The 57,185-nt window shown below is 67.4% G+C and carries 48 protein-coding genes (2 of these 48 running past the window's edge); 21 read left to right on the forward strand and 27 right to left on the reverse strand.

The features are described from left to right. From EV672_RS05120 to gshA, 3 genes are all read right to left on the reverse strand, one after another. A protein-coding gene (locus tag EV672_RS05120; RefSeq protein WP_133606923.1) for a YidB family protein crosses the window boundary here: on the reverse strand, positions 1–311 show its 5' portion. Its footprint begins 145 nt before the window's first position; only the first 311 of its 456 coding nucleotides appear in the window; the start codon lies at positions 309–311; its stop codon lies beyond the left edge, outside the window. 72 nt (positions 312–383) lie between these two features. Next, positions 384–2,027: a mechanosensitive ion channel family protein gene (locus EV672_RS05125; protein WP_133606925.1), complete on the reverse strand. Its 1,644-nt coding sequence runs from the start codon at positions 2,025–2,027 to the stop codon at positions 384–386. A gap of 30 nt (positions 2,028–2,057) precedes the next feature. Then, positions 2,058–3,599 carry a glutamate--cysteine ligase gene (gene gshA, locus EV672_RS05130; protein ID WP_341770448.1) on the reverse strand — a complete coding sequence of 514 codons (1,542 nt, stop codon included), beginning with the start codon at positions 3,597–3,599 and terminating at the stop codon, positions 2,058–2,060. A gap of 221 nt (positions 3,600–3,820) precedes the next feature. On the opposite strand from gshA, the gene EV672_RS05135 reads away from it, so the two are divergent. Further along, positions 3,821–4,861, forward strand: coding sequence for an aliphatic amidase (locus EV672_RS05135; protein ID WP_133606926.1), 1,041 nt, complete (start codon positions 3,821–3,823; stop codon positions 4,859–4,861). Here EV672_RS05135 and EV672_RS05140 read toward each other — a convergent pair. The 4 genes from EV672_RS05140 to EV672_RS05155 form a co-directional block, all read right to left on the reverse strand. Continuing rightward, positions 4,853–6,091: a glycosyltransferase gene (locus EV672_RS05140; RefSeq protein ID WP_133606928.1), complete on the reverse strand. Its 1,239-nt coding sequence runs from the start codon at positions 6,089–6,091 to the stop codon at positions 4,853–4,855. The genes EV672_RS05135 and EV672_RS05140 overlap by 9 nt on opposite strands. A 20-nt stretch (positions 6,092–6,111) precedes the next feature. Next, positions 6,112–6,726, reverse strand: coding sequence for a hypothetical protein (locus EV672_RS05145; RefSeq protein WP_133606930.1), 615 nt, complete (start codon positions 6,724–6,726; stop codon positions 6,112–6,114). Between the two features lie 91 nt (positions 6,727–6,817). Beyond that, the gene (locus tag EV672_RS05150; protein ID WP_133606931.1) at positions 6,818–7,831 is read right to left on the reverse strand and encodes a DUF2804 domain-containing protein; all 1,014 of its coding nucleotides are present in this window, start codon (positions 7,829–7,831) and stop codon (positions 6,818–6,820) included. Positions 7,832–7,840: 9 nt separating this feature from the next. Beyond that, positions 7,841–8,836, reverse strand: a complete 996-nt coding sequence (locus tag EV672_RS05155) for an AraC family transcriptional regulator (RefSeq protein WP_166643457.1) — start codon at positions 8,834–8,836, stop codon at positions 7,841–7,843. 192 nt (positions 8,837–9,028) lie between these two features. On the opposite strand from EV672_RS05155, the gene EV672_RS05160 reads away from it, so the two are divergent. Together EV672_RS05160 and EV672_RS05165 are read left to right on the forward strand one after the other, a co-directional pair. Beyond that, a complete protein-coding gene (locus EV672_RS05160; RefSeq protein WP_133606935.1) occupies positions 9,029–10,009 on the forward strand; it encodes a sterol desaturase family protein in 981 nt (326 codons plus the stop codon). Further along, complete coding sequence (locus tag EV672_RS05165) at positions 9,963–11,231, forward strand: RsmB/NOP family class I SAM-dependent RNA methyltransferase (protein ID WP_133606937.1); 1,269 nt, start codon at positions 9,963–9,965, stop codon at positions 11,229–11,231. Before EV672_RS05160 ends, EV672_RS05165 begins: the two co-directional genes overlap by 47 nt. A 24-nt stretch (positions 11,232–11,255) precedes the next feature. Here the strand turns inward: EV672_RS05165 and epsE are convergent, their stop codons facing one another. Continuing rightward, positions 11,256–12,104 (reverse strand): polysaccharide export protein EpsE, encoded by an 849-nt coding sequence (gene epsE, locus EV672_RS05170; RefSeq protein ID WP_243738531.1) that lies wholly within the window; start codon positions 12,102–12,104, stop codon positions 11,256–11,258. Between the two features lie 71 nt (positions 12,105–12,175). Next, positions 12,176–14,614 carry a putative bifunctional diguanylate cyclase/phosphodiesterase gene (locus EV672_RS05175; protein ID WP_166643458.1) on the reverse strand — a complete coding sequence of 813 codons (2,439 nt, stop codon included), beginning with the start codon at positions 14,612–14,614 and terminating at the stop codon, positions 12,176–12,178. Positions 14,615–14,808: 194 nt separating this feature from the next. On the opposite strand from EV672_RS05175, the gene EV672_RS05180 reads away from it, so the two are divergent. The 7 genes from EV672_RS05180 to hsdR all read left to right on the forward strand — a co-directional run bounded on the left by EV672_RS05180 (position 14,809) and on the right by hsdR (position 24,790). Then, positions 14,809–17,154, forward strand: a complete 2,346-nt coding sequence (locus EV672_RS05180; RefSeq protein WP_133606941.1) for an NADP-dependent malic enzyme — start codon at positions 14,809–14,811, stop codon at positions 17,152–17,154. Positions 17,155–17,173: 19 nt separating this feature from the next. Beyond that, on the forward strand, positions 17,174–18,067 hold the full coding sequence (locus EV672_RS05185) for a DMT family transporter (RefSeq protein WP_133606943.1): 894 nt from the start codon (positions 17,174–17,176) through the stop codon (positions 18,065–18,067). Positions 18,068–18,529: 462 nt separating this feature from the next. Next, on the forward strand, positions 18,530–19,990 hold the full coding sequence (locus EV672_RS05190) for a class I SAM-dependent DNA methyltransferase (RefSeq protein ID WP_133606945.1): 1,461 nt from the start codon (positions 18,530–18,532) through the stop codon (positions 19,988–19,990). Continuing rightward, on the forward strand, positions 19,987–21,195 hold the full coding sequence (locus tag EV672_RS05195) for a restriction endonuclease subunit S (protein WP_133606947.1): 1,209 nt from the start codon (positions 19,987–19,989) through the stop codon (positions 21,193–21,195). Before EV672_RS05190 ends, EV672_RS05195 begins: the two co-directional genes overlap by 4 nt. Before the next feature lie 75 nt (positions 21,196–21,270). Next, a complete protein-coding gene (locus EV672_RS18810) occupies positions 21,271–21,438 on the forward strand; it encodes a hypothetical protein (RefSeq protein ID WP_208110711.1) in 168 nt (55 codons plus the stop codon). Then, the gene (locus EV672_RS05200) at positions 21,435–22,445 is read left to right on the forward strand and encodes a virulence RhuM family protein/type II toxin-antitoxin system death-on-curing family toxin (protein ID WP_243738532.1); all 1,011 of its coding nucleotides are present in this window, start codon (positions 21,435–21,437) and stop codon (positions 22,443–22,445) included. The genes EV672_RS18810 and EV672_RS05200 overlap by 4 nt, the downstream gene beginning before the upstream one ends. Continuing rightward, positions 22,442–24,790, forward strand: a complete 2,349-nt coding sequence (gene hsdR / locus EV672_RS05205) for an EcoAI/FtnUII family type I restriction enzme subunit R (RefSeq protein ID WP_133606951.1) — start codon at positions 22,442–22,444, stop codon at positions 24,788–24,790. The genes EV672_RS05200 and hsdR overlap by 4 nt, the downstream gene beginning before the upstream one ends. Before the next feature lie 31 nt (positions 24,791–24,821). Here the strand turns inward: hsdR and EV672_RS05210 are convergent, their stop codons facing one another. Continuing rightward, positions 24,822–26,657, reverse strand: a complete 1,836-nt coding sequence (locus EV672_RS05210) for an EAL domain-containing protein (RefSeq protein WP_133606953.1) — start codon at positions 26,655–26,657, stop codon at positions 24,822–24,824. Positions 26,658–26,738: 81 nt separating this feature from the next. After that, the gene (locus EV672_RS05215) at positions 26,739–27,911 is read right to left on the reverse strand and encodes an acyl-CoA dehydrogenase family protein (RefSeq protein ID WP_133606955.1); all 1,173 of its coding nucleotides are present in this window, start codon (positions 27,909–27,911) and stop codon (positions 26,739–26,741) included. 172 nt (positions 27,912–28,083) lie between these two features. Between EV672_RS05215 and EV672_RS05220 the strand changes: the two genes are divergently transcribed. The 4 genes from EV672_RS05220 to EV672_RS05235 all read left to right on the forward strand — a co-directional run bounded on the left by EV672_RS05220 (position 28,084) and on the right by EV672_RS05235 (position 31,809). Then, positions 28,084–28,980, forward strand: coding sequence for an SDR family oxidoreductase (locus EV672_RS05220; protein WP_133606957.1), 897 nt, complete (start codon positions 28,084–28,086; stop codon positions 28,978–28,980). A 125-nt stretch (positions 28,981–29,105) separates the two neighbouring features. Next, positions 29,106–29,897 carry a DUF1295 domain-containing protein gene (locus EV672_RS05225; protein ID WP_166643459.1) on the forward strand — a complete coding sequence of 264 codons (792 nt, stop codon included), beginning with the start codon at positions 29,106–29,108 and terminating at the stop codon, positions 29,895–29,897. An 81-nt stretch (positions 29,898–29,978) separates the two neighbouring features. Next, the gene (locus tag EV672_RS05230) at positions 29,979–31,031 is read left to right on the forward strand and encodes an SAM-dependent methyltransferase (RefSeq protein ID WP_133606961.1); all 1,053 of its coding nucleotides are present in this window, start codon (positions 29,979–29,981) and stop codon (positions 31,029–31,031) included. A 10-nt stretch (positions 31,032–31,041) separates the two neighbouring features. Then, positions 31,042–31,809, forward strand: a complete 768-nt coding sequence (locus EV672_RS05235) for a hypothetical protein (RefSeq protein ID WP_133606963.1) — start codon at positions 31,042–31,044, stop codon at positions 31,807–31,809. Here the strand turns inward: EV672_RS05235 and EV672_RS05240 are convergent. The 3 genes from EV672_RS05240 to EV672_RS05250 all read right to left on the reverse strand — a co-directional run bounded on the left by EV672_RS05240 (position 31,749) and on the right by EV672_RS05250 (position 34,962). Next, positions 31,749–33,776 carry an ATP-binding protein gene (locus EV672_RS05240; RefSeq protein WP_133606965.1) on the reverse strand — a complete coding sequence of 676 codons (2,028 nt, stop codon included), beginning with the start codon at positions 33,774–33,776 and terminating at the stop codon, positions 31,749–31,751. The two genes, EV672_RS05235 and EV672_RS05240, sit on opposite strands and share 61 nt — an antisense overlap. Next, positions 33,773–34,534 (reverse strand): substrate-binding periplasmic protein, encoded by a 762-nt coding sequence (locus tag EV672_RS05245; protein WP_166643460.1) that lies wholly within the window; start codon positions 34,532–34,534, stop codon positions 33,773–33,775. Before EV672_RS05245 ends, EV672_RS05240 begins: the two co-directional genes overlap by 4 nt. Before the next feature lie 74 nt (positions 34,535–34,608). Beyond that, positions 34,609–34,962: a DUF2845 domain-containing protein gene (locus EV672_RS05250; protein WP_166643461.1), complete on the reverse strand. Its 354-nt coding sequence runs from the start codon at positions 34,960–34,962 to the stop codon at positions 34,609–34,611. Positions 34,963–35,035: 73 nt separating this feature from the next. Here EV672_RS05250 and EV672_RS05255 point away from each other — a divergent pair, with 73 nt between their 5' ends. Continuing rightward, positions 35,036–35,569 (forward strand): SH3 domain-containing protein, encoded by a 534-nt coding sequence (locus EV672_RS05255; RefSeq protein WP_133606970.1) that lies wholly within the window; start codon positions 35,036–35,038, stop codon positions 35,567–35,569. Positions 35,570–35,579: 10 nt separating this feature from the next. On the opposite strand, the gene EV672_RS05260 is transcribed toward EV672_RS05255, so the two are convergent. Together EV672_RS05260 and EV672_RS05265 are read right to left on the reverse strand one after the other, a co-directional pair. After that, a complete protein-coding gene (locus EV672_RS05260) occupies positions 35,580–36,065 on the reverse strand; it encodes an OsmC family protein (protein WP_133606972.1) in 486 nt (161 codons plus the stop codon). 36 nt (positions 36,066–36,101) lie between these two features. Continuing rightward, complete coding sequence (locus tag EV672_RS05265; protein ID WP_133606974.1) at positions 36,102–36,980, reverse strand: MBL fold metallo-hydrolase; 879 nt, start codon at positions 36,978–36,980, stop codon at positions 36,102–36,104. Between the two features lie 83 nt (positions 36,981–37,063). On the opposite strand from EV672_RS05265, the gene EV672_RS05270 reads away from it, so the two are divergent. The 3 genes from EV672_RS05270 to EV672_RS05280 are packed head-to-tail and all read left to right on the forward strand — an operon-like array spanning position 37,064 to position 38,497. Beyond that, positions 37,064–37,435, forward strand: a complete 372-nt coding sequence (locus EV672_RS05270) for an ArsR/SmtB family transcription factor (protein WP_133606976.1) — start codon at positions 37,064–37,066, stop codon at positions 37,433–37,435. 34 nt (positions 37,436–37,469) lie between these two features. Further along, positions 37,470–37,658 (forward strand): YgaP family membrane protein, encoded by a 189-nt coding sequence (locus EV672_RS05275; protein ID WP_133607369.1) that lies wholly within the window; start codon positions 37,470–37,472, stop codon positions 37,656–37,658. Between the two features lie 23 nt (positions 37,659–37,681). Continuing rightward, positions 37,682–38,497, forward strand: coding sequence for a sulfite exporter TauE/SafE family protein (locus EV672_RS05280; protein ID WP_424923121.1), 816 nt, complete (start codon positions 37,682–37,684; stop codon positions 38,495–38,497). Positions 38,498–38,554: 57 nt separating this feature from the next. Here the strand turns inward: EV672_RS05280 and EV672_RS05285 are convergent, their stop codons facing one another. Further along, entirely contained in the window at positions 38,555–40,819 is a 2,265-nt protein-coding gene (locus tag EV672_RS05285; protein WP_166643462.1) for a sigma-54-dependent transcriptional regulator, read from the reverse strand. A gap of 331 nt (positions 40,820–41,150) precedes the next feature. Between EV672_RS05285 and EV672_RS05290 the strand changes: the two genes are divergently transcribed. Next, a complete protein-coding gene (locus EV672_RS05290) occupies positions 41,151–42,422 on the forward strand; it encodes an HD-GYP domain-containing protein (protein WP_133606982.1) in 1,272 nt (423 codons plus the stop codon). Positions 42,423–42,552: 130 nt separating this feature from the next. Then, entirely contained in the window at positions 42,553–43,482 is a 930-nt protein-coding gene (rpoH, locus tag EV672_RS05295; protein WP_133606984.1) for an RNA polymerase sigma factor RpoH, read from the forward strand. On the opposite strand, the gene pgi is transcribed toward rpoH, so the two are convergent. Then, positions 43,466–45,142, reverse strand: a complete 1,677-nt coding sequence (pgi, locus tag EV672_RS05300; RefSeq protein WP_133606986.1) for a glucose-6-phosphate isomerase — start codon at positions 45,140–45,142, stop codon at positions 43,466–43,468. The two genes, rpoH and pgi, sit on opposite strands and share 17 nt — an antisense overlap. Further along, a complete protein-coding gene (tal, locus tag EV672_RS05305; RefSeq protein ID WP_133606988.1) occupies positions 45,139–46,116 on the reverse strand; it encodes a transaldolase in 978 nt (325 codons plus the stop codon). Before tal ends, pgi begins: the two co-directional genes overlap by 4 nt. A gap of 60 nt (positions 46,117–46,176) precedes the next feature. On the opposite strand from tal, the gene zwf reads away from it, so the two are divergent. Beyond that, on the forward strand, positions 46,177–47,655 hold the full coding sequence (gene zwf, locus EV672_RS05310; protein WP_133606990.1) for a glucose-6-phosphate dehydrogenase: 1,479 nt from the start codon (positions 46,177–46,179) through the stop codon (positions 47,653–47,655). Positions 47,656–47,667: 12 nt separating this feature from the next. Here zwf and EV672_RS05315 read toward each other — a convergent pair whose 3' ends face one another. The 8 genes from EV672_RS05315 to EV672_RS05350 form a co-directional block, all read right to left on the reverse strand. Continuing rightward, positions 47,668–47,955: an STAS domain-containing protein gene (locus EV672_RS05315; RefSeq protein WP_133606992.1), complete on the reverse strand. Its 288-nt coding sequence runs from the start codon at positions 47,953–47,955 to the stop codon at positions 47,668–47,670. Beyond that, the gene (locus EV672_RS05320; protein ID WP_133606994.1) at positions 47,955–48,629 is read right to left on the reverse strand and encodes an MlaC/ttg2D family ABC transporter substrate-binding protein; all 675 of its coding nucleotides are present in this window, start codon (positions 48,627–48,629) and stop codon (positions 47,955–47,957) included. The genes EV672_RS05315 and EV672_RS05320 overlap by 1 nt, the downstream gene beginning before the upstream one ends. 172 nt (positions 48,630–48,801) lie before the next feature. Further along, complete coding sequence (locus EV672_RS05325) at positions 48,802–49,668, reverse strand: MlaA family lipoprotein (RefSeq protein WP_133606996.1); 867 nt, start codon at positions 49,666–49,668, stop codon at positions 48,802–48,804. After that, positions 49,665–50,147 carry an outer membrane lipid asymmetry maintenance protein MlaD gene (mlaD, locus tag EV672_RS05330; protein ID WP_133606997.1) on the reverse strand — a complete coding sequence of 161 codons (483 nt, stop codon included), beginning with the start codon at positions 50,145–50,147 and terminating at the stop codon, positions 49,665–49,667. The genes EV672_RS05325 and mlaD overlap by 4 nt, the downstream gene beginning before the upstream one ends. Before the next feature lie 25 nt (positions 50,148–50,172). After that, complete coding sequence (mlaE, locus tag EV672_RS05335; protein ID WP_133607371.1) at positions 50,173–50,955, reverse strand: lipid asymmetry maintenance ABC transporter permease subunit MlaE; 783 nt, start codon at positions 50,953–50,955, stop codon at positions 50,173–50,175. Continuing rightward, positions 50,955–51,797: an ABC transporter ATP-binding protein gene (locus EV672_RS05340; RefSeq protein WP_133606999.1), complete on the reverse strand. Its 843-nt coding sequence runs from the start codon at positions 51,795–51,797 to the stop codon at positions 50,955–50,957. Before EV672_RS05340 ends, mlaE begins: the two co-directional genes overlap by 1 nt. Positions 51,798–51,911: 114 nt before the next feature. Beyond that, positions 51,912–53,387: a glutamate synthase subunit beta gene (locus EV672_RS05345; protein ID WP_133607001.1), complete on the reverse strand. Its 1,476-nt coding sequence runs from the start codon at positions 53,385–53,387 to the stop codon at positions 51,912–51,914. A gap of 24 nt (positions 53,388–53,411) precedes the next feature. After that, positions 53,412–57,185: the 3' portion of a glutamate synthase-related protein gene (locus EV672_RS05350; RefSeq protein WP_133607003.1), read on the reverse strand. 1,035 nt of this gene lie beyond the right edge of the window; only the last 3,774 of its 4,809 coding nucleotides appear in the window; its start codon lies off the right edge, out of view; it ends in the stop codon at positions 53,412–53,414.

Consider the following 57,185-nt stretch of genomic DNA (forward strand, 5'->3'; position numbering starts at 1 on the left):
AGCTCTTGTGGGTTCAGGCCCACTTGCTGGGCCAGGCCCTGCAGCTTCTCGCTGCCCAGGACGGCCGACAGCTGCTCGGCGGAAATCGGCAGGTTCTGGCCCGTGCCCACCCAGGAGGCCACGACCTGGCCCAGGCCCTGCTGCTGGAAGGTCTGGACGAGGCCTTGCAAGCCGCCGTGCTGCGGGTCGGTCAGCAACTGTGTGACCACGCCCATCAGGCCACCGGCTGGGCCACCAGCAACGTCGCCATCGCCGCCACCAGCAGTCAGTGCGCCGGCCACTTGGCCGACCAGGGAATCGAACAGGCTCATGTCGTGCTCCTTGAGATGGACCCCGTTGTACCAGCTTCGTTTGTAGGGCATGTGACGCGCTGGCGCCATCCCTCACTTGGCATCTGCTGGCGGACGGGCGGGCGCCGCGTACCAGCGCGCCGGCGGCACCATCTTGGCCTCGGCCGGGTCGAGCACGTAATGCGGCGACATGATCTGCACGCCATGTTCGTTGAAGACATCCTGGATGTGGGCGTGCAAGGCGCTGAGCACCTCCGCACGCGGACGCGGTTGCTCGGGGATGGCCTGGCAAACCAGGCGGTACTCGGGGTAGAAGTCCGACAGCGCCGTCTGGAAAACGCGCGGCGCCGGCGTGGCCAGCACGCCCGGGGTGCGCGTGGCCGCTTCGACCAGCATGGCCTCGACCTGGCGCCACGGCGTGTCGTAGCCGATCGTCACGACGGTGTCCACCACATAGCCCGGCCCGTGCACGGCGCGCGAGTAGTTCTTGGTGGCGTTGCCCACGATGCTCGCGTTCGGCAAGATGACCTCTTCGCCCAGGCCCGTGCGGATGCGCGTGTTGAAGGCGCCGATGTCCACCACCGTGCCCTCGTGCTCGCCGATGCGCACGTACTCGCCACGGCGCAGCACGTTGGAGTAGGTCAGGATGAGCCCGCCCGCCACCTGCCCCACGAAGTTCGACGCGCCCAGCGACATCATCACGCCCACCAGCACCGACATGCCCTTGAAGGCCTCGGTCTCGGCGCCCGGCAGGTAGGGGTAGGCCATGGCCAGCGCGAACACCCACAGCAACCAGGTGACCACGCGGCGCGTCGGGCCGGCGGCGTCCTGGCGCAACCAGCCGACGCTCAACTGGCCGCGCTCCACGCGCTGGAAGAACGAGCCGAGCGCCCCCACGGCACCGCGCGCCATCAGCAAGATCAGCACCGCCACCACCAGCCCCGGCACGGCCGACAACATGCCCTTGCCCAGCCCCAGCGCCACCGAGATCAGGTACTGGTGCAGGCCCTCGCCCCAGGGGCGCGTGTAAGGAAACTGCTGCATCGAAAAGCTCAGCCAGGCATAGCCCAGCAGCAGGCCCAGGCCCCAGCTCACCAGCACATCGAAGGCGTTGAGCCACTGGTGCAGGCGCTCGCGGCGCAGCACCTCGCCTTGGGCGAGCTTGCGCGTCTGGCGGTCCAGGAAGGCGACGATGACGCTCAGGCTGCGAAGGCGCACAAAGCGCGCTGCGGCGAACAAGGCCACGGCCAGCACCGTGGCCAAGGCGACGCGGCCCAGGCTGACCAGCAGGCTGTGCGCACTGCGGCCCTCCTGCGTTTCGCGGATGGCCTGGCGCAAGGCCGACAGGGTGCGCTCGGTCAGGGCGGCCAGCGTGTCGCCCGACATCGGCGCCACATCGCCCTCGAACAGGATGAGCGCCATGACGCCATCCACGAACACCAGCTGGCCTTGCGGCGTGGCGCGGGTGCTCAGCTCGCCCGGCCCGCCCCTCTCCAAGGCCAGGTCGATGTTGGCCTGCGCGCGGCGCACGCGCTCCGAAGGCGGCATGCCCAGGTAGGGCGTCTGCAGGGTCAGGATGTCGCGGTTGGCATGGCGCAGCACCGCCTCGGGCAGGGCGGGCTTGGGTTGGACTGCATCGGCAGGCAAGGCTTGCGCGTGCACGCCCGCAGCCCACAGCAGGCACAGCCACATGGCCGTGCGGAAGGTGGCAAAGATCGCGGCGAGGATGGCAGTCATGGGCATGGGGGCTGGGCGCCCCGCACCGCCTCAGGGCTGCAGGCTGGCCGGGTCCAGGTAATGCTGTCGGTAGAGCTCGAATGGTAGAGCGTCCGGCAGGGCGTCGGCCTGTTCGATGTCGCGCTGGGCCATCACGGAGTCCTGCGCCTGTCGGGCCATCTCGGTCAGCACCGCATCCGGCAAAGGCTCGGCCAGCAGCTCGGCCCGCACCCGCTCGGACGCGCTCAGGCCGTAGGCCGCATGCTCGCCATGGTGCTGCGCGCGCATGGCCGCCAAAACACGCGCCGAGGGCAGGCGCTCGGGCTGGCGCAAAGCCTCGCGGGCCTGGGCCCAACTGCGTGCAAAGGCGTCGCCACCGTGGGCGCGGTCCAGCGCCTCGGCCACGGGCTGCGCCAGGGCCATCACCTCGTCGGCCCAATCGGCCAGCGCCACGGCCCGCCCACCGCGCTGCAGCGTCAGCCCTGGCTCACGGCCACGGGCGACCACCAGGCGCTGGTTGTCGGCCATCTCGCGGACCTCCTCGGGGTTGTCCGGCGGGCTGCCACTGAGCATGCACCACAGCAGCAAGGTGTCGAGCACACGCAGGGTGTGCGCGTCGATGCCCACGCCCAGCTCGGGCTGCAGGTCCATGCAACGCACCTCGACGTACTCCACGCCACGCTCGCGCAGCGCGTGCAGGGGGCGCTCGCCACGCTGGGTCACGCGCTTGGGGCGGATGGTGCTGTAGAACTCGTTCTCGATCTGCAGCAAGGTGGTGCCCAGCTGCTTGTAGCCGCCCTGCCCGTCCTGGATGCCGATGGCCTCGTACGGCCCGTAAGGCTGCACCAGCGCCTCGTGCAGGGAGCGGGCATAGCCTTCCAGGTCGTTGTAGCTCACGCTGAGCTGGGACTGCGCATCGCTTTGGTAACCCAGGCGGCCCATGCGCAGCGAGGTGGCGTGGGGCAGGTGCAGCGTGCGCGCGCCCAGCGGCTGCAGGCCGTGGTCCAGACCTTGCGCGAAGCCCTGCGTGACGGCCGGCGAGGCACCGAACAGCATCAGCAAGATGAAACCGTGGCGGCGGAAGTTGCGGATCAGCGCGAAGTAGTCTTCGGTGCTCGCACCCGCCAGCGACCAGTTGTAGTGGATGCCCGAGATGGTCTGCATGCGCGCGCCATAACGGTGCACCAGGCCGTTGCGGTACACGCGCTTGGCCAGGCCCACGTTGGAAGGCCCGTACCAGCCCACCGGGATGTCGGCATCGGCGGGCAGCTCACCGGGCATGGAACAGGCCCAGATGCGCTCGTTGCCAGGCTGCTGGCCCAGGTGCTGCAACACGAAGCGGTGGACGTCGCGCAGCTCGGCCAGGCAATCGCCGATGCCCGCGTGCACGCCCGTGACCAGCTCCAGCTGGGACTCGCTGAAGTCCGTGGTGATGTGCGGGTGGGTCAGGGCCGAGCCCAGCCCCTCCGGGTGGGCCGTGCGCGACAGCACACCGTCCGGCCCCACACGCAAACCTTCCTTCTCGATGCCGCGGCGCATGCCTTGCAGGCCGGCCAGGCCCAGGCGCTGGAGTCGGTCGGTCAAAGTGTTCAAGGCGTTCTCCACGGAAACGGGATGGTGGGGACAGGGGCGACGGCTGGCACCACAAGGGGGCACGGCGGACCCGGATTGTGCGCCATGCCCGGCGACACCGTGATGGCGCCGGCGCAAAGCCTTCCACCTGCGTCAAACAACGTATTGAGCGCCAGCGCGCCGCTTCGAACAATGGCAGGCGTTGCGTCCCGCCCCCGTTCCACCCCTCACAGGAGATCCCCATGCTGCACGGCGACATTTCCAGCAGTGACGACACCGTCGGTGTCGCGGTCGTGAACTACAAGATGCCGCGCCTGCACACGCAGGCCGAGGTGATGGCCAACGCGCGCCAGATCAGCGAGATGGTCCAGGGCATGAAGCTGGGCCTGCCCGGCCTGGACCTCGTCATCTTCCCGGAGTACAGCACCCACGGCATCATGTACGACAAGCAGGAGATGATGGACACGGCCGTGACCATCCCCGGCGATGTCACCGAGGTCTTCGCCGATGCCTGCCGCAAGGCCAAGGTCTGGGGTGTCTTCTCGCTGACCGGCGAGCGCCACGAGGCCCACCCGGACAAGGTGCCCTACAACACGCTCATCCTGATGAACGACCAGGGCGAGATCGTCCAGAAGTACCGCAAGATCATGCCGTGGACGCCCATCGAGGGCTGGTACCCGGGCGACCAGACCTACGTCTCGGACGGCCCCAAGGGCATGAAGGTCAGCCTCATCATCTGCGACGACGGCAACTACCCCGAGATCTGGCGCGACTGCGCCATGAAGGGGGCCGAGCTCATCGTGCGCTGCCAGGGCTACATGTACCCGGCCAAGGACCAGCAGGTGATGATGGCCAAGGCCATGGCCTGGGCCAACAACGCTTATGTGGCCGTGGCCAACGCGGCCGGCTTCGACGGCGTTTACAGCTACTTCGGCCACTCGGCCATCGTCGGCTTCGACGGGCGCACGCTGGGCGAATGCGGCGAGGAAGACCACGGCATCCAGTACGCGCAGCTCAGCAAACGCCTGATCCGCGATGCGCGCGCAACCGGCCAGTCGCAGAACCACCTCTTCAAGCTGCTGCACCGCGGCTACACCGGCGTGCTCAACTCCGGCGAAGGCGACAAGGGCGTGGCCGAATGCCCCTTCAGCTTCTACCGCGACTGGGTCACCGACCCGCTGGGCACGCAGCGCAAGGTCGAAGCCATCACGCGCCCGACCATCGGCACGGCGCAGTGCCCCATCGAGGGCATCCCCAACGATGCGCGCCTGCGCTCAGAGTGAGCCGCGCACCGGCGACACCGACCCGGGCGCTGCGCCGATCCGCTCGGGGCGGCTGCGCATGCCAAAGACCTCCATCGCCTCGATGAAGGATTCGGCCGTGCGGTCGATCAGGAAGCGCTGCTGGAAGCACTGGCGCGCGTTGACGCGCATCTGCGCCCACTGCTCGGGCGGCGTGGCCAGCCAGCGCGTCAGCAGGCGCTCGGTGCCGGCGTGGGTGTCCTGCTCGACCAGGCCGCCTTGCGACTGCTGGATCTCGCGCCAGATGTTGACCTGGTTGCTGATGAGCACCGGCACGCCGCAGGCCATGGCCTCGGCCACGGCGATGCCGAAGTTTTCCTGGTGCGAGGGCAGGATGAAAGCCTCGCTCGCGCGGAAAGCCCCCCACTTCACATCGCCCGAAATCATGCCCGTCCAGGTGGTGACGTCTGCCAGGCCCAGTTCGCGGTTGAGCTTGAGCATCTCCTGACCGTAGGCGTGCTCGGCCGGGCCGGCCATGACGATGCGCACATCGCGCAGCAACTCGGGCTGGCGCGCGCGCAGGCTGGCAAAAGCCTTGAACAGCAAGTCCGGGCCCTTTTTCTCGTGCACGCGGCCCAGGAACAGCAGCAGGCGCTTGCCTTGCAGGTCGGGGAAGGCTTGCAGGAAGGCCTCGCGCTGGCGCACCGCGTCGTCGGGCGGGGCGCTGGTGCCGTAGCTGACGACGAACTCGTCGCACTTGTAGAGCCAGAAAGACTGGCGCGCCAGACGCCGTTCGTCCTCGCAGGTGAACATCACCGCAGCGGCATCGCGCAGCACGCGGTACTCGGCCCAGGGCCAGAACAGCCACTTCTTCAAGTGCTTGAGCGGGTAGGTGCGCTTGAACCAGGGGTCGAGCATGCCGTGCGTGAAGACGAAGTACGGCGTCTTGGTGCCGGCCAGGGCGCGCCAGGCGCCGAAGGCGTGGTACTGCCAGATGCCATTGACGATGACGGCGTCGTATCCATGGGCGTGGGCGCGCAACCACGGCACCCAGCGCGGGCTGTAACGCCAGTTGCCCACCAGGGTCGGCCCGACGGCATGGCAGGGGATGGGGCAGTCCTTGACCCAGGGGTCATCGGGGCTGTCCAGCGTCAGCACTTCGACCTGGTGGCCTTGTTGCTGGTTGACCGCCGACAGCTGTTTGAGCCCCTCGATCGGACCACCGCCCTTGGGGTTGACCGAGGCGATGCAATGCAGAATCCTGAAACCCATCGGAGACCTGACTTCCTGTGTCATGCGCGCGCCTGTTGCGGGTCCTGGCCATCGGGCGCTGCGCCGATGGCATCCGGCGTGTCGCGGTAAGCCGCCCGGGCGTACACGCGGCGAGCGCAATCGGGGCACACCTTCGGGAGCACGTCGGCGCCGCCCAGCTCGCTGAGGTACATCTCGGGCGTGCGCCAATGCCCGTCTTCACCGCACAGCTTGTCGCACTGGGTGCAATGGGGCACCTCGCCGGTGAAGGCACGCAGGCGCAGGGCGACTGCCGCGCGGCGCTCTTCGATGAAGCGGATGGCCATCACCGCCAACAGGAAGCAGCAAAAGCGGTTGAAGGCGTTGATGGCCAGGATCCAATCCTGGCTGTACGTGTGGCCCGACCACTGGTCGGCAAAGGCCCAGGCCAGCGTGGCCAGCGTGGACACCACGACGCCCGCCCGCACGCCCAGGTAGTGCGTGCTCAGCGCCACGGGGATGGTGTAGAGCAGGAACACCGAGACCTCGTAGCCCGTGGCCGCGTCCAGCACTGCCACGATGGCGAGCAGGGCCAGCACCACGCTCCAGCGGCTCAGCTTGCGAGGCTCTGGGGCCGAGACGCCGGCAGCCTCCGGCAGGTGTGCGTGCAACGACATGGTCCGATCCACCAAAACAAGCCGGCATGCTGCGCCCAACGCGTGGCATGGCACCGCCGACACATGGTCTGAATGGATCATGCTGCAGTGTTCACCACACAGATCGGTGATCCTCCGTGACGCCCAGCAAGCCTTCGACGGCGCGGCTGGGACCATGGCGGGTGCGGCGCACCTCGCCCGAGAAAATCCCCACTGGCTGGATGTAGCGGCTGGCAGCGACGCCCAGGTCGCGGTCGGCACAGCGGGCGCCCTGCGGCTCGAAGCGCAGGTCCAGCAGGCCGTCGTCGGTGCGGAGGGTCCAGGGCGCCAGCGGCTGCTGGGCATCGAACTGGAAATCGGCCGCGCCCAGCGGGATGATCTCCCCGTCCAGCCACAGCGTGTTCTCCATGTTGCCGAAGTAGCCCTGCTGCAGGTTGAAGCCCAGGCCCGGTCGGTGGGCACTGGCCCAGCGCCAGGCGGTTTCGCGCGCCAGCAAGCCGTTGGAGCTGTCCAGGCAGGCGTGGGCGTCGCTCAGGTCCCAGCGCAGGCCATCGACGTCCAACTCGCCGCGCACCGACATCGCCGAGGTCTTGTGGGTGCTGTGCATGGCGCCGCCCTCGATGGGTCCGACGGCCACCATCACCGGCGGGGCAGAGACCAGGTCCAGGTCGGCGCGCAGCACGAGGTTGGCGGCCCGCACGCGCAAGGCCAGCACATCGCCCGCCAGGTGCTGCAAGGTGATGGCCGCGCCCGGCCCGCGGAAGGCGGTGTCCATGCCATCCAGCGGCGCGTTGTTGACGCGACCGGACAGACCGGGCAGGCCGTCCTGGTCCCAATCGGCGATCAGGCGCTGTCGGAAGCGGTGGAAGACGTAAGCGAAGGCCGTCATGCACCAGCCCAGGTCAACCACGGCCACGCCAATGAACAACTCAGGGGTGGCGATGCCAACGTACTGCCAGCGCTTGTGGTGGGCCCAGCGCCACAGCGCGCTGTGTTGGCGGGCCGCGTTCAGGCCCGACCAATCGATGCGCGGCACACGCCCCTGGTAGCGGCCCACGAGGGCCTCGCCGCCGCGCACGACCGCATCAGGCGCAGGCGGCAGGCCCGCAGGCAGATCACGCCACATCGCTGTACTTCACGTTTTCTTCAGGCGGTTTTGTTTGCGCCATTGTGCAGGCGGCAAACCCGTCCAGGCACGGAAGGCGCGGGTGAAGGCGCTTTGTTCGGAGTAACCCAGCAGCAGCGCGATCTCGGCCAGGTCCAGGCGGGCGTCTTTCAGGTGGGCCTCGGCCAGGTGACGGCGCGTGTCGTCCAGCAGTTGCTGGAAGCTCAAGCCCTGCTCCGACAGCCGCCGCTGCAGCGTGCGCGGACTGGTGTGGTGGGCGCGGGCCAGGGCCGCCAGCGAGGTCTGCCCTTCGCGGATGAGCGGCACCAGGGTGCGCCGCCAGGCATCGACGATGGCAGGCACCTGCGAGACCTGGCGCAGCACCTGCTCGGCCTGCTGGTCGAGCAACTGCGCCAGTGCCGGGTCGGACTTGCGCATCGGCAGGGCCAGGCAGGCGGTGTCGAACTCCAGGCGGGTGGTGGGGGCGTTGAAGAGGACTTCGCAGCCGAAAAAATCGCGGTAGGGCTGGACATCGGCCGGCGGCGGATTGACGAAGCTGACCTTTCGCATGGGCCAGTAGTGGCCGGTCATGTCGCGGGCCAGTTGCACCAGCGAGGCGATGGCGGTTTCATCGACCAGGGCGCCCGGGCGGCCGCGCTCCACGCCCCACTCCACCACCACGCCGTCGGGCAGCACCTCGACGTGTGCGGGGTTGGCGTCATAGACCGAGGCGTGGTAGCGCTCCATGCGCTGCAGGGCGTCGGCCAGGTTGTTGCAGGCCAGGGCGGCATAGCCCAGCACACCGAAGTGGCGCGCGCTGATGCCCTCGGCGATGCGCAGGCCCAGGCCCACGCGGCCCTCGACGGCGTCCACGCGCTTGAGCCAGGCCTGCCAGTCGGCCATGGGCAGGAAATGCTGTGAGGGGTCGGGCTGGGGCCCGAGCAATTGGCGCGCGTCCAGACCTTGGCGGTCCAGGTACTCGTACAGCAACTGAGCGAAAGACGCGGCGATGCGGGTGTCGGCCATGGCAGGTCCACGGAGGTGAGCCTGCATGATGCCGCGCGCAAGCGCACCTGCCCATCCGGGCTATACGGGATGCGCCAAGCCTCAGCTTGTCGCCATACGTCAAGAATTCGTCTGCGAAGGTCAAGCCAATCCGAAGGCACGCCGCGCAAGATGACACCACTTTGACACGCAGCGCTCACGGCGCCTGTGACCATGGACAAACTCTCGCCCTGGCTGGACGCCATCCGCACCCACACCGAATGGAGCGACTGGCTGCTGGTGCTGCTGGCCCCCCTCTTCATGCTGGTGGTGGGCGTGGAATGGTGGCGATTCCGCCATGCGAAAAGACCGGCGCCCGATGGCAGCACGCCGCCCATCTACGACCTGCGCGACTCGCTCGACAGCCTCAACCTGGGCGGCTTCTACACCCTGCTGGACGTGCTCATCGTGGTCACGCTGGTGTTGCCGGCCATGGACTGGGTTTTCGTGCACCGCCTGGGCAGCATCGGCGTCACGCCGCTGAGCTTCGCCGCGCTCTACCTGGGCGTGGAGCTCTGCTACTACGGCTTCCACCGCGCCAGCCACCGCATCCGCTGGTTCTGGTGCGCGCACGTCGTGCACCACGGCTCGGAGTTCATGAACTTCACCGCCGCCATGCGCCAGAGCTGGCTCTACAGCTTCGCGGGCAACTGGCTGTTCTACCTGCCCATGGTGTGGATCGGCTTCGAGCCGCGCTGGGTGCTGCTGGCCCTGTCCATCAACCTGGGCTACCAGTTCTTCGTGCACACGCAGTGGGTGGACAAGCTGCCCGCCTGGTTCGAGTTCATCTTCAACACGCCCTCGCACCACCGCGCCCACCACGGCCGCAACCCGCGCTACATCGACTGCAACTACGGCGGCACGCTCATCGTGTTCGACCGCCTGTTCGGCAGCTTCGTGCCCGAGACCGAAGCGGTGGACTACGGCCTGGTGCGCCCCGTGCACACCCACAACCTGCTGTGGCTGACCCTGCACGAGTGGGCCCACATGCTGCGCGACGTGCTGCGCCCGGGGCCCTGGTCCTTGCGCCTGCAGCACCTCTGGCGTCCGCCGGAGTGGGAGCGCCCCCATGCTTCGCCCAACGCACAAGCAGCGGATAATCCCCCCCATGCATCCAAACGCCCTGCTCGACCTCACGACCCAGCTCATCCGTGACGTCCTCAAGCTTGACGCTCCGGCCGACAGCCTCGTCTCCTACTTCTTCCGCCAGCACAAGGCCTTAGGGCAACGCGAGCGCCACGCCCTGGCCGAAACGGCCTACGCCGTGCTGCGCCAACGCCTGCTCTGGGCCAACATGGCGCAATCGGGCCACGGTCCGCTGGAGCGCCGCATGGCGCTGCTGGCCTGGCAGGGTCTGCCCCACGTCCTGAAAAACGGCGCCACGGCCGACGAACTCGCCTGGCTGGAGCGCACCACCGCCATCGACCGCAGCACCCTGCCCGACAAGCTGCGCCACAACCTGCCCGACTGGCTGGCCAACCGCCTGCGCGACCAGCTCGGCGACGAAGGCTTCTGGGCCCTGGTGGAGACCTTCTCGGCCTCGGCGCCACTCGACCTGCGCGTCAACACGCTCAAGGCCAAGCGCGAGGCGGTGCTCGAAACCCTGGCCGCAGCCCACATCGAGGCCCAGCCCACGCCTTACTCGCCGCTGGGCATCCGCATCCCCGGCAAGCCCGCGCTGCAGAAGATGTCGATCTACACCGACGGCCACGTCGAGGTGCAGGACGAAGGCAGCCAGCTGTTGGCCGTGCTGACGAACCCCAAGCGTGGCGAGATGGTCGTTGACTTCTGCGCCGGCGCCGGTGGCAAGACCCTTGCGCTGGGCGCGCTGATGCGCAACACCGGCCGCCTCTACGCCTTCGACGTCTCGGCGCACCGCCTGGAGAACCTCAAGCCGCGCCTGGCGCGCAGCGGGCTGTCCAACGTCTATTCCAGCCAGATCGCCCACGAGAACGACGACCGCATCAAGCGCCTGCGCGGCAAGATCGACCGCGTGCTGGTGGACGCGCCCTGCTCCGGCCTGGGCACGCTGCGCCGCAACCCCGACCTGAAGTGGCGCCAGTCACCCAAGGGCATCGACGAGCTGCAGGTCAAGCAAACGGCCATCCTGGCCAGCGCAGCGCGGCTGTTGAAGCCGGGTGGCCGCCTGGTCTATGCGACGTGCTCGATCATCCCTGACGAAAACGAAGGCATCGCCGACGCCTTCACCGCCGCCCACCCGGACTTCGTGCCGGTCAACGCGGCAGAGGCCCTGGAGGCCGCGGGCGTGGAGAACGCCGCGGGCCTCGCGTCACCAGCAGGCCACCTGCGCCTGTGGCCACACCTGCACGCCACCGATGGTTTCTACGCCGCGGTCTGGCAGAAGAAAGAGGCCTGAGGCCTCTGGAGCACGTGCGTCAGCTCAGAACAGGCTTTCCTTGACGTAGATGATGTCTTGCGGCATCAGCTTGTCGTTCAGGCCGGGTTCGATGATCTTGACCTCGCCCGTGGCCGGGTCGCGGCGGTGCACCTTGATGCCGCGCTGTGTGCCACGCAGGGTCAGGCCGCCGGCGTTGGCCAGGGCTTGCAGCAGGGTGGTGTCGCGCAGCAGGATCTGGGCGCCAGCGCGTTGCACCTCTCCGTACATGTAGATCTGCGGCGCGCGGTCCACGAACAGGGTGTCGCCGTTTTGCAGCGTGAAGTCGGGCTCGGTGCCGCTGGAGGCAAACACCTTGGTGAAGTCCACTTCCTTGCGGAAGGGCTTGCCCTCGCGCACGCCCGAGATCACGACGATGTCGGAGCCCGCGCCCTGGGTGATGCCACCGGCCATCGCCATGACCTCCGACAGCTTGTTGCTGCCCGTGATCAGCGGGTAGCGGCCCGGCTTGCCCACCAGGCCCAGCACGGACACCTGGTTGGCCGTGGCGCCGATCAGCAGCACCGACACCTGCGGCTGCTTGATGAAGTTGCCGTCTTTCAGGCCGGACGCGATCTTCTTCTCGGCGTCAGACACCGAGATGCCGCCCAGCTTGATGTTGCCCAACAGTGGGTAGGAGATGGAGCCCCCTTCGTTGAGGCGAGCCTCCAGCGAGAGGTCGGGGTTCTGATAGACCGCGATGCGCACCGCGTCGCCGGGGCCCAGGATGTAGTCGTTCTGCTCGGCCGCCTGGGCCGTGGTCAGCAGGCCCGTGCCCGCGCCAGCACCCGCGGCGCACACCAAGACCACCATGGCCATCAGGGCCCGCTTGAACAACTCACGCATCCAGTTCATGTCCATCTTCCTTGGTTCTCTGAAACATCTTGGCTCGGCGCATGCCTGCCGCCGTTCTGCGGGGCAATGTATCACCGCGCCGTGACACCCTGGCGTGGACCCTCGGGGGTGCCCAAGGTTCCGTGCACAGCGTCGGCACCCTCCCCCCGGATGCGGGTGAGGTAAGGCGCCACCTCGGCCGAGGGCATGGGCCGCGCGATCAGGTAGCCCTGCACATCGTCGCAACCCAGGGCCTTGAGCATGACCAGTTGCTCGGCCGTCTCGATGCCTTCGGCGGTGGTGTCCAGGTGCAGGGCACGCGCCAGGCTGATGATGGCCGTGACCACGGCCTGGGCGTCTTCGTCGCTGTCGAGCGAGCGCACGAACATGCCATCGATCTTGAGCTTGTCCAGCGGGAAGCGGCGCAGGTAGGCCAGCGAGGAATAGCCGGTGCCGAAGTCGTCCATGGCCACGCGCACGCCGCGGCTGCGCAACGCCATCAGGGTGGCCTGGGCACCGTCGTGGTCCTCGATCAGGGCGGACTCGGTGATCTCCAACTCCAGGCGCTCGGGCGGCAGGCCGCTCATGGCCAGGGCCTCATCGACCAGCTCGATCAGTGACGAACTGCGGAACTGCACCGCCGAGAGGTTGACGGCCACGCGCAGCGCCTCCGGCCACAGGGTGGCCAGGCGGCAGGCCTCGCGCAGCACCCAGTTGCCCAGGCTGACGATCTGACCGGTTTCTTCGGCCACGGGGATGAACTCGCCCGGGCCGATGAGGCCGCGCTCGGAATGCTGCCAGCGCACCAGGGCCTCGAAACCGATGACCTCGCCGGTGTCCAGCTTCATCTGCGGCTGGAAGTGCAGCGTGAACTGCTCGGCGGCCAGGGCGTGGCCCAGCTCCTGTTGCAGCCTGACGCGCGAGCGCGCCGTCTCGGCCATGGCCACTTCGAAAAACCGGTAGGTGTTGCGGCCAGCCGCCTTCGCCGCGTAGAGGGCCAGGTCGGCGCATTGCAGCAGGGACTGCGGATCGCGGCCATCGCGCGGTGCCAGGGCCACGCCGATGCTGGTGCGCGACTCCAGCCGCACCTCGTCACACTGGTAGGGCTCGGACAACAGCAGCAGCAGGCGCTCGGCCAGGGCCGCGGCCTCGTGCGCTTCGGCATGGCGCCAGGTCAGCAGGGCGAACTCGTCGCCGCCCAGGCGGGCCAGCAGGTCGCCATCGGCCACGCAGGTGGCCAGGCGCACACCCACGCGGCGCAGCAGCTGGTCGCCCACGCCATGGCCGAAGGTGTCGTTGATGTTCTTGAAGTTGTCCAGGTCGATGAAGAGCAGCGCACAGGGCCGCGGGTCCTGGCGCTGGCCGTGGCTCTCGCCCAGGCGGCCCAGCTCGGTGCTGAAGCGGTGGCGGTTGGCCAGGCCGGTCAGCGCGTCCTGGTTGGCCAGGCGGGCCAGCTCTTCGCGGGCCTGGCGGTTCTGGGTGATGTCCGAGCCCACGCCGCGCCAGCCGGCAGCGCGGCCGCGGTCGTCGTGCAGCGGCTTGGCCGACATCGACCACCAGCGCAGCTCGTGCCCCACCGTGACGGGCATTTCCAGATCGCGGAAAGGCTGGCCCATGCGGATGCAGCTGGTCATGCGGCCCAGGGCCTGGGCGGCCGCGGCATCGTCGGGCGGCGACATGTGGCCCAGCAGCTCCAGGAAGGGCTGTTGCAGCAGCTGGCGTTGCGGCAGGCCGAAGGACTCGGCCAGGCGCGCCGACACGTGGCGCAGGTGGCCCGAGGGGGAAATTTCCCAGAGCCAGTCGGAGGCGTGCTCTTCGAAGTCACGCAGCAGCAGGTCGATGAGCTGCTTCTGGCGGTCGGTTTCGGAGTCGGCGCGCAGTCGGCTCATGAAGGTGCGGCCATTGGCGAACACGACGCCGAACATGACGGTGCTGTAAACCAGCAGCAGCAGCATGAGGGAGTGGCCGGTGGCGTAGTCCGAGCGCAGCAGCCCGACCACGCCGCCCGCGCCCAGGGTCAGCACGAAGGTCCAGGCCGCCGGCACCATGGGGCTGAGCATGAAGGCGCCGCTGCAGATCATGCCGACCACCACGGTGCCGATCAGCAGGGCCTGGCTGGGGTCGCTGTGCGGGAAGACCATGGCCGGCATCACCGTCCACATCGCACCGAACACGAAAACCTGCACGACGATCTGGCGGCCCGCGCCGAACACCGCCACCGGGCGGTGGCCATGGGTGTAGAGCTGGCGCCACCACACGAAGGCGATGGGCAGGGCGACGGTCACGGCGATGCCCCAGACCGTCAGCCACAGGTGGGGCAGGCGGTCCCACAGCACGCCGCACATCACCAGGGTGTTGACCGCATTGCCCACCGCGATGAGGGGCAGCAGGTTGAGCAGGGCCTGGACCTGGCGCGCACGGAAGTACCGGGCCTGAGGCCCGTCAACGGCCTCATCGGGGATCACGTCGTGCAGCCATTGCGCGACGCGGGACTTCCAAAGGCTGGACCAGGATCGCTGAGGGTGGGACATCCCTGTCATGGACTGCAAATGTAGAAACAGGCTTTGCAAGATCGGCCGTGCCGCGGAAAACTTGACTTGTTCCGTGGCACTGGCCGCATGCATCGCCCAGCGGCATGCCATGGTGCCACAGCGCTGGCGTCACGGCAGATCGCGTACCATCTGCGGCTCATTGCATCCCGCGCTGACCCCAGCCACTGCCGCCCATGAGCTCCGAGAACACCCTGTCCGACGCCGAACAATCCTTGCGCGACGCGGCCCTCGAATACCACCGCCTGCCCAGCCGCGGCAAGATCGCGGTGAACCCGACCAAACCCCTGAGCAACCAGCGCGACCTGGCCCTGGCCTACTCGCCCGGCGTCGCCTACCCCTGCCTGGCCATCGAGAAAGACCCGACCCTGGCGGCCGAGTACACCTCGCGCGGCAACCTGGTGGCCGTGGTCACCAACGGCACCGCCGTGCTGGGCCTGGGCGACATCGGCCCGCTGGCCTCAAAGCCGGTCATGGAAGGCAAGGGCTGCCTGTTCAAGAAGTTCGCCGGCATCGACGTGTTCGACATCGAACTGGCCGAGCGCGACCCGGACAAGCTGATCGAGATCATCGCGGCGCTGGAGCCCACGCTGGGCGGCATCAACCTCGAAGACATCAAGGCGCCCGAGTGCTTCTACATCGAGAAGCAGCTGTCGGCGCGCATGAACATCCCCGTCTTCCACGACGACCAGCACGGCACGGCCATCATCTCCAGCGCTGCGCTGCTCAACGGCCTGGAGCTGGTGGGCAAGGACATCGGCAGCGTCAAGATGGCGGTGTCGGGCGCCGGTGCCGCGGCCATCGCCTGCCTGGACGTGATGGTGGGGCTGGGCGTCAAGCGCGAGAACATCTACGTGTGCGACTCCAAGGGCCTGATCCAGAGCGAGCGCGCCGATGCGCTGGCGGGCAAGCTCGACGAGTCCAAGCAGCGCTTCTGCCAGGTCACCTCGGCCCGCACCCTGGCCGATGTCATGCAGGACGCCGACGTGTTCATGGGCTGCTCGACGGCAGGCGTGGTCACGGCCGAGATGGTCAAGACCATGGCCGCCAGCCCGCTGATCCTGGCGCTGGCCAACCCCGAGCCGGAAATCCGCCCCGAGATCGCCAAGGCCGCTCGGCCCGATTGCATCATCGCCACGGGCCGCTCGGACTACCCCAACCAGGTCAACAACGTCCTGTGCTTCCCCTACATCTTCCGTGGCGCGCTCGATTGCGGCGCCACCAAGATCACCGAGGCCATGAAGCTGGCCTGCGTGCGCCAGATCGCCGACCTGGCCAAGGCCGAGATCTCCGACGAGGTGGCCGCCGCCTACCCGGGCCGCGAGCTGCGCTTCGGCCCGGACTACCTGATCCCCACGCCCTTCGATTCGCGCTTGATTTTGCGCATCGCCCCGGCCGTGGCCGAAGCCGCTGCCGCCTCCGGCGTGGCCACCCGCCCCATCACCGACCTGAAGGCCTACCGCGACTCGCTCTCGCAGTTCGTCACCAACACGGGCCTGTTCATGCGCCCGCTGTTCCTGGGCGCCAAGGCGGCCAAGCTGGCCAACCAGCCGGCCAAGCGCATTGCCTACGCCGAGGGTGAAGACGACCGCGTGCTGCGCGCCGCCCAGGTCGCCATCGACGAAGACCTCGCCTTCCCCATCCTGGTGGGCCGCCCCGACGTCATCGCCACGCGCATCGAGCGCGCCGGCCTGCGCCTGCAGCCGGGCGTGAACTGCGAAATCGTCAACCCTGGCAGCGACCCGCGCTTCCACGCCTACGTCGAGGCCTACCACCAGCTGCGCGCCCGCGACGGCATCAGCCCCGAGCTGGCCAAGGTGGTGCTGCGCCGCTCGAACTCCCTCATCGCCACGATGCTGGTGAAGATGGGCGATGCCGACGGCATGATCTGCGGCGTCATCGGCCGCTACGACTTCCACCTGGAGCACGTGCGCGACGTCATCGGCACCCGCCCCGAGGCCCACGGCCTGGCGGCGCTGAACGCGCTGATCCTGGAGCAGCACAACCTGTTCATCGCCGACACCTTCGTCAACGAAGACCCGACCGCCGAGCAGCTCGCCGACATCGCCGTGATGGCGGTGGAGGAGGTGCAGCGCTTCGGCCTGCCGCCGCGCGTGGCCTTCCTGTCGCACTCGATGTTCGGCTCCAGCAACCGCCCCTCGGCCAAGAAGATGCGCCAGGCGCGCGACCTGTTCGTGGCCCGCATGCCGCACATCCCCGCCGATGGCGAGATGCAGGGCGACGCCGCCTTGAGCGAGTCGGTGCGCCACAAGCTGCTGCCCGGCAGCACGCTGCAGGGCACGGCCAATGTGCTGATCTGCCCGAACCTGGACGCGGCCAACATCCTCTTCAACGTGCTGAAAATGACGGGTGGCAATGGCGTGACGGTGGGCCCCATCCTGCTGGGTGCGGCAGCGCCGGTGCACATCCTGACGCCCTCGGCCACGGTGCGCCGCATCGTCAACATGACGGCGGTGGCGGTGGGGCATGGCAGCCAGAGCCCGGCCCACGCGGCGCGCTGATCGGCACTGATCGGCCCGCATGACCCAGGCAGCCCAGCCCCGCAACGTCGCCATCGGTTACGCCGCCGCGCTGGGCACGGTGGCCATCTGGGCGGGCTTCATCCTGATCGCGCGGCTGGGCGGCAAGAGCGCCCTGACCGGCTGGGACATCGTGGCGCTGCGCCTGGGCACGGCGGCGATCATCCTGCTGCCGTTTTCGCTGAAGCTGCCGCCCGGCACCTGGCGCGACGCGCGGCTGTGGACGCTCTCCATCATCGGCGGCGTGGTCTTCCTGATCCTGGCCTACGCGGGCTTCAAGCTCGCGCCCGCGGCACACGGCGGCATCCTCATGCCGGGCATGCAGCCCTTCCTGGTGACGGGCCTGGCCTGGCTGCTGCTGGGCACGCGCCCGCCGCGTCAGCGCGTGCTGTCGCTGATGCCGATTGCCCTGGGCGTGGCCTGCGTGGCCTACCCGGTGGTCACGGGCCATCACACGGGCCCCTCCACCCTGCCGGGCGACCTGATGCTGCTGAGTGCGGGCATCGCCTGGGCCACGTACAGCGTGCTGGTGAAAAAGTGGGTCTATGACGCCTGGCTGCTGACGCGCTTCGTGGCGCTGGCCTCGACGCTGCTGTTCATGCCCGTTTACTGGCTGTGGCTGCCCAAAGGCCTGGACCAGGTGCCTTGGTCGATGCTGGTGCTGCAGGCGCTGTACCAGGGCATCGGGCCGACCATCGTGGCCATGATCCTGTTCCTCAAGGCGGTGGCCATCCTGGGGGCCGAACGCATGGGCGCGCTGGTCGCGCTGGTGCCGGTGCTGGCCGGGCTGGGGGCGGTGCCCCTGCTGGACGAGCCGCTGACGCCCTGGCTGGTGGCGGGGCTGGCGCTGGTGTCGCTGGGGGCGTGGCTGGCTTCGCGGCCGGTGCGGGGCTGAGGGGCCTGCCAACGGGGCGCTGGGGCTTGGGTGGCGCTGAAAGTGGCAGCGTTGGCGCTTGGAGCGGCAGCGTCGGCACTTTCAACGGCGGCGTCCGCGCTTTTTGCGACAGCCATGCCGCTTTGAACGGCAGCGGACTCGCTTTTTGCGACAGCGTTGTCGCTTTTCACGACAACGCTTGGGTCACGCCGTGCCATCCGTGCCCCAAAAAGGGGCGATGGTGGCGCCTCAAGCGGCAGTGGACTCGCTTTTCGCGACACGGCCCTCGCTTTTCGCGACAACGCTGCCGCTTTTTGCGGCAGGAGATGGGTCAGCGAGGGTGGCGGGTGGCGCTTGGGGTCTCAGCGATGCGCCAAGTGGCCCAAAACACTGGGCGTGACACGCTTGTGATCAGCGAAAATCGCCCACTTTCCGGGCCACTGGCCCCGACAACGACACTCCGAAGAACGACAGGCGCAGCACGTGTTTGAGCAGACTTTCAAGAACATCGACGACATCCTGCACAAGGACGCAGGCTGCACCAGCGAGCTGGACTACACCGAGCAATCCTCCTGGCTGCTGTTCCTGAAGTACCTGGAAGCGCTGGAGCAGGACAAGGCCAACGAAGCCCTGCTGGAAGGCCGAACCCACGAGCCCCTGCTGCACGAGGTGTTCCGCTGGGGCAACTGGGCAGCGCCCAAAACACCGGAAGGCAAGCCCGACCACCACGCCGCCATGACCGGCGACGACCTGCGCGACTTCGTCAACACCAAGCTCTTCCCCTACCTGGCCGAGTTCAAGCGGCGCGCCAGCGGCCCCAACACCATCGAGTACAAGATCGGCGAGGTCTTCAGCGAGATCAAGAACAAGGTGCAGAGCGGCTACAACCTGCGCGATGTGATCGACCGGGTCGATGAACTGCAGTTCAGGTCACAGACCGAGAAACACGAGCTCTCGCACCTGTACGAAGCCAAGATCAAGAACATGGGCAACGCCGGGCGCAACGGCGGCGAGTACTACACGCCCCGCCCGCTGATTCGCGCCATGATCGAGGTGCTGCAACCCCGCATTGGCGAACGCATCTACGACGGGGCCTGCGGCTCGGCCGGCTTTCTTTGCGAGGCCTTCGATTACCTGCGCCAACGGGCCACCAGCACCGACGACCTGGCCACGCTGCAAACGCGCACCTTCTACGGCAAGGAGAAGAAGAGCCTGGCCTACGTGATCGGGATCATGAACATGATCCTGCACGGCATCGAGGCGCCCAACATCGTCCACACCAACACCCTGGGCGAGAACATCAACGACATCCAGGACAAGGACCGCTTCGATGTGATCTTGGCGAACCCGCCCTTTGGCGGCAAAGAGCGCAAAGAGGTGCAGCAGAACTTCCCCATCAAGACGGGCGAAACCGCCTTCTTGTTCATGCAGCACTTCGTCAAGAGCCTCAAGGCCGGCGGGCGGGCGGCCATCGTCATCAAGAACACGTTTCTGAGCAACACCGACAACGCCAGCGTGAGCCTGCGCAAGCTGCTGCTGGAAAGCTGCAACCTGCACACGGTGCTGGACTGCCCGAGCGGCACGTTTCAGGGCGCGGGCGTGAAAACGGTGGTGCTGTTTTTTGAGAAGGGCGCGCCCACGCGGCAGGTGTGGTTCTACCAGCTGAACCCGGGGCGCAGCCTGGGCAAGACCAACCCTTTGAACGACGACGACCTGAAGGACTTTGTGGCGCGGCAGCGGGGGTTTGAGGCGTCGGCGCAGAGTTGGTCTGTGGACGTGGCGGCGCTGGACGCCAGCACCTGGGATTTGTCGGTGAAGAACCCGGATGGCGGCGAGGTGGTGAGGTTGCGGACGCCAGCTGAGATCTTGGATGAGATTGAGGCGTTGGATGCGGAGAGTGCGGCGGGGGTGTTGGCGGCGATCAGGAGGTTGGTGACCAAATGAACAACTGGACTTCTGCCCGACTTGCCGACATCACGTCAAAGATTGGAAGTGGTGCCACTCCGCTTGGTGGAGAGCAGGCTTACAAGGATCAAGGCATTGCGCTGATCCGAAGTTTGAATGTCCATGACGGTGAGTTCAGGTGGCGCGACCTCGCATTTCTCGATCAGGGCCAGGCAGATCGGCTGAACAACGTGTCGGTTGAACGCGGCGATGTTTTGTTGAACATCACGGGCGCATCGATCGCTCGGTGCTGCGTAGTTCCTGATGAGGCATTGCCAGCCCGTGTGAATCAGCATGTATCGATCCTTCGTGCCCGCAAAGACGTTGTTCTTCCGCAGTTTCTTCAATATCAACTAATTGCTCCGGACACCAAAGCCAACCTGATCGATGTTGGAGAGGGGGCGGGATCAACGCGACAGGCACTGACAAAAGCTCAGCTTCAAGCCATCCTCATTCAGTTGCCAGCTTCGCTGGGCGAGCAACACCGCATCGTCACCATCCTCGACGAAGCCTTCGAAGGCATCGCCACCGCCAAGGCCCATGCCGAGCAGAACCTGCGCAATGCCAAGTCACTGATCACGACTCGATTGGCTCAGCTTTTCAGACCTGATGGCGACATGGTTCGTTTGGCTGATCTCGCAATCTCCATATCTGACGGTGACCACGCGCCTCCACCGAAGGCCAGCGCTGGCGTGCCATTCATCACCATATCGAACATCAACAAAGAGTCCAGACAGATCGATTTTTCCGAGACCTTTTTGGTGTCGCAAGCGTACTTCGACGAACTCAAAACACATAGGCGTCCGCAGCCGGGTGATGTTCTGTACACAGTGACCGGGTCGTTCGGCATCCCGGTGCTGATTGAGGAAGATCGCGCGTTCTGCTTCCAGCGGCACATTGGCTTGGTCCGCCCAAAGCCTGATGTGGATGGCAAGTGGTTGAGCTATGCCCTGCTGTCGCCCATGGCGTTTGCTCAGGCTGATGCTGGCGCGACCGGAACAGCGCAGAGAACCGTGTCACTCAATGTGCTGAGGAACATGCAAATGCCAAAGCTGTCCATCGAAGAGCAGCGATATCAAGCAAAGGGGCTGGATGCCTTGGCTGCTGAGGTTGCCCGGTTAGCGTCCATCTACCAACGCAAACTCACCGCCCTCACCGAACTCCAGCAATCCCTCCTGCACCAGGCCTTCACCGGCCAGTTGTGAGCCCCGTCGCCGCTGTCAAAGGGCTTCACATCACGACGGTTCCCGCTGCAAATGGCGCTGGCTAGAATGGCCCACATGGAACGCATCCAGTCCGTCAACGCTGCCCGCATGGCATGGTGTTGTGCCGATCACGGCATCACGCCAGGCAAGCTCGCGGCCGAGGTGGACATGGCGCCCAACACCGTGAGCCGCATCATGGTGGGCGAACTGGCGCAGTGCTTCGGTCGCGGGGTGCTGCGGTGAGCCATCTGAGGGAGGCTGATGCCGACATCGCCATTTTCGAAACCGACGCCGGAGGCGTGGAGGTGCGCCTGGCACACGACAGCGCATGGCTCACCCAGCGCCAGATGGCGGGTGTGTTCGACACCACGCCAGAGAACGTGCTCATGCACTTGCGCAACATTTACGCCGACGCAGAACTGGACGAGGCGGCAACTGCTAAGGAATTCTTAGCAGTTCAAACCGAAGGCAAGCGCAAGGTGAAGCGCAGCCTCAAGCACTACAACCTGGATGCCGTGATTTCGGTGGGTTACCGGGTCAATTCAAGGCGGGCTGTTGTTTTCAGGCAATGGGCCACCAGCGTGCTGCGTGAGCACCTCACCCAGGGCTACACCCTCAACCAACAGCGCTTGCAGGCCAATGCCCTTGAGTTGGAGGCCGCCCTGCAACTGGTGCGCAAGCTGGCGCATCAGGCCGAACTCCCCGGTGAGGCTGGGCGGGGCCTGCTGGATGTGGTCACACGGTATGCCCGCACCTATTTGCTGCTGCAACGCTACGACGAAGGCTTGTTGGCCGAACCACCGCAGCAGCAGGGTGGCCAACTGCCTGACGTGGCCGAGGCGCATGCGGCCCTTGCTCGGCTCAAGGCTGAGTTGATGCGCCGGGGGGAGGCCACCGATTTGTTTGCCCTTGAGCATGGTGACGGCCTGGGTGCTTTGCTGGGCAACCTGAGCCAGACCGTGTTTGGTGAGCCAGCTTATCCAACGTTGGAGGGCAAAGCCGCACACCTCCTGTATTTCGTCATCAAGAATCATCCATTTGCCGATGGCAACAAGCGCAGCGGCGCTTTTCTCTTCGTGGACTTCCTGGCGCGCAATGGTCGCCTGCTGGGACTGGACGGTCAGCCAGTCATCAACGACATCGGCTTGGCAGCGCTGGCCTTGCTCGTGGCCGAATCGGCACCCGAGCAGAAAGACACGCTGATCCGCCTGATCATGAACATGTTGGCGCACCCCGAAGCCTCTTCATGAACGAAGCCGAAACCCGCGCCGAACACATCGACCCTGCGCTGAAAGCCGCAGGCTGGGGCCTGGTCGAAGGCAGCCGCATCCTGCGTGAACACGCCATCACCCAAGGCCGCTTGCAAGGCGCAGGCAAGCGCACCCGCGCCGAGGTGGCCGACTATGTGCTGGTGTACCGCAACACCAAGCTGGCCGTGGTCGAGGCCAAGGCCTGGGGCAAGCCGCACACCGAAGGCGTGGGGCAGGCCAAGCAGTACGCCGCCAAGCTGGCGCTGCGCTTCACCTACGCCACCAACGGCCAGGCCATCTACGGCATCGACATGCAGCAGGGCAGCGAAGGCGATGTGCCTGCCTTCCCCAGCCCCGATGAACTCTGGGGCCAGACCTTTGCCGAGGCCAACGCTTGGCGCGACCGCTTTGCCGCCATCCCCTTCGAGGACAAGGGCGGCACCTGGCAGGGCCGCTACTACCAGGAGATCGCGGTGGGGCGCGTGCTGGACGCCATCGCCCACGGGCGCGACCGCATCCTGCTGACCCTGGCCACCGGCACGGGCAAGACCTTCGTGGCCTTCCAGCTGGCCTGGAAGCTGTTCCAAAGCCGCTGGAACCTCAACGACTGGCAGGCTGGCACCGAGCCGCAGCGCCGACCGCGCATCCTGTTCCTGGCCGACCGCAACATCCTGGCCGATCAGGCCTATAACGCGTTTTCGGCCTTTGCGGAAGATGCCCTGGTGCGCATCGAGCCCGACGCCATCCGCAAGAAGGGGCGTGTGCCCAAGAACGGCAGCGTGTTCTTCACCATCTTCCAGACCTTCATGAGTGGGCCGGAAGGTGCGCCGTTTTTTGGCGACTACCCACCCGATTTCTTCGACTTCATCGTCATCGACGAATGCCACCGCGGTGGCGCCAAAGACGAAAGCGCCTGGCGCGCCATCCTTGAATACTTCGCGCCAGCCGTGCAGTTGGGCCTGACGGCCACGCCCAAGCGCACGCTGAATGCCGACACCTATGCCTACTTCGGTGAGCCGGTGTACCAGTACTCGCTGAAGGAAGGCATCAACGATGGCTTCCTGACGCCGTTCAAGGTCAAGCAAATCGCCACCACGCTGGACGACTACGTCTACACCGCAGACGACGAGGTGGTGGACGGCGCCGTGGAGCAGGGCAAGCGCTACGAAGAGAAGGACTTCAACCGTGTCATCGAGATCAAGGCGCGCGAGGCCTACCGCGTCAAGCTCTTCATGGACATGATCGACCAGCGCGAAAAGACCATCGTCTTCTGCGCCACGCAAGACCACGCCCTGGCAGTGCGCGACCTCATCAACCAGCACAAGACCAGCAAAGACCCGCTGTACTGCGTGCGCGTGACGGCCAACGATGGCGCCCTGGGAGAGCAGCACCTGCGCGACTTCCAGGACAACGAAAAAACCATTCCCACGGTGCTAACCACGTCGCAGAAACTGTCAACGGGCGTGGATGCGCGCAACGTGCGCAACATCGTGCTGATGCGGCGCATCAACTCGATGATCGAGTTCAAGCAGATCATTGGCCGGGGCACGCGCCTGTACGACGGCAAGGACCACTTCACGATCTACGACTTCGTGAAAGCGCACCACCTGTTCAGCGACCCTGAGTGGGATGGCGAACCCATCGCGCCCGAGCCGCCCACTGCGGGTGGGGTTTATCCACCCAAGCCGGAAGTGGTGCCTGGCGGCGTGGGCGAGCCGCCCTCACCCGATCCGGTGGACAAGCCACGGATGGCCAAGGTGAAGCTGGCCGATGGCAAGGCGCGCAAGATCCAGCACATGGCGTCCACCTCGTTCTGGAGCGCCGATGGCAAGCCAATGTCGGCAGTGCAATTCCTCGAAGCCCTGTTCGGCGTGCTGCCCGAATTTTTCCAGGACGAGGATGAGTTGCGCCGCATCTGGAGCGACCCGCAAACGCGCAGGGCGCTGCTGACGGGGCTGGCGGAGAAGGGCTTTGGCCGCGAGCCGCTGCGCGAGATGCAGAAGATCGTCGAGGCCGAGCAGAGCGACCTGTTCGATGTGCTGGCGCATGTGGCTTTTGCGCATGAGCCCTTGTCACGCGAGGCTCGCGCTGAACACGCCCGGGCCGTGGCCCTGGCCGCCGATGGACTGACCGACAAGCAGCAGGCCTTCGTGGTGTTCGTGCTGGGGCAGTACGTGCTGCGCGGTGTCGATGAGCTGGACGACGCCAAGATCAAGGACTTGCTCAAGCTCAAGTACAACAACGCCATCGCCGATGCCCTGGCCGAGTTGGGTCAACCTGATCAGGTGCGACGCGTGTTCGTGGGGTTTCAGCGGCACCTGTATGAGCCGCAGGGCGTGAACTGAGCGCGCGCCCAGTCAGGCGCGCCCATTCAGCTCAAGCCCTCCCCGCCCCCACCTCCCGCGCATCCACATACACCCCCGCCGACAGCAACTTGGCCTTGTGCTTGGCCGCCGCCGCCGCGCTGGCCACCTGCTCGGGCTGGGCGAAGTCGCCGGGGTGCACGCGCAGGGCACCCACCGACAGCGTGGTCAGCGGGAAGAAGCGCATCACGCCTTCGCGGTCTTCGGCCTCGATGCCGCTGCGCTCGCGCGCCTCGTCGTCGAACAGGGCGATGGCCTCGCGGTTGAAATCGGCCACGGCGGCCTCGATGCGGCTGTGCCAGTCTTCGCTTTGGTAGAGCACCACGAAGTCGTCGCCGCCCACGTGGCCCACGAAGTCGCGCCGCGCATCGGCGTGCGCCACCAGGGTGCGCGCCAGCAGGCAGATCATCTCGTCGCCGCGCCAGTAGCCGTAGTGGTCGTTGAAGGGCTTGAAGTGGTTGAGGTCGGCATAGCAGGCCACGAAAGGCGCACCGCCTTGCAGCAGGCGCCCGATGTGCAGGGTCAGCGGGATGTTGCCGGGCAGGAAGGTCAGCGGGTTGGCGTGGCGGGCGGCCTCGATGCGCAATTCGGTGACGGCGCGCACCAGGCGCTCGCCGGTGCCCATGCCGAGGTACTGGCCGTCGCGTGTGACGATGAAGCCCTCGGTCAGGTAGCGCTGGTCTTCCGAGGTCAGCACGTCGGTGAGCTGGTCCAGGCCGATGCCGGCGTCCAGCACCAGGGGCTGGGTGTTGGCGAACAGCAGGCAGGAACGCTGGTCGTACAGCTCTTTGAAATAGGGCTTGGAGTACTGGTTGAGGAAGCCGTGGCGGTTGACCAGGCCGATGGGCTGGCCGTCCTGCACCACGGCGATGGCGCGCAGCGACTCGTCTTGCAGGAAGCGGCGCGCGGCCTGGTGGTGGGTGGCATCGGCCGGCAGGGGGGCCACCTCCATCACGATGGTGCCCAGGGCAAAGTCGCTGCGAGCCTGGCGCGTCTTGCTGGGCAGCACGGCGATTTCGCGGCTGTCGATGACGGCGCGGGCCGCGGGCAGCAAGGCCTCGGCCAGGGTGGCCTGTGGGCGGCCCAGCAGGTAGCCCTGGCCCAGCTCGATGCCCAGGTCGCGCAGGGCGCGCAGTTCTTCCGGCGTTTCCAGGCCCTCGGCCACCATCTGCGTGCCGAAGGTCTCGGCGATGCGGCGCAGCGCGGTGATGGTCTGGACCTTCTCCGGGTGCGAGGCGATGTCGCGGGCGAAGTATTTGTCGATCTTGACGATGTCGGGCTTGAGCTCGGCCCACAGGCGCAGGCTGGAGCGGCCATCGCCGAAGTCGTCGAGCGCGAGTTGCACGTCCAGGCGGCGCAGCATCTGGATGGCGTCGAGCAGGCGGGAAAGGTTGGCCACGCGTTCGTGCTCGGTGATCTCCACCACCAGCCGGCCCGTGGGGATGCCCATGTCGCGGATCAGGCCCCAGATGCCATGCCCCACCGGGTGGGCCAGCAAGGCGGCCAAGGCCCCGGCACTGAAGTTCACGAAGAGCTGACCCGCCATGCCCTGGCCGGCCCAGCCCTTGAGGGCCAGCTTGACGGCGTGCACCTCCAGGTCGAAGCCCACACCTTGCGCCTGGGCCGCTGCGAACAGGGCGTCGGGGGCGGCCAGCGCATGCCCGCGGGGACCGCGGAGCAAGGCCTCGTGGCCGACCACTTCGCCGTCGCGCAGACGGCCCAGCGGTTGGTAATGGGTGCTCAAGAGGCCGCAGGCCATGATCTCGGAGACGGTCATCCCCGGCTGGCTGGCGGCCGCTTGCGCGACGAAATTCTCAGAAGTTGCCGATGCGTGCGCCGGTGGCGTCATGGTTTCTCCCTACAACAACGGGAGTTTTATCGGCCCGAAGTCAGGGCGCCTTGAGCAAAAAGCACGTGAATCTTCTGTGACTCACAGGTTGAGCTGTTTGGCGATGATCTCGTTCATGATCTCGTGCGTGCCCCCGCCGATCGAGAGGATGCGGTTGTCGCGGTAGAGGCGCTCGACCACCGATTCGCGCATGTAGCCCATGCCGCCGAAGATTTGCACGGCCTCATACGTCACCTTGTCGGCGACCTCGGTGGCGAAGTTCTTGGCCATCGAAACCTCCTTGACCACCACCTGCCCCGCCTGCATGCGCGCGGCCACGCGGTAGGCGTACTCGCGCGCCACATCGACCTGGGTGGCCATCTCGGCGAGCTTGTGGCGGATGACCTGGTGCTTGGCCAGGGGCTTGCCGAAGGTAACCCGATCCTTCACGTGGTCCAGGCAGGCTTCCAGCGCCATCTGCGCGGTCATGTAGGCCATCACGGCCAGGGCCAGGCGTTCGGCCTGGAAGTTCATCATGATGAGCATGAAGCCCGCGTTCTCCGGCCCGATCAGGTGGCCCGCGGGCACGCGGCAGTCTTCGAAGAACAGTTCGGCCGTGTCAGAGGCCCACCAGCCCATCTTCTTCAGGTTGCGACCCACGCTGAAGCCGGGCGTGCCCTTGTCGATCAGCAGCAGCGACACGCCCGCGTAACCCTCGCCGCCGGTGCGCACGGCCACGGTGTAGTGGTCGGCGCGCACACCCGAGGTGATGTAGGTCTTGCTGCCGTTGACGACGTAGTGGTCGCCATCGCGCACGGCGCGGGTGCGCAGGTTGGCCACGTCGGAGCCGCCGCCGGGCTCGGTGATGGCCAGGGCCATGATTTTGTCGCCGGCCAGCACAGGCGGCACGATGCGCTGCTGCAGTTCGGGCGAGGCGCCGCGCCACACCGGCGGCAGGCCGATGTCGAGCGAGCCCAGGCTGGCCACCAGGCCGCCCGAGGTGCTGCGCATCAGCTCTTCGCTGACGGCCACCTTCATGAAGACATCGTGCTCGGCCGCGCCACCCAGGTGCTCGGGGTGGCCGATGCCCAGCAGGCCCAGGGCGCCGGCTTGCTGGTAGAGCTCACGCGGGAAGCTGCCCGCTTCCTCCCACTCGGCGATGTGCGGCAGGATTTCCTGCGCCACGAAGCGCCGGGTGGTCTCGCGGACCATGGCGTGGGTCTCGTTGAAGTAGGCAGGAAAGCCCGCTGGGGAGGTGTGGCCGGTGGCGCTCATGGTGTCTCTCGGAGGGTGGGGTGGGTGACGGCGGGGGATGTCAGGGGCCATCGGTAGTTAACCTATGATGCCTGCAATTGACGCTTACGTTACCCTGAGCCCACAATCCGGGCAAGCCCCAAGCCCCACATCCTTGTTTTCACCCTTCCTCACCCTTCCGGAGAGCGCGACCATGACCCAGCCCACCGACCACCCTGCCCGCTACGACAGCATCTTCCGCCCCGGCCTGTTCGCGGGCCAGGTCCACGTGGTCACGGGCGGCGGCTCGGGCATCGGGCGTTGCGTGGCGCACGAATTGGCCGCGCTCGGCGCCCCCGTGGTCATCACCGGCCGCAACGAAGAGAAGCTGGCGCGCACCGCCGCCGAAATCACCGAAGACGGCGGCCAGGTGTTCACCAGCGCCTTCGACATCCGCGACGAGGACCAGGTCAAGGCGGCCGTCGCCGCCATGGTGGCGCAGCACGGCCGCATCCACGGCCTGGTGAACAACGCCGGCGGCCAGTTCCCCTCGCCGGTGTCGGCCATCTCGAAGAAGGGCTTCGAGGCGGTGGTCACCAACAACCTGACAGGCGGCTTTTTGATGATGCGCGAGGCCTACAACCAGAGCATGGCGAAACACGGCGGCGCGGTGGTCAACATGACGGCCGACATGTGGAACGGCATGCCGGGCATGGCGCACTCGGGCGCCGCCCGCGCCGGCATGGCCAACCTCACGAAAACCGCGGCCTACGAATGGGCGGCATCCCACGTGCGCGTGAACGCGGTGGCGCCGGGCTGGATCGCCTCCAGCGGCATGGACGCCTATGGCCCGGCCATGGCCCCGATGATCCGCATGCTCAAGGACAACCTGCCGGCCAAGCGCATGGGCCTGGAGGCCGAGGTCAGCTCGGTGATCTGCTTCCTGCTGAGCCCGGGCGCGGCCTTCGTGACCGGCATCACCGTGGCCATCGACGGTGGCGCGCCGCTGCACAGCCCGGTCATGCCCACGCCCAACCACGCCGGCGCCCCCACCTACGACGGCTTCCACCGCGCGGCGGTGCCGGCGGTGCTGCAGACCCAGGGCGAGTGAGCATGGTGGAGGTGGCGCTGGCTTGAAGTGCCTTTGACCCACTTTTGCAGAAGTTTGAGGGTGCGGCGCGGCGGATGACTCCCTAGAATCGGTGACAACTTCGCGTCACCCCGACCGTGCCCACCATGCCCACCCTGTCGATCTTGCACGCCGTGTTCGCGGCCGCCTTGCTGCTGTTCCTGGCCAAGTCCGTGGCCTGGCTCATCCAGCGGCGCATGGGCAACGGCGGCATCGTCGATGCCATCTGGGCCTGGGCCCTGGGCGGCCTGGCCGTGTGGTTCGCCGCCGTGGGCACAGCCCCCGCCGAGGTGCGCCTGACCCTGGGCGCCATGGGCGGGCTGTGGGGCCTGCGCCTGGGCACCTACCTGTGGGGCCGCAACTGGCGCGCAGCCGAAGACTGGCGCTACGCCAAGTTCCGCGCCGACTGGGGCGCACAGGCGCAATCGAAAATGTTCTGGTTCTTCCAGTTCCAGAATCTGTTCACCCTGGCCCTGGCCGCCAGCGCCTTTATCCCGGCCGCCTATGGCGAGGGCTCACCCGGGCCGCTGGGCCTGGCCGCTGCGGTGGCCATCCTGCTGGTGTCGGTCTGGGGCGAAGGCCTCGCCGACGAGCAACTGCGCCGCTTCAAGGCCGAGCCGGCCCGCCGTGGCCAGGTCTGCGACGTCGGCCTGTGGCGCTACAGCCGCCATCCCAACTACTTTTTCGAGTGCGTGCACTGGCTCGCCTACATCCCCCTCGCGCTGGGCGGCAGCCTGTGGGGCTGGTCGCTGGTCGCGCCGATGGTCATGGTCTTGCTGCTGCTGAAGATCTCGGGCGTGCCCCTGCTGGAAGCCGAGATGGCCGTGCGCAAACCGGGCTACGCCGAGTACATGAAGCGCACCAGCATGTTGCTGCCCTGGCCGCCACGCCGCGCCTGACGTCACCCGTCATCTTGCACACCCTGCATCCAACCCTGGATGGACTGCGTAAGGCCTGACACCTCTGGAGGAGCCTGAACCATGTTGTTTGCCATCGAATGGGCCGAAAACGGCCTGCTGCCCGACACCGTCATCCGCGCCGGCATGCGCCGCCTGATGGCCCAGCGCCTGGCCGCCCACCACGACCAACCCCCATCGCGCCGCACCGCGGCCTTCCGTGATTTCGTGGCCGACCTCAAGAGCAGCCCCATCGCCATCCACACGCACGACGCCAACGTGCAGCACTACGAGGTGCCCGCCCAGTTCTTCCACCTGCACCTGGGCCCGCGCCTGAAGTACTCGTGCTGCTGGTACGAGCGCGGCAACGAGACCCTGGCCCAGGCGGAGGAAGCGATGATGCGCATCTACGCCGAACGCGCCCAACTCGACAAGCTCAAGGCCGGCGACCGCGTGCTCGACCTGGGCTGCGGCTGGGGCTCGCTGAGCCTGTGGCTGGCGGAACACTACCCCCACCTGGAGATCGTCGGTTTCAGCAACTCGCACGGCCAGCGCGAGTTCATCGAAGGCCGCGCCCGCGAGCGTGGTTTCCAGAACCTGCGCATCGTCACCGGCAACGTCGCCACCGATCCCATGCCCGCCGATGCGCTCAAGGGCGGTTTCAACCGCGTCATCTCCATCGAGATGTTCGAGCACATGCGCAACTACCAGCTGCTGCTCAAGAAGGTGCGCGGCTGGATGACCGACGACGCCAAGCTCTTCGTGCACATCTTCGCCCACCCCACCCTGGCCTACCCCTACGAGGTCAAGGACAAGAGCGACTGGATGACGCAGTACTTCTTCCTCGGCGGCATCATGCCCAACGAGCACCTGCTGGCGCAGTTCCAGGACGACATGAAGCTGTCCAACCAGTGGTGGGTGGACGGCACCCACTACCAGAAGACGGCCGAACATTGGCTGCAGGGCATGGACAGCAACAAGGCCGCCGTGCTGGCCACCTTCCAGCAATGCTATGGCGATGACGCCGAGCGCTGGGTGCAACGCTGGCGCATGTTCTACATGGCCGTGGCCGAGTTCTTCGGTTACCAGCACGGCAGCGAGTGGGGCGTGACCCACCTGCTGTTTGACGCACGCTGAGGGCCGCACCATGAGGCCGCTCAACCAGGTCCGCCTGCTCGCCGTGGTGGTGGCCGGCACACTGCTGGGGTGCGAGGTCGCGCAGGCCGAAACCGTGCTCGGCTTTGCCCGTGACGCCAGCTCGCAGCGCTTCCTCTACACCGAGGTGCACGAGTTCAAACGCGGCAGCGATGGCGAGGTGCAAACCGCCACCACGCGCTACTACGACCCGCAAGGCCGCGAGATGGCGCGCAAGTCGCTGGACTACCGCGCCAACCGCTACATCCCGATCTACAAGATGGAGATGCCGGCGCAGCGCTACAGCGAAGGCATCAGCGGCAACGGCGACCCGGTGGAGGTGTTCAAGCAGGACCAGGGCAAGGAGACCCGCAAGGGCCTGGCGCGCGACAGCGGTCTGGAAGCGGCCGACTCCGGCTTCAACCACCTGCTGCTGGACCAGCTGCCGCAGCTGCGCAAGGGCGAGACCGTGAGCTTCAAGCTCATCGTGGCGGGCAACACCGACCGCTTCCGCTTCCGCGCACGCAAGGTGGCCGATGTCCAGGTCGAGCAGGAGGCCGGCGTCCAGCTGCGCGTGGAGCCCGACTCGCTGCTGCGCCTGCTGGTCAACCCCATCGACATCGTCTATGACGCCAAGGGCACGCGGCTGCTGAGCTATGTGGGCGTGTCCAACGTCATCGACCCGAGCAGCGGCCAGGTTCACAAGCAGGTCAGCATCCGCTATGTCGGCCCAGTGCCGTCCGAGGCGCGCTGGCCCCAACGGACCGTGGCCACGCCCTGAGCCCGCTCCCGCCCGGCCCAGCGCACCAGCTTGGCGTAGAGGTCTTCCACCGAGATGGGCTTGGAGACGTGGTCGTTCATGCCCGCGTCCAGCACCTTCTGGCGGTCGGACACCATGGCGTTGGCCGTCATGGCGATGATGGGCAGACCCTTCCAACGGGCGTCGGCACGGATGCAGCGCGTGGCGGTGTAGCCGTCCATGCCGGGCATCTGGCAGTCCATCAGGATGCAGTCGAAGCGTTGCTCGGCCAGCAGCGCCAGCACCTCGTGCCCATTGGACGCCACGCTCACCGCGATGCCCACGCGCGCCAGCAAGGCCACGGCGAGCTCCTGGTTGACCTCGTTGTCTTCGGCCAGCAGCACGCGCACGCCGACCAGCTCGGGCGGGGCCTCGGGCAAGGGCAGGTGGCCCAGGGTGCCGCCATGACCGCCATGACCACCCTGTGCCGCTGACCCGCCCAGGCGCTGGCTTTGCCCGTCGCCCGTGCGGGCCAGGTCCAGCGGGTAGCGCAGGCTGAAGCCGAAGGTGCTGCCTTGGCCCGCTTGGCTGCTCACATCGATCTCGCCACCCATCATCGCCACCAGCTGGCGGCTGATGGCCAGCCCCAGGCCGGTGCCGCCAAAGTGGCGCGAGGTCGAGCTGTCGCCCTGGCTGAAGGGCTGGAACAGGCGCGCGAGCTGCTCGGGCGTCATGCCCACGCCGGTGTCGCGCACATCGAAGCGCAAGGTCGCCTCACCCGGGCTTTGCGACAGCACCCGCACGCTCAGCTTGACCTGACCCTGCGCGGTGAACTTCACGGCATTGCCCACCAGGTTGACCAGCACCTGCTGCAGCCGCAAGGGGTCGCCCATCAGGCGGATGGGCGCATCGGAGGCCACGGTGAAACTCAGCACCAGGCCCTTCTCGCGGGCCTTGACGCCGACCACATCCAGCAGGCTGTCGAGCACATCGGTCAGGGAAAAAGGCGTTTGCTCCAGGTCGAGCTTGCCGGCCTCGATCTTGGAGAAATCGAGGATGTCGTTGAGGATGCCCAGCAGCAGGCGCGCCGCCGTGCTGACGCGCTGGATGTAGCCCCGCTGCGGTTCGGCCATGCCGCTGTGCAGGGCCAGGTCGCTCATGCCGATGATGGCGTTCATCGGCGTGCGGATCTCGTGGCTGACATTGGCCAGGAATTCGCCCTTGGCGGCATTGGCCAGCTCGGCGGCCTCCTTGTCCACGGCCAGCTGCTGGCTGCGCTGCTCGGTGGCCTGGCGCTTGGCAATCTCATCCTGCAGCGACACCCGCATGCCATTGATGGCATCGGCCAGCACGTCGATCTCATCGGCCTGCCCGGGCTGCGCCCGGGGCGTGCGCGCCAGCTGCAAGGGGCGGTCCAGCTGGTCCAGCGTCAGCTCGGACGCGTAGCGCGCGACCTGCTGCACATGCCGCAGGATGAGCAGGCGCATGCCGACCACGATGGCCAGGGCCAGCACGGCCGAGCGCAGCAGCTCCGTCAGGAAGACCGTCAAGGCGATGTCGCGCAAGCGGCCATGGAGCCCCGACAGCGACACCTCGACCGTCAATTGCCCGATCACCCGCCCCTGGCCTGTGCCCTCGTCGGGCCGCACCAGGTCGTAGCGGCGCGACACCACCTGGGGCAGCCAGGCGCTGTCGTTGGGCGAGGCACGCTGGCCGATGGGCGCCACCTCGAACGGCATGTCGCCGGTGATGGCGGCGTGGCTGACATCGGGCTGGCTGGCGATGCCCGCGAGCTGCTGCTGGATCAGGCTTTCATCGAGCTGCCAGACGTCGGCCGTCAGGGCCGGCACCTGGGTGGTGCCGATGACCCGCAAGCCCTCGTGGATGGCCTGCAGTCCCTCCCGGTAAGCCGTGTAGAGCTGGTAGCCCCCGGCCAGCAAGGCGATCAACAGGCTGGTGCTCAGCACCTGCACCGTCATGCGCCGGGAAATGGACGTGCCGATCTTCATGGCCGCGGCGCCTGCTGGATGTCCGCCAGCATGCGCTGGTACTGCCCGTTGGCCATCAGCGTTTGCAAGCCTTTTTCGAACACCACGGACAGGCGCTGCCCGTCCGGGTGCACCTTGGAAAAACTCAACCAGAAGCTGTCCATGTGCAGCGCCCCCACCCGTTGGACCTTGCCTTGCAGCTCGGGCATGCGGTGCAGCTGGTGTTGCGCCGGCCGGGTGTTGACGAGGATGTAGTCCACACGCCCGCCCGCGAGCATGCGCAGCAGGTTGGCGTCAGACACCGCCACATGGCGGCGGATGCCGGGGTGGCGCATGAACTCGGTCGGGTAGGTGTAGCCCACGGTGATGCCGACCGAATGCCCGACCAGATCCGGCAGGGAGGCTTCGCGGCCAGGCACCCCACTGCGCGCGAAGATGCCCAACTCCTCGCGGAACAGGGGCGTGGTGTGCCAGTGGAAGCTGTGGCTGTTGGCCTGCGTGCGCGTGGTGTCGAAGCACCCGACCAGGCGCCCGATTTCGGCGTCGTGCAGGCACCGGGAGAAGGGCAGCACCTTGAAGTTCACCTGCACGCCCTGAGTCTGGAAAGCGGCGCGCACCAGCCGCGGCGACAGGCCCTGCGGCTCGGCCTGACCGGCCATGGCGTAGGAGTACGGCGCCCAGTCGTCTTCCGCGCCCACCGTGACGGTCTCGGCATGCAGGGGTGCCAGCAGGCCTGCGCCCCACGCACATGCAAACACCCACAGCCAGACGACACGCATCACCACCTCCTGTCGGCAATGTAGCGCCGAACGGCCCATGGGCCATCGCTTGATTCACCCGTTTGACCGATGAATCACGGCCTTTCCTGGCCATACAAGATGGTTTGCACCACGCCGGCGCGCAAACGCACCGTGGCGGGGAGGAAACCCGGGCCGCGCTCGTAGAGCCAGTCTTCGATGGGGACGCACGGGGCCACCCGGGCAGCGATGTGGTCTGGCAAGGGCTGCAGGCGACCGGCCACGTACACCGGCGCGCACTGGCTGTCTTTGAGGGCGGGCTGTCCGCAGCGGCGCAGCACACTCAGGCGGCTGTCGCCCTCCGAGACGATCTCGCCATTGCAGCGCAGCGATTCGGCACGCGCCGAGCCGGTCGCCGAAACGACCAGCAGCGCGAAACAACAGATGACATTGCGGCAAAACACACCCATGCACACAGCGTAACGCAGGCCACCCGGCAGGTCGATAAGATGAGGGCTTGTCCCCACACGACACGGACCCACCATGGCTCGCTTCGCCCCTTCTGCCCTGCTGACCGCGCTCGCACTGGTCGCCGTCAGCCCGCTGGCTGGCGCCCAGGCCTACACGCAATCGGCCACGGAGTTGCGCCTGGGTCCAGGCACGGACTGGACCCTCGTCACCGAACTGCCGCCCAGCACCTTCGTGCGCATCATCGGTTGCGACCCGCGCTACCGTTGGTGCCAGGTCCGCATCCCGCACGGCCTGCAAGGCTGGTTGCCTGGCGACAGCCTGCGCGACGTGCACGACGACCAGGCGCTGCGCCGCGACGGCCAGGGCAGCCTGATCGACTTCCCCGCCATCGTCTTCACAGGCATCCAGTTCGGCCAACCCGTCGTGCCCGGTGCGGCGGTGCAGCGCGGCACCGGCGTGCGCCAGGACGGCACCCGCAACGACAGCCCCCGCCACGACATCACGCGCCGCCAGCCCTTGCCCACGCGTGCGGCAACACCTGCCAGCGGCACATCGGGTGGCAGCGAGCGCGAGCCCGTGTTCCCCAGCCGCGGCGGGCCACGCTGAGCGCGTCGGCTCAGGCCGCGGTGGGCGTCAGCCAACGCCCATCGGCATCGCGCACGGTGACCTGCACCGGGATGCCCTGGCGCACGCTTTGCGTGACGGTGCAGTAGCCCTCGAAGGTCGCCAGCACGCGGTCGAGGTGTTCGAGCGACGCGGCAGGCACCCCCAGCGTCAGCACGGCCTGCATGCCCAGCACGCGCACACGGCCCTCGGCATTGCGCCCGACCTCGGCGTGCACCTCGCAAGCGATGGGTTCGGGCGCCTGCTTGAATTTGCGCAGGGCGAACAGCAGCGAGTCCGACAGGCAGTTGCCCACGGCCGCGGCCAGCAGTTGCACCGGTGACGGCCCCTGGCCCTGCCCCAGCGGCGCGGGCTCATCGCCCAGCACGTCGGGCACATCCCCACCGAAGGCGATGCGGAACTGGTAGTCCTGCTGCTGATGCAGCTGCACGGTGACGGTGGTGTTGGTGTGGGTGCTTGCAGCTGTGGCGTCGCTCATGGGGGCTCCAGAGAGAGGGTGGAAAGGCAGATCAGGTCAAGCCAGGGCCAGCGGCCAGCGCAGGTAGCGCGTGCCGTTGGCATCGGGTTCGGGCAACTGGCCCGCGCGGATGTTGACCTGGATGGACGGCAGGATGAGGCGGGGCACGGCCAGGGTCGCATCGCGCGCCTGTCGCAGCGCCACGAATTCCGACTCGCCGATGCCATCGTGGATGTGGACGTTGTGGCGGCGCTCGTCGGCCACGGTGCACATGGCCATCGGCGCTCGCTCGGTGAGCGGGTAGTCGTGGCACATGAACAGGCGGGTGTCGTCGGGCAGGGCCAGCAGGCGCTGCACCGAGTGGTAGAGCGCACGGGCGTCGCCGCCGGGGAAGTCGCACCGCGCCGTGCCGACGTCGGGCGGGAACAGGGTGTCGCCCACAAAGACAGCATCGCCCACCACGAAGGCCATGTCGGCCGGGGTGTGGCCGGGCACGTGCCAGGCGGTGGCCAGCAGGTCACCGATGGCGAAGGTCTCGCCGTCGTCGAAGAGGTGGTCGAAGCCATCGCCCTCAGGGCCGTGCGCGGGCAGGGGCTGGCCCGGGTGGAAGCGCGGCTCGAAGATGGCCTGCACCTCGCCGATGGCCCGTCCGATGGCGATGCGCCCGCCCAGCCTGGCCTTCAGGTAGGGCGCGGCAGAGAGGTGGTCGGCATGGGCGTGGGTCTCCAGGATCCAGTCGATGGTCAGGCCCAACTGCTGCACCACGGCCACCACCTCTTCGGCCGCCGTGTGTGAGATGCGGCCGCTGGCAGGGTCGAAATCGCGCACCGGATCGACGATGGCACCGCGCCCACCCTCGCGGTCGCAGACCACGTGGGTGAAGGTGCTGGTGTCGGCATGGAAGAGCGAGACAACGTGGGGCTGGGCAGTGGTCATGGCGGGGCGGCAGCTTCGTCTGAAGTGGAGGGCGTTCAGAAACTTTATTGACAAACAATATATTTGTCAACATAATGTTTTACATGCAAGTGACAGACCCCTCCACCAACACCCCCACCGTGTTGCACGCACCGCCCTCGGCCGCCGACATCGCCGCCCTGCAGGCGTCGGCCGAGCGCGCCTGCGCCCTGTTGCGCGTGCTGGCCAATGCCGACCGCCTGGTGCTGCTGTGCCGCCTCACGCAGGGCGAGTTCTGCGTGAGCGAGCTGGAAAACGACCTGGGCATCCGCCAACCCACGCTGTCGCAGCAGCTGAGCGTGCTGCGACAGGAAGGCCTGGTGGACACCCGCCGCCAGGGCAAGAACATCTATTACCGGCTGGTCAGCGAAGACGCGGCGGCCATCCTGCAGGTCCTGCACAGCCGCATGTGCGGCCAGGCCTTGCCCCATCCCTGATGTTTCCCCAACCCTCCTCAAGGAGTTCAAGATGATCAAAAGCAATGTGGGCGGCATCGACCGCGTGGTGCGCATCGGCGCTGGCCTGACCCTGGTGGCCCTGGCTGCCACCGGCGTGGTCGGCGTGTGGGGCTGGCTGGGCCTGGTGCCCCTGGCCACGGGCTTGTCCGGCTGGTGCCCGGCCTACCTGCCCTTCGGCCTGTCCACCTGCAAGACGCGCTGAGCGAGGGCGGTACCGGCATGGTGGTGTCACTGCTGGACGCGGGCCTGGGCGCGGGCCTGGGCGCCATCGTCGGTCTCATCCTCGCCCTGACCGGCGCGGGTGGCGGCATCCTGGCCATCCCGCTGCTGGTGTGGGTGCTGCACCTGCCCTTGCAGACGGCCGCCCCCATCGGCCTGGCCGCCGTGGGCCTGGCCTCGGCCATGGGCGCGGCGGTGGGCCTGCGCCAGGGCGTGGTGCGCTACCGCGCGGCGGCGCTCATCGGCGTCACCGGCATGCTGTTCGCGCCGCTGGGCGTGGCGCTGGCCCAGCGCCTGCCGGCCCAGCCTTTGCTGCTGGTGTTCGCCGCCGTCATGGCCTGGGTGGGCTGGCGCTCGCTGCAGGCACCCCAGGGTGACCAGGGCGCCTCGGCCGACGCCCCCTCTGGACAGCCACCGCCTTGCCTGGTCAAGGCCGATGGCCGGCTGGACTGGACCACCCCTTGCGCCCGTGCCCTGGCCACCACCGGCGCGGTGTCCGGCTTGCTCAGCGGCCTGATCGGCGTGGGTGGTGGCTTCGTCATCGTGCCCGCCCTCAACCACCGCACCGACCTCGGCCTGCGCCAGGTGCAGGCCACCTCGCTGGCCGTGATCGCGCTGGTCTCGCTGAGTGGCGTGGCCTCGGCCGCGTGGCACGGTGCGCTGGACTGGGCGCTGGCCCTGCCCTTTGCGTTGGGTGCCATGCTGGCCTTGCTGGCAGGACAACGCCTGGCGCTGCAGCTGCCGGCCGCACGGCTCAAACAAGGCTTTGCCTGGCTGACGCTGGCCGTGGCCGCCAGCCTGTTGTTCAAGGCGCTGAATTGATGGCCGCGGACGGCGCCTGAAAGCCCGGCCCTGCCTGGCCCTGCACAGGCCGTCCGCTCAAACGTCCAGCATCGCCCGAAGCGCCACCGCCCGGCGCACGCCCACGAAGGGGGCTTGCGGGTCCAGCCCCCGCAAGGTCTTGTCGAGCAGCTCGCGCGCCTGGCGCAGGCGACCCGCTTCTTGCATCAACAAGGCCAAGTCGGTCGCGGCACGCAAACGGGCCGGCACACAGCCCAAAGCCAGCGCCGTGGACATGGCACTGCGGAAGGCCTCTTCGGCCCCGTCCAGGTCGCCCATGGCGCGACAGGCACGGCCTTGCACATCGAGCAACTCGCCCAGGTAGGCGCGGTCCTGCAGGTCCAGCGCCACGTCCATGGCCTGGCCGATGAGCTGGTTGGCCTCCTCGGCACGGCCCGCGCTCAGCAGCAGCTCGCCCAGCTTCCAGGCCTGGAAGGAATAGAACAGCTTGCCGCCATGGCGCAGCATGTGGGCCTCATAGCCATCGCGGATGGCCAGTTCGGCCTCGGCAGGCCGCCCCTGCGCCGTCAACGCCGCACCGCGCAGCACCTGCCCCACGCCCAGGTAGAACAAAAAGCCATGCTGTTGCGACAGGGCTTCGAGCGCTTCGGCCAGGGGCAACAAGGCCGCCTGGTCTTCGAACAGGCAAGCCAGCCAAGCCGCGCCCTGCAGCGCGATGGCCTGGTTGAAGGGATGGGCGACCGTCTCATGCGCGCGGCGGGTCAGGCGCTCTCGCACGGCCTGCGCACGGGTGAAATCACCGGTGTGGAAAGCCGCCAGCCCTTCGAAATTCAGCGCCAGCCCGATGAGGTCAAAGCCTTGCGTGCGGCAACGCTCCTGCTCACCCACAGGCACCAGGCCACCCCGCTGCAAGCAGGCCAGGGCCTCGGCGCTGTCGCCCAGCCAGAACAGGGTGTTGGCCATGGCCACATGGGCCTCGGCCACCAGGTCGGGATCGCCACTGCCCTGGGCGCGTTGCAGCATCTCCTGCACCGTGCCGCGGGCCTTGCCCAGGTCCATGGCCATGAGCTGGGCGGTCCAGATGCCGAACAGCAAGGAGCCCATCTCGGCGTCTTCCACCACGCCATCGCCGGCCTGGAAGGCCGCCTCGTAAGCCTGCAGGGCCTCGGCGCTCAACCACCCCTCCAGGCTGCGCAGGCTGACGCCCAGCAAACGGTAGAGGTCATAGGCCAGGCGCTGGGATTCGGGCGTGGCGGCCGGCAGGCACACCTGCGCCAGACCCTGGCGCAGCAGGGGCACGGCCTCGCGGAAGGCGGACGCCTGGATGTGCGCTTGCGCCTCGTCCAGGCACTCCTGGGCGCTGCGGCTGCGATCGCCTTGCGCCGCGATGCGCCGCTCCACGGCCTTGCGGCTGACGCCCAGCAAGCGCGCTGCCGCCGATTTGTTGCCGTTGCTGCGCGCCATCGCACGGTCGATCAGCAGCTGCTCGGCGCAGGCCAGTTTGTCCCCACAGGCCAGGCTCAGCAACGCGTCGGCCAAGGCCTGGGCGTCCACCGGCGCAGCAGCCTGCGGGTCGTCCATGTGGTGCGCCAGCACTTCTGGCGTGATGTGGCTGTGCTCCGACAGCACCGCCAGGCGGTCCACCATGCTGCGCAACTGGCGGATGTGGCCCGGCCAGACATGGCCTTGCAAGCGCGCCAGTGCGGACTCGCTGAACGTGAGCGCGCGTGGCTGCAGCGCTGCGAAGTGCCTGACCAGCTCGGGGATGTCGTCGCGGCGCTGGTCCAGGCCGGGCACCTCCAGCACGAACACGGCCAGGCGGTAGTACAGGTCCTCGCGGAAGCGCCCCTCGCGGACCAGCGCGCTCAGGTCGCGGTGAGACGCTGCCACCACCCGGCCGCGGAAATGCTTGACCTCGGTCGAGCCCAGCGGGCGGAAAGAGCGCGTCTCCAGCACGCGCAGCAGCTTGGGCTGCAGGTTCAGCGGCAACTCGCCAATCTCGTCGAGGAACAGCGTGCCCTGCCCGACCCGCTCGAAGTGCCCCGCATGGGCCGCCACCGCGCCCGTGAAAGCACCCTTGGCATGGCCGAACAGCTCGGCCTCGACCAGGTGCTCCGGCAAGGCGCCACAGTTGATGTCCAGGAAAGGCGCCTCGGGGTGGCGGCCCCGCCGGTGCAAGCGCTGCGCCAGCACCTCCTTGCCCGCACCCGTCGGGCCGGAGATCAGCACCGCGCGATCGGTCGGGGCCACCCTGTCCAGCAGACGCAGCAGGTGCAGGAAGGCGGGCGCACGCCCCACCACCTGGGGTTCGGTCAAAGGCAGACCCTGATGGGTGTGGGGCATGGGGGTGGGCTGGCGCAACATCCAAGGCGCCGACGGCATGGGAACGTGCATATTACCCAAATTGACCCATGACACCCTTCGAAATGGACGAATTCGTCCATTTGGGCGAGGCGAAATCACCTCAAGCCGGCGTCAAGCGGGAGCGTGCTGGCATTGGCATGCGGTTTGCATGGTAAGTCACAAATATTGACCGACGACGACACCACCGCGTCTGGCACGAGCGCGGAAAGGGGTCGCCGAACCGGCAAGAATCGGTGTCAGGGAAATCCGGCACCTGCTCAGGGAACCTTCGTGCCATGGCCCAGCAATGGGCTGAAAAGCAGCTTGCCAGATGCACCAGGCGCTCCCCCACCTCGGCGCGGCGAACCCGCACGCGCTCTCGTCTTTTTTGCAGGCCAGCGATGCCTGCCCGATCATCGCCAGCGAGGACATCTGCGACGACCGCGGCGTCAAGCTCTGGGCCCGCAACCAACCGGTGTCCCATGAGTTGCAGCAACGCCTGCTGGACCGCAAACTGCGCCAGCCGCTGGAGGCCTGCCTGAGGGCGCCCGACGGCGTCAACAGCACCGACCTGGTCACCGCCACGCGCCGCCTGTTCGATCCATCCGGGGCCTTGTCGCATGCCCTGAGCCCCTGGGCGGACGAACTGGTCGCCGAAGTGGCCCGATTGCCCCTGCACCCGGTGGTGCAGTTGCTGCTCACGGCCCTGCGCAACAGCCGCACGGAAGCCTTTGAGCACGCCATCGTCACCATGGCACTGGCCGGGGCCGTGTACCTCCACGCGGGCAGCGACCGCTATGAACTGCGCATGGCCATGCTGGCCGGTCTGGTGCACGACGTCGGTGACCTGTACGTTGACCCCGCGCTGCTGGCGCCCGAGCACGCGCTCACGCCGGCCGGCTTCCGCCACGTGGTGATCCACCCGCGCATTGGCGAAATGCTGCTGACGCGCTTGACCGACCACCCCGTGGCGCTGTCCCGCGCGGTGGGCGAGCACCATGAGCGTGGCAATGGCATGGGCTACCCGCTGCGCGCGCGCCACCTGTCGTGGCTGGGCTGCCGCCTCAGCGCCATGGACACCCTGGCCGGCGTGCTGGACGGTGGCCACGACAACGCCTGGGAGCACGGCAGCCTGGCCTTGCGTTTGATCCCTGGCGAGTTCGACGCGGTCGCGATCTCTTTCACCAGCCAGGTGGCCCGTCGCATGCGCGGCCACATGCCCAACAGCGCCGCGGTCGATGCCAGCGCAACCTGGGAGCGCAGCCAGCAACTGGCCGCCCACATCGCAGGCTGCACGCTTGCGGCAGAGCGCCTGGCCGACGCCAGCGCACCGGGCCGCGTGCAAGACAACGCCCGCCAGGCCGCCATGCTGCTCACGCAGCTGACGCAGGCCGGCCACGAGCTGGGCGTGTGGGCCCCGCGGGAGTTGCTCGGGCAAGAGTTCACCGAACTGCACGTGGCCAACCAGGAAATCCAGTTCCGCCTGCGCGCCATCCAGCGCATCACCACCTGGCTGGACGTGGGACTTCTGCCCCATGAAGACCAAGCCCTGGCACAGCTGTGGGTCGGCGCGGCGCCCGCAGCGGTCCACGCGTTCTCCTGACGACCGGCATCCGGCAGACAGGCCGTTGCTCCGAGAAAAACCGCCCTCGGAAAGGGGAACTTTTTCGCCTTAGCACTCTCTGAACAGGAGTGCTAATATGCATCGGAAGGACCCCTGAAGGAGCCCCTTGATGAACACCTTGAACGCCGTCATCCCCCGCGATCCGTGGACCGTGGTGCCCTCGCTGGGCAACCTGGACGCGTACATCCGCTCGGTGCAGGCCATTCCCCTGCTGGAAGCCGCCGAGGAGCAAAACCTCGCCCGCCAGCTGCGCGACCAGAACGACCTGCAGGCCGCCTCGCGCCTGGTGATGTCCCACCTGCGCCTGGTGGTGTCCATCTCGCGCCAGTACATGGGCTACGGCCTGCCGCAAGGCGACCTGATCCAGGAAGGCAACGTCGGGCTGATGAAAGCCGTCAAGCGCTTCGACCCCGATCAGGGTGTGCGCCTGGTGAGCTACGCCATGCACTGGATCAAGGCCGAGATCCACGAGTACATCCTCAAGAACTGGCGCATGGTCAAGGTGGCCACCACCAAGGCCCAGCGCAAGCTCTTCTTCAACCTGCGCTCGCTCAAGCACCAGTACAAGGGTGAAGCCGCCGAGGCCCATGAAGCCCACCTGGGTCGCGCCGGCCTGTCGGAGGCCGACATCCACCGCGTGGCCACCGAGTTGAACGTGCGCCCGGAAGACGTCATCGAGATGGAAACGCGCATGGCCGGCGGCGACGTGGCCCTGGAAGCGCAAGCCGACGACGACCACGACGCCCCGATGGCGCCCGCGGCCTACCTCGCCGACGACCACCACGAGCCCACGCGCATGATCGAGGCGCACCACCGCGACTGGCTGGCCAGCGACGGCATCCAGCACGCCCTGGAAAGCCTGGACGAGCGCAGCCGCCGCATCGTCGAAGAGCGCTGGCTGAAGGTCAACGACGATGGCTCGGGCGGCATGACGCTGCACGACCTGGCAGCGGTCTATGGCGTCAGCGCCGAACGCATCCGCCAGATCGAGGCCGCCGCCATGAAGAAAATGCGCAAGGCCCTCACCGAAGACGCGTGATGAGCTGAGCCGTCGCGGCGTCCAGGCCCGACACGTCGCCGCTGTCCAGGCGCGGCAGCAGGTCCTGGCACAGGGCCTTGCCCAGTTCCACGCCCCACTGGTCGAAGCTGTTGATGCCCCACACGGCGCCGCTCACGAAGGTGCGGTGCTCGTGCAGCGCGACCAGGGCACCCAGGGCGCTCGGCGTGAGGCGATCGAGCAGCAGCGTCAGGCTCGGGCGGTTGCCAGGGAAGGTGCGGTGGCGGGCGATGACCTCGCAGGGCACCACGGGCGAGGCCGTCGGTGCCGCCTCGGACAGCGCCTGCTCGAAGGTCTTGCCGTGCATCAGCGCCTGGGCTTGGGCCAGGGCGTTGGCCAACAGGACCTGGTGCTGCTGCACCAGCGAAGCGCGCAAGGCCGGCGAAAACACCTCGGCGTCGCGGTGGCTGGGTTGGCGCACGAGGATGAACTCCACCGGCACCACGTCGCTGCCCTGGTGCAGCATCTGGAAAAAAGCGTGCTGGCCGTTGGTGCCTGGCTCGCCCCAGACGACGTCGCTGGTGGCATAGGGCAGCGGCTGGCCGTCCACGTCCACGCCTTTGCCATTGCTCTCCATGACGAGCTGCTGCAGGTAGGCCGGCAGGCGGTGCAGGTTCTGGCTGTAAGGCACGACGCAGCGGCTGCGGTAGCCCATGAAGTTGCGCTGCCACACGTCCAGCAGGCCCAGCAGCATCGGCAGGTTGGCGTCGAGCGGCGCATCGGCAAAGTGCCGGTCCATGGCGTGGGCACCGGCCAGCAGCTCGCGGAAGGCATCGGCCCCCACGGCCAGCGCGATCGGCAAGCCGATGGACGACCACATCGAGAAACGCCCGCCCACCCAGTCCCAGAAACCGAAGGTGGTGGTCACGCCAAAGGCCGCGGCCGTTGTCACCTGGGTGGTCGTGCCCACGAAGTGCCGGGCGATGTCCGTGCCGCCCTGCTCGGTGAACCATTGGCGTGCCGTGCGGGCATTGGCCAGGGTTTCCTGCGTGGTGAAGGTTTTGGACGCGACGACGAACAGCGTGTGCTGCGCCTTCAGACGGGGCAGCAGCGCGGCGATGTCCTGCCCATCGACGTTGGAGACGAAATGCACGCGCAGCCGGGGGTGCACCCAGGCAGCGAGCGCGGCCACCACCATCTGCGGGCCGAGGTCCGAGCCGCCGATGCCGATGTGGACGATGTCGTGGATGTCGCCGGGCTGGTCGCCACCGGCCCGCGCACGGATGCCCTCGGCGAACGCCAGCATGCGGTCGAGCTCGGCGTGGACCTGTTCGCCCATGTGAGCCCCGAACGGCACTGCCCCCTTGGGTGCGCGCAAGGCGGTGTGCAGCGCCGCACGGCCTTCCGTGACGTTGGCGATGTCACCGCGCAGCAAGGCGTCACGGCGGGCCTCCAGGCCACACTCGCGGGCGAGGTCGAGCAGGTGGCGGCGCGTGGCCACGTCCCAGTGCGCGCGCGACAAATCGGCCCACACCTCGGGCGCCTGCAGGCTCAGGCGCTGCGCGCGGTCGGGGTCGTCGGTGAACAGCTGGCGCAGGTCCAGCGCGTGGCCATGCGCTTCGGCATGGCCTTGCAATGCCGACCAGGCCACCGTGCGGTCACAGCGCGGCCAGCGGCCGCTCGTGGGCTCGTGGCGGTTCATGCCGAGGTCGGCGCAGTCGAGTGCCCTGCCAGCAAGGCGTCGATCAGCGCGTCCAGCTTGGCCGCATCGGCGGCGAACAGGCGGATGCCCTCGGCCAGCTTCTCGGTGGCCATGGCGTCTTCGTTGAGCTGGTAGCGGAAGTCGGCTTCGCTCAGCGGCGCTTCGGGCGCCTCCACCGCGCTCGGCGGCGTCAGCAGGCGGGGCAAGTCGGCCTCGGACGCCTGCAGTTGCGCCAGCAACTCGGGGCTGATGGTCAGCAGATCGCACCCGGCCAGGGCGGTGATCTGGCCGACGTTGCGGAAGCTCGCGCCCATGACCTCGGTGCGCACGCCGTGCTGCTTGTAATAACGCCAGATGCGCGCCACCGACTGCACGCCGGGGTCGTTCTCACCGGCACGCGCGGCCTCGTCCCACTGGGCGCCGGCCGACTTCTTGTGCCAGTCGTAGATGCGGCCCACGAAGGGCGAAATGAGCTGCACGCCGGCATCGGCACAGGCACGCGCCTGGGCAAAGGCGAACAGCAGCGTCAGGTTGGTGTGGATGCCCTCGGCCTCCAGCACGCGGGCGGCCTGGATGCCCTCCCAGGTGGCCGCCACCTTGATGAGCACGCGCGAACGCGGCACACCCGCGGCCTCGTACAGGCCCATGATGTGGCGAGCCCGCGCCAGCGTGGCGGCGGTGTCGAAGCTCAGGCGGGCGTCCACCTCGGTGGAGACCCGCCCCGGCACGACCTTCAAGATTTCCAGTCCGAAGCGCACCAGCACCTCGTCCACGATGTCGGCGTGCGCCACACCGCGGTGGGCCGCCACGGTGTCGGCCAGCAGGGGCGCGTACTCGGGCTTTTGCACCGCCTTGAGGATGAGCGACGGGTTGGTCGTGGCATCTTGCGGGGCGAACTGGGCCATCAGGCGGAAGTCACCGGTGTCGGCCACCACGGTGGTGTGGGCCTTGAGCTGCGCGAGTTGGGACGTCATGTCTGGAAAAAGCGGTTTGATCCTGCGATTTTGAAGCCAAAACGATGACACAGTGGTGGAATGTCCTTCGACCTCGTTCTCTTTGGCGGCACCGGCGACCTCACCTGGCGCAAGCTCATGCCTGCCCTCTTCCAGGCCTGGCGCCACGGCAAACTGCCGGCCGACGGTCGCATCCTGGCCGTGGCCCGCGACGATCAGACCGACGACAGCTACCGCGCCTGGCTGCACGAACGCCTGCAGGCCGCCGAAAGTGCCAAGCGCCCCAGCGACGAGGAATACGCCCAGTTCGCGCAACGCGTGCACTACCTGCGCATGGACCTCTCCCAGCCCGCCGACTACACCCGCCTGAGCGACTGGCTGAACACCCGGGCAGGCGGCGCGCCCGCCGACACCGTGGTCATGTACCTGGCCACCAGCCCCCACCTCTTCCCGATGATTTGCGAGCAGCTGGGCGCCAGCGGGCTCAATGGCGAACGCGTGCGCGTGGTGCTGGAAAAACCGCTGGGCCACGACCTGGCCAGCGCACAGGCCATCAACCGCGCGGTGGGCGCCGTGTTCAGCGAACGCCAGGCGCTGCGCATCGACCACTACCTCGGCAAGCCCTCGGTGCAGAACCTCATGGCGCTGCGTTTCGGCAACGCCTTGTTCGAGCCGCTGTGGCGCCGCGAAAGCATCGCCAACATCCAGATCACCCTGGCCGAATGCCTGGGCGTGGGCACGCGCGGCGACTTCTACGACCGCACCGGCGCCCTGCGCGACATGGTGCAGAACCACGCGCTGCAACTGCTCACCATGATCGCCATGGAGCCGCCGTCGAGTGCCGATGCCGACGCCATCCGCGACGAAAAGCTCAAGGTGCTGCGCTCGCTCAAGCCCTTCGATGCGGCCTCGGTGGCGCGCGACGTGGTGCGCGGCCAATACCGTGCTGGCACCGTGCAGGGAGGCGCCGTCAAGGGCTACCTCGAAGAAGACAAGGTGCCCGCAGGCAGCCAGACCGAGACCTTCGTGGCCCTGCGCTGCGAGGTGCAGAACTGGCGCTGGGCGGGTGTGCCCTTTTACCTGCGCACCGGCAAGCGCATGGGCCAGTACCAGGCCGAGATCGTCGTGAGCTTCCGCCCGACACCGCACACCATCTTCCCCGGCGCACAGCAGCCCAACCAGTTGGTGATCCGCCTGCAGCCGGAAGACGGCCTGGAGTTGCGCCTGATGGCCGCACAAGGCGGCTTGAACGCGGCGGGCGCGGGCGCGGTGCAGGAGTCACTGACCCCCGTGTCGCTGGACCTGGATTTCCACAAAGCCTTCGCCAGCGAGCGCGTGGGCGCCTACGAGCGCATGCTGCTTGACGCGCTCGCGGGCAGGCTCAACCTCTTCGTGCGCTCAGACGAGCAAGAGCAGGCCTGGCGCTGGGTGGAGCCCATCCTGCAAGCCTGGCGGGACGACCCGTCAGGCCCTCGCCCCTATGCGGCAGGCACCTGGGGCCCGGCCGCGGCCAGCGCCCTGGTGGCGCGCGATGGCGTGGCCTGGGCGGAAGAGGCCTGAGGTTTTCTCAGGTCAGGCTGACTGCAGCAGGCCGTCCACGCCGTACAGGCGGGCCAGCTCGGTGAGCTTCGGGGGCAGCGAGCGCACCGAAAACGCACGGCCCTTGGCACGCGCCATGCGCTGGCACTCCAGCAGCACCGCCAGCGCGCTGGAGTCGAACTGGCGCAGGTCCGAACCATCGACCGTCAGCATGGCGGCCTCCGAGCCCCCGGCCGCGGCCGCCTGGCTCAGCGTCTGCGTGAACAGGCTGAGCACATGCGGCACCTCCGCGTGCGTGATGACCGAAGGCAGCAACAGCATCAGCCAGCCACCTTCTTGGCAGCGAGCTGCTTGTTGCGCTCGACCAGCTTGCCGATCAGGCCATCCACGCCCGAAGCGGTGACTTCCTGCGCGAAGCTGCTCTGGTAGGTCTGCACCAGCCAGGCGCCCAGCACGTTGACGTCGTAGATCTTCCAGCCGCCTTCGACCTTCTCCAGTCGGTAGTCCAGCTGGATGGTGTCGCCCTTGTTGCGCACCAGCGTGCGCACAACCACTTCCGAGTCTTCCGGACGGCTGCGCATGGGCTTGTACTCGATGGTCTGGTCCTTGATCTGGGCGGCGGCACCCGCGTAGGTATAGACCAGCAAGATCTTGAACTCTTCCTGCAGGCGCTTTTGCTGCTCGGGCGTGGCCTGGCGCCAGCTGCGGCCCACGGCGGTGGCCGTCATGCGCTGCAGGTTGACGTTGGGCATGATCTTGCTGTCCACCATGGCCTGGACCTTGCGCAAGTCGCCCTGCTGGATGGCCTTGTCGGACTTGACGGTGGCAAACACCTCGTCGGTGATGGACTTGATGAAGGCGTCAGGTGCCAAGGCCGTGGTGGCATCGGCAGCGGCAGCAGTCTGGGCCGACAGCGCGGTCAAGGGCAGGGCCGCGCCCAGGGTGAGGGCGCTGGCCAGCAGGGATTGCTGCAAAACGTGGCGGAAATTGTGCATGGAGAGCTCCTTGAGTGTCACGGCCTTCTGTCGCTCAACGCGCGAGGTGGTCGTCAGGACGACAAACCCTTGCCTGGGCAGTGATCTAGGCCACAGTATGCCTCGGCCACCGCAAGTTTGCTGCGGTGCCGCACACGACCCATCTACAGCCCCGGCACGGCCCCTGCCCGGCTCAGGGCTGGGCGGGCGCGGAGGGTGCTGGTGCTGGTGCTGGTGCCGGAGCCGGAGCCGGAGCCGGAGCCGAAGCTGCACCATCGGCGCTGGCCGATGCAGCTTCGGCCGCAGGCACGTCGCCCTCGGGGTCCTCGGGGTCTTCCAAAGGCTCGTCGTCTTCCGGGGGGTTGCCTTCGTAGATCAGGTTCTGGCGGCGCTGCAGGTAGGCATCGCGGGTGAAGGCGTATTTGTCCAGGGCCACATCGTCCAGCAGGCCGGTGGCGCCGAGCAAGCCGGCGCGCACGCTGATCAACTGCAGGCCGGCCAGACCGAAGGTGGCGCCATCGGTGTCACCGAAAGTGGACGCAGAGAAGTAAAGATCGCCGGGGATGCTGACCGAGTCACGCAGCGTCGAGGGGCCCAGCACCGGCCAGACGATGTAGGCGCCCGGCTTGACGCCCCAGACACCCAGGGTCTGCCCGAAGTCTTCGTTCGGACGGTCCAGGCGCATGGGCGTGGCCCAGTCCACCAGGCCACCCAGGCCCAGGGTCGTGTTGATGGCGACGCGCATCACCGAGACCGTGCCATCGCGGAAGCGGCCCTGCAGGAACAGGTTGACGGTGGACCAGACGTCTCGGACGTTGTTGAACACGTTGCGCACGCTGGTGCGCACCGGCTCGGGCGTGACCTGGTTGTAGCCCGTGGCCACCGGACGCAGCACGTTGGCGTCCAGCGCCTCGTTGAAGGCGAACACCTGGCGGTTCCAGGACTCGATCGGGTCTGGGTTCTGGCGCGTCGCACAGCCCTGCAAGGTGGCCGCGAGCAGCACCGCAGCCCCCAGCGTGGCCGCGCGGCGCAGGTGCGATGTTGAAGCGACAGACTTCATTTGCTGGCCCCCTTGGCGCCAGTGTCGTCTGCCGCCTTGCTGAAGAGGAACTGCGAGATCAGGTTTTCGAGCACGATGGCCGATTGCGTGGACTTGATGGTGTCGCCCTGGGCCAGGCTGGTCTCGCCATAGCCTGGCTCCAAGCCGATGTACTGCTCGCCCAGCAGACCGGAGGTCAGGATCTTGGCCGAGGTGTCTTTCGGGAAGACCACGTCCTTGTTGAGCTTGAGCTCAACCTGGGCCTGGTAGCCCTTGGTGTCGAAGGTGATGTTGCCCACGCGGCCCACGACCACGCCGGCGCTGCGCACGGCAGCCTTGGACTTCAAGCCGCCGATGTTGTCGAAGCGGGCCACCACGGTGTAGCCCTGGTCGAAATTGAGGGTCAGCAGGTTGCCGGCCTTCAGCGCCAGGAACAGGATGGCGGCGGCGCCCAAGAGCACGAACAAGCCCACCCAGACGTCATGTTTCCATTTTTGCATCGTTGTTCTTTCCAGTTGGCCAGGTTCAGATCGAGAACATCATGGCCGTCAGCACGAAATCCAGGCCGAGCACGGCCAGCGAGGCCATCACGACGGTGCGGGTGGTGGCCAGCGAGACGCCCTCGGGCGTGGGCTGGCACTCGTGGCCTTGCAGCAGCGCCACGAAGGTGACGGTCAGGCCGAACACCAGGCTTTTGAGGATGCCGTTGCCCACGTCGGCAAAGACCTCCACCCCGCCCTGCATCTGCGACCAGAAGGCGCCCGGGTCCACCCCGATCATCACCACGCCGACCAGCCAGCCGCCCATGATGCCCACCGCAGAAAACACCGCGGCCAGCAAAGGCATGGCGATCACGCCTCCCCAGAAGCGCGGCGCCAGCACGCGGGCCACCGGGTCCACGCCCATCATTTCCATGGCAGCAAGTTGCTCGCCTGCCTTCATCAGGCCGATGCCCGCGGTCAGGGCCGTGCCGGCGCGCCCGGCAAACAGCAACGCGGCCACCACCGGCCCCAGTTCACGCACCAGGGACAGCGCAACCATCAGGCCCAGGGCTTCGCTGGAGCCATAGCGCTGCAGGATGTAGTAGCCCTGCAGCCCCAGCACGAAGCCCACGAACAGGCCGGACACCATGATGATGGCCAGCGAGTAGTTGCCCAGAAAGAAGATCTGCTCGGTCAGCAGGTGAGGTCGGCGCAGGGTCGTGCCGAGCAGGCCCAGCAAGCGCAGGAACAAGCGCGCGGCGTAGCCCAGGTCGGCCAGCTTGCTGCGCACGGCCAGGCCGACGTTGGCGGGGTTGAGCCACTGCATCATCCGCGCACTCCGAAATCGTGTCCGGCGTCCACGGCCGGATGGTGGAAGCGCACCGGGCCATCGGGCTCGGCGTGCACGAACTGCTTGACCAAGGGGTCGTCGCTGGCGCTCATCTCGGCCGGCGTGCCCTGGGCCACGATGCGGCCATTGGCCAGCAGCACGACGTGGTCGGCGATGACGAAGGTCTCGTGCACATCGTGGGAGACGAGGACGGTGGTCAGGCCCATGGTGTCGTTGAGCTCGCGGATGAGCCGCGCGGCCACGCCCATGGAGATGGGGTCCAGGCCGGCGAAGGGCTCGTCGTAGAGCATGAGTTCGGGGTCCAGCGCCATGGCACGCGCCAGCGCCACGCGACGCGCCATGCCGCCCGACACCTGGCTGGGCAGGAGGTCGCGCGCACCGCGCAAGCCCACGGCGTTGAGCTTCATGAGCACCAGGTCGCGCAGGATGGCTTCGGGCAACTTGGTGTGCTCGCGCAGCGGGAAAGCCACGTTTTCGAACACGGTCAGGTCGGTGAACAGCGCGCCTTGCTGGAAGAGCATGCCCATGCGCCGGCGCATGGCCATCAGCCCCTCGGCATCGAGCGCGGCGATGTCCTGGCCGTCGATCAGCACCTGGCCCGTCATGGGCAGGATCTGGCGACCGATGAGGCGCAGCACCGTGGTCTTGCCGCCGCCCGAGGTGCCCATCAGGGCCACGACCTTGCCGCGCGGCACGCTCAGGCTGATGTCTTCCAGGATGACGCGCTGGCCATAGCCGCAGGTCACCGAACGGAGTTCGATGAAGGGGCGACTGGCATCGCCAGAGGCGTCGAGCGGCACGGGGACAGAAGGTGACATGGCCATGAAAAAAGAGCCGGTGACAGCACCGGCTCCTTGATCATAGGGGATTCACCGATCACCTGCCGCCCCACCGCGGGGTGGACGCAACAGACGAAGGGTTCGGGGATTGACTCAGCGCGGCAAGGTGCTGGCACCCATCAGGAAGGCATCGACCTCGCGGGCAGCCTGACGGCCTTCGCGGATGGCCCACACCACCAGGGACTGGCCACGGCGCACGTCACCGGCGGCGAACACCTTGGCGACATTGGTCTTGTAACCCGTGTCGGCATCGGTGCCGGCCTTGGCGTTGCCTCGGGCGTCCTTCTCGACGCCGAAGCCCTGCAGGAGGGTGTCCACCGGGTTGGTGAAGCCCATGGCCAGCAGCACCAGGTCGGCCTTGAGCGTCTGCTCGGAGCCCGCGACCTCTTCGAACTTGCCGTTCTTGAACTCGACGCGCACGGTCTTGACGCCCGTGACCTTGCCAGCCTCGCCGATGAACTCCTTGGTGGCGATGGCGAATTCGCGCTCGCAACCCTCTTCGTGACTGGACGAGGTGCGCAGCTTGATCGGCCAGTAGGGCCAGGTCAGCTCCTTGTTCTCCTCTTCGGGCGGCTGAGGCATCACTTCGAACTGCACCACGCTCTTGGCGCCATGGCGGTTCGAGGTGCCGACGCAGTCGGAGCCGGTGTCGCCACCGCCGATGACGATGACGTGCTTGCCATCGGCGCGGATCTGCTCCTTGACCTTGCCACCGGCGTTCACACGGTTCTGCTGGGGCAGGAATTCCATGGCGAAGTGGATGCCCGCCAGGTCGCGGCCGGGCACGGGCAAGTCACGCGACTGCTCGGAGCCACCGGTCAGGATGACGGCGTCGAAGTCCTTTTGCAGCTGCTCGGGCGTGACCGTGGTCTGGGCCCAGTTGGTGACCTTGGCGGCCGCACCGGACTTGGGCAGCTCACCGACGATGGTGTTGGTCTTGAAGACCACGCCTTCGGCTTCCATTTGCTGGACACGGCGGTCGATGTGCGACTTGTCGAACTTGAAGTCGGGGATGCCGAAGCGCAGCAGGCCACCGATGGTGTCGTTCTTCTCGAACACGGTCACGTCGTGGCCGACGCGGGCCAGCTGCTGGGCCGCGGCCATGCCGGCGGGGCCGGATCCCACGATGGCGACCTTTTTGCCCGTCTTGACCTTGGCCGGTTGCGGCTGGACCCAACCTTCGGCCCAGGCGCGGTCGATGATCGAATGTTCGATCGACTTGATGCCCACGGCGTCGTTGTTGATGTTGAGCACGCAAGCCGCTTCACAGGGCGCCGGGCAGACGCGGCCGGTGAAGTCGGGGAAGTTGTTCGTGCTGTGCAGCACTTGAACAGCGTTCTTCCAGTCGCCCTGGAAGACCAGGTCGTTGAAGTCCGGGATGATGTTGTTGACCGGGCAGCCGTTGTTGCAAAACGGTGTGCCGCAGTCCATGCAGCGCGCGCCTTGGACCTTCGCCTCTTCGGCGCTCAGGCCGATGACGAATTCCTTGTAGTTCTTGACGCGCTTCTCGACGGGCTCATAGCCCTCTTCGAGGCGCTCAAATTCCAGAAAGCCAGTGACTTTTCCCATTTCAATTCACTCCTGGTGTGTGGCTCAGGCCTTGGCCTTGCCAGACTTTGCCTTGCCGTCATCGCCCTTGTCGCTGCCCTTCGCCTTCGCGATGGTCGTGGCAGCTTCGGACTTGGCGCCCATCTCGGTGAGGGCGCGGCGGTATTCGTGCGGGAAGACCTTGACGAACTTGGTGACGGAGGTCGACCAGTTGTCGAGGATCTCGCGGGCACGCAGCGAGCCGGTCCAGCGGTGGTGGTCTTCGACCAGCTTCTTCAGCAACGCTTCGTCGGCTTGGCCCTTGTGCATCGGGATGCCAGCATCTGCCTGCTCGGCGGCGGTCAGGACCTTCTCCAGGGTGACCTGGGCGGTGTTGACGCGCTTGGCGAACTGACCGTCTTCGTCGAAGACGTAAGCCAGACCACCCGACATGCCGGCAGCGAAGTTGCGACCGGTGCGACCCAGCACGACGACGGTGCCGCCGGTCATGTACTCGCAACCGTGGTCGCCTGTGCCCTCGACCACCGCCGTGGCGCCAGACAGGCGCACGCCGAAGCGCTCGCCGCCCACACCGCGGAAGAAGGCCTCACCCTCGGTGGCACCGTACAGCACGGTGTTGCCGACGATGATGTTGTCGGTGGACGAGCCGCGGAAGTCGATGCTCGGACGCACCACCACGCGGCCGCCGCTCAGGCCCTTGCCGGTGTAGTCGTTGGCTTCACCGATCAGGTACAGCGTGATGCCCTTGGCCAGGAAAGCGCCGAAGGACTGGCCGCCCGTGCCTTCCATCTGGATGTACACGGTCTGGTCGGGCAGGCCGTCAGGGTGGTGCTTGATCAGCTCGCCCGACAGCATGGCGCCGACGGTGCGGTTGACGTTGCGGGCCTGCTCCATGAACTGGACCTTCTCGCCACGCTGGATGGCGGGCTGGGCCTTCTCGATCAAGCGCAGGTCCAGGGCCTTGTCCAGACCGTGGTCTTGCGTGCTGGTGTGCAGACGGGGCACATCGGCAGGCACCGGGGGCAGCGCGAAGACGCGACCGAAGTCCAGGCCCTTGGCCTTCCAGTGAGCGACGCCCTTCTTGGTGTCCAGCAAGTCGGCACGGCCGATCAGGTCGTCGAACTTGCGCACGCCCAGCTGGGCCATGATCTGACGCGCTTCTTCGGCGACGAAGAAGAAGTAGTTCACGACGTGCTCGGGCTTGCCGTTGAACTTCTTGCGCAGCACCGGGTCCTGCGTGGCCACGCCCACCGGGCAGGTGTTGAGGTGGCACTTGCGCATCATGATGCAGCCTTCGACCACCAGCGGTGCAGTGGCGAAGCCGAACTCGTCGGCACCCAGCAGCGCGCCGATGACGACGTCACGGCCGGTCTTCATCTGACCGTCGGTCTGCACGCGCACGCGGCCGCGCAGGCGGTTCAGCACCAGGGTCTGCTGGGTTTCGGCCAGGCCAAGCTCCCACGGCGTGCCGCAGTGCTTGATGGACGACCAGGGCGAAGCGCCCGTGCCACCGTCGTGGCCGGCGATCACGATGTGGTCGGCCTTGGCCTTGGCCACACCGGCCGCCACCGTGCCCACGCCGACTTCCGACACCAGCTTGACCGACACGTCGGCCTTGGGGTTGACGTTCTTCAGGTCGTGGATCAGCTGGGCCAGGTCTTCGATCGAGTAGATGTCGTGGTGCGGCGGGGGCGAGATCAGGCCCACACCCGGCACGGAGTGACGCAGCTTGCCGATGTACTCGGAGACCTTGCCGCCCGGCAGCTGACCGCCTTCACCGGGCTTGGCGCCCTGGGCCATCTTGATCTGGATCTGGTCGGCCGACACCAGGTACTCGGTCGTCACGCCAAAGCGGCCGGACGCCACCTGCTTGATCTTCGAGCGCAGGCTGTCGCCTTCCTGCATCTCGTAATCGGCTTCGATGCGCGAGGCGCCGATCACGTCGGACACCTTGGTGCCGGCCTTGATGGCGATGCCCTTGAGCTCGTTGCGATAACGGTTCTCGTCTTCGCCGCCTTCGCCGGTGTTCGACTTGCCGCCGATGCGGTTCATGGCCAGGGCCAGGGTCGAGTGGGCTTCCGTGGAGATGGAACCCAGCGACATGGCGCCGGTGGCGAAACGCTTGACGATCTCGGCCGCCGGTTCGACTTCCTCGACGGGGATGGCCTTGGCCGGGTCGATCTTGAACTCGAACAGGCCGCGCAGCGTCAGGTGACGGCGCGACTGGTCGTTGATCAGCTGGGCGTATTCCTTGTAGGTGTCGAACTTGCCCGAGCGCGTGGCGTGCTGCAGCTTGGCGATGGCGTCCGGCGTCCACATGTGCTCTTCGCCACGGGCGCGCCAGGCGTACTCGCCGCCGGTTTCCAGCATGGAGGCCAGCACGGGGTCGTCGCCGAAGGCTGCGGTGTGGTTGCGGATGGCTTCCTCGGCCACTTCGAACACGCCGATGCCACCGACCTGCGTCGGGGTGCCACGGAAGTACTTGTCGATCAGCGGCTTGTTCAGGCCGATGGCCTCGAACAGCTGGGCGCCGCAGTAGGACATGTAGGTGGACACGCCCATCTTCGACATGATCTTGGACAGGCCCTTGCCGATCGCCTTGATGTAGTTGTAGATGGCCTTGTCGGCGGACAGATCGCCCGGCAGGTCCTTGGCCATCTGGGCCAGGGTTTCCATCGCCAGGTAGGGGTGGACGGCTTCGGCGCCATAACCGGCCAGCACGGCAAAGTGGTGCACTTCGCGGGCGGTGCCGGTCTCCACGACCAGGCCGGCCGAGGTGCGCAGGCCCTTGCGGACCAGGTGGTGGTGGATGGCCGACAGGGCCAGCAGCGCGGGGATGGCGATGTGGGCGCGGTCCATCTTGCGATCGGAAATGATCAGGATGTTGTGACCGGACTGGATCGCTTCCACGGCTTCCGCGCACAGCGATGCCAGGCGGGCTTCGACGCCCTCATGGCCCCACTGCGCGGGGTAGGTGATGTCCACCTCGTAGGGCTTGAACTTGCCGCCGGTGTGCTTCTCGATGTTGCGCAGGCGGGCCATGTCGCTGAAGTCCAGCACGGGCTGGCTGACTTCCAGGCGCATCGGCGGGTTCACGGCGTTGATGTCCAGCAGGTTCGGCTTGGGGCCGATGAAGGACACCAGCGACATCACCACGGCTTCGCGGATCGGGTCGATGGGCGGGTTCGTGACCTGGGCGAACAGCTGCTTGAAGTAGTTGTACAGCGGCTTGTTCTTGTCGGAGAGCACGGCCAGGGGCGAGTCGTTGCCCATGGAGCCGGTGGCTTCTTCGCCGTTGGTGGCCATCGGGGCCATCAGGAACTTGATGTCTTCCTGGGTGAAGCCGAAAGCTTGCTGGCGGTCCAGCAGCGACTCACCGAACTCGCCAGCGACGCCCTGGCCATCGATGCCGTCCAGCTTGATGCGGACGTTCTCGATCCACTGACGGTAGGGCTTGGCCGAGGCGTACTGGGCCTTGAGCTCTTCGTCGTCGATGATGCGGCCTTGCTCGAAGTCGATCAGCAGCATCTTGCCGGGCTGCAGGCGCCACTTCTTGACGATCTTGTTCTCGGGGATGGGCAGCACGCCGGACTCCGAGGCCAGCACGATCAGGTCGTCATCGGTGATGATGAAACGAGCGGGGCGCAGGCCGTTGCGGTCGAGGGTGGCGCCGATCTGGCGACCGTCGGTGAACACCATGGCGGCGGGGCCGTCCCACGGCTCCATCATGGCGGCGTGGTATTCGTAGAAGGCGCGGCGGCGCTCGTCCATGGTGGCGTGCTGCTCCCAGGCTTCCGGGATCATCATCATGGCGGCGTG

It is taken from the genome of Aquabacterium commune (genome assembly GCF_004362855.1).
Classification (GTDB): domain Bacteria; phylum Pseudomonadota; class Gammaproteobacteria; order Burkholderiales; family Burkholderiaceae_C; genus Aquabacterium; species Aquabacterium commune.

What these genes read in the sequence shown, in the direction of transcription:
- EV672_RS05125 (WP_133606925.1), bottom strand. Translation starts at nt 2,027, where the DNA reads ATGACTGCCATCCTCGCCGCGATCTTTGCCACCTTCCGCACGGCCATG.
- EV672_RS05135 (WP_133606926.1), top strand. Translation starts at nt 3,821, where the DNA reads ATGCTGCACGGCGACATTTCCAGCAGTGACGACACCGTCGGTGTCGCG.
- EV672_RS05140 (WP_133606928.1), bottom strand. Translation starts at nt 6,091, where the DNA reads ATGGGTTTCAGGATTCTGCATTGCATCGCCTCGGTCAACCCCAAGGGC.
- EV672_RS05145 (WP_133606930.1), bottom strand. Translation starts at nt 6,726, where the DNA reads ATGTCGTTGCACGCACACCTGCCGGAGGCTGCCGGCGTCTCGGCCCCA.
- EV672_RS05150 (WP_133606931.1), bottom strand. Translation starts at nt 7,831, where the DNA reads ATGTGGCGTGATCTGCCTGCGGGCCTGCCGCCTGCGCCTGATGCGGTC.
- EV672_RS05155 (WP_166643457.1), bottom strand. Translation starts at nt 8,836, where the DNA reads ATGGCCGACACCCGCATCGCCGCGTCTTTCGCTCAGTTGCTGTACGAG.
- EV672_RS05160 (WP_133606935.1), top strand. Translation starts at nt 9,029, where the DNA reads ATGGACAAACTCTCGCCCTGGCTGGACGCCATCCGCACCCACACCGAA.
- EV672_RS05165 (WP_133606937.1), top strand. Translation starts at nt 9,963, where the DNA reads ATGCATCCAAACGCCCTGCTCGACCTCACGACCCAGCTCATCCGTGAC.
- epsE (WP_243738531.1), bottom strand. Translation starts at nt 12,104, where the DNA reads ATGAACTGGATGCGTGAGTTGTTCAAGCGGGCCCTGATGGCCATGGTG.
- EV672_RS05175 (WP_166643458.1), bottom strand. Translation starts at nt 14,614, where the DNA reads ATGTCCCACCCTCAGCGATCCTGGTCCAGCCTTTGGAAGTCCCGCGTC.
- EV672_RS05180 (WP_133606941.1), top strand. Translation starts at nt 14,809, where the DNA reads ATGAGCTCCGAGAACACCCTGTCCGACGCCGAACAATCCTTGCGCGAC.
- EV672_RS05185 (WP_133606943.1), top strand. Translation starts at nt 17,174, where the DNA reads ATGACCCAGGCAGCCCAGCCCCGCAACGTCGCCATCGGTTACGCCGCC.
- EV672_RS05195 (WP_133606947.1), top strand. Translation starts at nt 19,987, where the DNA reads ATGAACAACTGGACTTCTGCCCGACTTGCCGACATCACGTCAAAGATT.
- EV672_RS18810 (WP_208110711.1), top strand. Translation starts at nt 21,271, where the DNA reads ATGGAACGCATCCAGTCCGTCAACGCTGCCCGCATGGCATGGTGTTGT.
- hsdR (WP_133606951.1), top strand. Translation starts at nt 22,442, where the DNA reads ATGAACGAAGCCGAAACCCGCGCCGAACACATCGACCCTGCGCTGAAA.
- EV672_RS05210 (WP_133606953.1), bottom strand. Translation starts at nt 26,657, where the DNA reads ATGACGCCACCGGCGCACGCATCGGCAACTTCTGAGAATTTCGTCGCG.
- EV672_RS05215 (WP_133606955.1), bottom strand. Translation starts at nt 27,911, where the DNA reads ATGAGCGCCACCGGCCACACCTCCCCAGCGGGCTTTCCTGCCTACTTC.
- EV672_RS05220 (WP_133606957.1), top strand. Translation starts at nt 28,084, where the DNA reads ATGACCCAGCCCACCGACCACCCTGCCCGCTACGACAGCATCTTCCGC.
- EV672_RS05225 (WP_166643459.1), top strand. Translation starts at nt 29,106, where the DNA reads ATGCCCACCCTGTCGATCTTGCACGCCGTGTTCGCGGCCGCCTTGCTG.
- EV672_RS05230 (WP_133606961.1), top strand. Translation starts at nt 29,979, where the DNA reads ATGTTGTTTGCCATCGAATGGGCCGAAAACGGCCTGCTGCCCGACACC.
- EV672_RS05235 (WP_133606963.1), top strand. Translation starts at nt 31,042, where the DNA reads ATGAGGCCGCTCAACCAGGTCCGCCTGCTCGCCGTGGTGGTGGCCGGC.
- EV672_RS05240 (WP_133606965.1), bottom strand. Translation starts at nt 33,776, where the DNA reads ATGAAGATCGGCACGTCCATTTCCCGGCGCATGACGGTGCAGGTGCTG.
- EV672_RS05245 (WP_166643460.1), bottom strand. Translation starts at nt 34,534, where the DNA reads ATGCGTGTCGTCTGGCTGTGGGTGTTTGCATGTGCGTGGGGCGCAGGC.
- EV672_RS05250 (WP_166643461.1), bottom strand. Translation starts at nt 34,962, where the DNA reads ATGGGTGTGTTTTGCCGCAATGTCATCTGTTGTTTCGCGCTGCTGGTC.
- EV672_RS05255 (WP_133606970.1), top strand. Translation starts at nt 35,036, where the DNA reads ATGGCTCGCTTCGCCCCTTCTGCCCTGCTGACCGCGCTCGCACTGGTC.
- EV672_RS05260 (WP_133606972.1), bottom strand. Translation starts at nt 36,065, where the DNA reads ATGAGCGACGCCACAGCTGCAAGCACCCACACCAACACCACCGTCACC.
- EV672_RS05265 (WP_133606974.1), bottom strand. Translation starts at nt 36,980, where the DNA reads ATGACCACTGCCCAGCCCCACGTTGTCTCGCTCTTCCATGCCGACACC.
- EV672_RS05270 (WP_133606976.1), top strand. Translation starts at nt 37,064, where the DNA reads ATGCAAGTGACAGACCCCTCCACCAACACCCCCACCGTGTTGCACGCA.
- EV672_RS05285 (WP_166643462.1), bottom strand. Translation starts at nt 40,819, where the DNA reads ATGCCCCACACCCATCAGGGTCTGCCTTTGACCGAACCCCAGGTGGTG.
- EV672_RS05290 (WP_133606982.1), top strand. Translation starts at nt 41,151, where the DNA reads ATGCACCAGGCGCTCCCCCACCTCGGCGCGGCGAACCCGCACGCGCTC.
- rpoH (WP_133606984.1), top strand. Translation starts at nt 42,553, where the DNA reads ATGAACACCTTGAACGCCGTCATCCCCCGCGATCCGTGGACCGTGGTG.
- pgi (WP_133606986.1), bottom strand. Translation starts at nt 45,142, where the DNA reads ATGAACCGCCACGAGCCCACGAGCGGCCGCTGGCCGCGCTGTGACCGC.
- tal (WP_133606988.1), bottom strand. Translation starts at nt 46,116, where the DNA reads ATGACGTCCCAACTCGCGCAGCTCAAGGCCCACACCACCGTGGTGGCC.
- zwf (WP_133606990.1), top strand. Translation starts at nt 46,177, where the DNA reads ATGTCCTTCGACCTCGTTCTCTTTGGCGGCACCGGCGACCTCACCTGG.
- EV672_RS05315 (WP_133606992.1), bottom strand. Translation starts at nt 47,955, where the DNA reads ATGCTGTTGCTGCCTTCGGTCATCACGCACGCGGAGGTGCCGCATGTG.
- EV672_RS05320 (WP_133606994.1), bottom strand. Translation starts at nt 48,629, where the DNA reads ATGCACAATTTCCGCCACGTTTTGCAGCAATCCCTGCTGGCCAGCGCC.
- EV672_RS05325 (WP_133606996.1), bottom strand. Translation starts at nt 49,668, where the DNA reads ATGAAGTCTGTCGCTTCAACATCGCACCTGCGCCGCGCGGCCACGCTG.
- mlaD (WP_133606997.1), bottom strand. Translation starts at nt 50,147, where the DNA reads ATGCAAAAATGGAAACATGACGTCTGGGTGGGCTTGTTCGTGCTCTTG.
- mlaE (WP_133607371.1), bottom strand. Translation starts at nt 50,955, where the DNA reads ATGCAGTGGCTCAACCCCGCCAACGTCGGCCTGGCCGTGCGCAGCAAG.
- EV672_RS05340 (WP_133606999.1), bottom strand. Translation starts at nt 51,797, where the DNA reads ATGTCACCTTCTGTCCCCGTGCCGCTCGACGCCTCTGGCGATGCCAGT.
- EV672_RS05345 (WP_133607001.1), bottom strand. Translation starts at nt 53,387, where the DNA reads ATGGGAAAAGTCACTGGCTTTCTGGAATTTGAGCGCCTCGAAGAGGGC.